The organism is Bacteroides sp. 1001136B_160425_E2 (assembly GCF_015559655.1).
In the GTDB taxonomy this organism is placed as follows: Bacteria; Bacteroidota; Bacteroidia; order Bacteroidales; family Bacteroidaceae; genus Bacteroides; species Bacteroides luhongzhouii.
Genome location: NZ_JADMQH010000008.1, coordinates 230,687 through 271,343 on the forward strand (window position 1 = coordinate 230,687; position 40,657 = coordinate 271,343).

A 40,657-nucleotide genomic window follows, 5' to 3' on the forward strand; every position below is an offset into this window, starting at 1 on the left:
GAGGTACGTGTCCCAGTTCTGTTCCCCGGTTGGCATAACCGTTGAACAATTTGCCGTCGATGACTACTGCGCCTCCAATACCTGTTCCTACCGTCAAGAAAACAACATGAGTGGCTCCCTGACCGGCTCCGTACATTGTTTCTCCCAGTCCCATCAGATTGGCATCATTTCCCAATAAAGCCGGAAGTCCGGTTTCCGTTTCAATGCGGTCTGCCAAGTGAATGTTTTCCCAACCGTTGATATTTTCCGCACCTCCTAATACAATACGGTTCGTACAATCCACAATGCCCGGTGTTCCGATTCCTATACCATCAATTGTGTAGTCTTTTTCCTGTGCAAAGGTTTTCACTTCATTGATAGCAGTAACCAACTGTCCGATGACAGCTTCTGCTGATACATCGGCTTTCGACGGTAACTTCCCTTGAAAGTAAAATACGCCTTCATTATCAATAAGGGCGTATTTTACAGAAGTTCCGCCAAGGTCAATTCCTATAGCGTATTCTTTCTCCATGCCACGTTTATACTTGATACTTAATACTTAAAAACTATACTCTTTCCGCCCAGATCGGTGAACTCCAAGCCCATTGTCCGTCACGTTGGCGAACGCGTACATAGTAATAATCCGTATCTCGCTGCGGCTCTTTATCTTCCATGTAGTGTTCCAGAGTGAAACAGCTTTCCGGCATGGCACGATTGAAGAGAATAGCCTCACTCAACCAACCGATCATGAAGTGTGAACGTGAACCTTCGAGCAACTCGCCCAACGTATGTTCAAACTTCTTGCCATTGAATTCGGCAATGACCTTACCGTCTTTGGGCATTTCCACATCAAGGATTACAGCTTGCATGGCTGCTGTAGTCGTATTCGGATTCTTGCTGCTGTACATATCCAGTTCGGTTTCCTTGTCACCAACGGATACAATACGGTTGACATGTGTGTGGAATTCAGTTTCACCTTCTTGTGGAGAAGTGAATGCTGCGCCACGGAAACAAGGAGTTACACTATGAATCTGGCCTTTGTCTACCGACAGTTTTCCCTGCCAATGTACGTATTTCTCTTCACGATTCCAACCAAAATCAACTTTAACTTTGCAACGTACCGTATTACCTTCCGGAGCAACGGGAGTCAACGGACCACTCATACGAGCCAAAATCTGCCCGTTTTTTACAATATCTACGTAGTCGATACAGCTTTCACCTGTGACATTCAGATAGATACGGCGGCTGTTACCGCGAACTACATCACCCATGAAAGCATCGTTGAGGCGGAAGTCGATAATAATCTTATCACCGGTTGCGGCACATACGTGACGGGTACGCAGAGCTTCCCAAATGGCGTCGCGAGTCAGTGACGGAGCCATGATACCGATGCGTCCGTCGCCATAGCTTCCCGGATAACCGGAGTGTTGGTCGGTAGATGCCATGATACCAAACTTATTGCCCAATTCAAGACCATATTGAATGGTTCCTTCCCATTGGCGTGGTCCCATATCATGCAGATAGGGATAGTCTCCCTGATCGCTTTCTGCCAGACCGTGACGGGAATACATTTCTACGAATGGAGTAATATCTCCTTCGGTAAAGCATTTCCAGTTGTAACCGCGATAACCACCCTGATAACCCATGTGGTGCGGGGTAACGAATACCTTATGTCCTTTTGCTTTTTCTTTCCAGTCTTCGATTGAAGTACATTCTACAAGTGGTGCGTCCAAATCATAGTTCAGCGCAACATGGTCTCCATGTTCCATACTATGAGCTTCGTATCCTACAAAAGTCAGGAATTCACCTTCCTTGTTATACTCATTTGTCATTTTTACATACTTCTCATAGCCGCCTTCACGCAAACGCTTAAAAGCTCCCGTGTGGTAATCGATCACCCATTTCAAGCGGGGATCATCTGCTCCGGGAATATCCGGCCACATAGCATGAGGAGTAACACTAACAAAATCCAATTGTCCTTTCGCTGCTTCAAAAGCATCGCGCATGTCGCCGTGTCCGTATGTGATGTTACAGTGGTTGTGTAAGTCGCCCCAATACATTTTGAGGTTGCTGGCTGATGGCATAATTTTCTTAGCCTCTTTGCTTCCTGCTGCGCAAGAACCGAGCAAGCTGCCTGAAGCTGCCAGTCCGAGGAAAGACCAGCCTGTGTTTTTTAAAAACTTTCTTCTATCCATGATATAATTGTTTTTGGTTAATCTTTATTTATATAAATGGGGATTTAGCGGTTAGGCTGAAAGCCTTACAATTATATATTTATTGGGGTGCCCTGAAAGGGCTTAATTATATAGCGTAGGGCAACGTCCTACGTAAAAACAGCAATCTGAATTTGCGCCCTGAAAGGGCATAATTGTATACGGTTCCGCCCTTTCAGGGCTTGTGGCCGATGTGTCTTTTTCGTAGGGCGTTGCCCTACGCTATGTAATTAAGCCCTTTTAGGGCACTCCGCAAAATTATCATTTAGCGATTTTTCATCAGTCTTCTGTCACCTTTGAAAAGAACCTTTTCCTTTTCATCCGGGTCTGTATCTTTATACTGTTTTTGAGTTTCCTGAAGCAGTTGCATCAGTTCTTTTTGTTTTTCAGCATATTCCGGTTTGCCGAAGACATTGTTCATTTCTCTTGGGTCGGCTTTCATGTCATACATTTCCCATTCGTCGATGTCGTTGTAGAAATGAATCAATTTGAAGTCTTGCGTGCGTATACCATAATGACGCTTCACAGAATGTTCTGCAGGGTATTCGTAGTAATGATAATAAGCAGCTTTGCGCCAATCGGCAGGAGTTTTGCCTTCATTCACCAATACGGGTTTCAGGGAGGCCCCTTGGATATCTGATGGGATCTCTATTCCGGCAAAGTCGAGGAATGTGGGAGCAAAGTCCACATTCATGCTGATGGCATTGCTGGTACTTCCTGCTTTAATTGCTTTCGGATAACGGATAATAAGCGGCATGCGTTGACATTCTTCATACATGAAGCGTTTGTCAAACCAGCCATGTTCGCCAAGGAAGAAACCCTGGTCGGAGGTGTAGACAATGATTGTGTTGTCCAGTTCACCAATTTTTTCGAGATAATTCAGCAGGCGGCCGATGTTTTCGTCTACTGCCAGAACTGTCGCCAGATAATCACGCATATATTGCTGATATTTCCAGCTGATTAATGATTTGCCTTTCAGGTCACCTTTGCGGTATTCGGCAATGCGTCCGGCATATACAGAATCCCATTTATCCTGAACTTCAACAGGCATACGTTTGTATACGCTGTAAAGACGGTTGGTGGTATCTTTCAGCATCTCTTCACGAGTCAGCAATTTGAGGTCCCAGTCGTTTGTCAGTGTATGTTCGATAGACATGTCCTGTTCACGGGCTGCTCTTCCGCGGCCTTCATAGTCGTCGAACAGATTAGCCGGTTCCGGGAAAGTGGTATTGTTGAATATACCCAGATGGCGGGGAGCAGGCATCCAGTTGCGGTGCGGAGCTTTCTGATGATACATCATGCAGAAAGGTTTGTTCTTGTCACGACCTTCGAGGAATTCAATGGCTTTATCAGTGATAATATCCGTGGCGTATCCTTTTTCTACAATATGCTTCCCGTTTTCCCAAAAATCAGGGTCGTAATAGTCGCCTTGTTCGTGTTGGCCGCTAAGGATGCTCCAATGATCGAATCCTTGCGGTTCACTGATAAGATGCCATTTACCAATTATTGCAGTCTGATATCCGGCTTGTTGAAGCAGTTTGGGGAATGTCTGCTGATCTCCGTTGAACGTACTTGCGTTATCGGTAAAACCATTCTCGTGGCTGAACTTACCGGTGAGGATGCACGCGCGTGAAGGTCCTGAAAGAGCGTTGACAGCGTAGCAGTTGTCAAAACGGATACCTTCGTTGGCAATCCGGTCCATGTTAGGAGTCTGAATCAAATTTCCTCCGTAACAGGACATTGCTTGAGTGGTATGGTCATCCGTCATCATAAAAATGATGTTCGGTTGTCTGGTCTCTTCTTTCTTTTGATTGCCGCAGGAAGCGAGACTTAGTGCAGCTAGTGGGAGGAGTAGGGCAGAGGGGGTGTAATAGTTTTCCATAATGATGAAGGGGAGTGACTAAAAAGTCGGTTGCATCTCCAATTCCCTTCCTTCCGGAAGGAGGAGAAATTGAGATGCGACCGACTTTTTAGTCAGCTTTATTATAGTTTGTATTTTAATGACTGTTTCTTTCCGTTTACTTTCACTTCTACTTCCAGTCCGTTTTCATCGAACGCTTTGTTCTTGAACTTAGCTGCAAATTTAGGGGCATCTGCGCTCTTCTTAACTGGGTAGATAACTGTGATGTAACGTACAGCTTCTTCGCCGTCTTTCTTCACGTTGAAAGATACATTCATACGTTTGTAACGTTTGCGATAAGCAGTTGAGCACCATCCCGGTTCTTTCTTCATCGTCATACCGTCGGGACCGAAACATTGCAGTTTCATGTTGCTTCCGTCTTCAAATTGTGTCAGGAACGTCATGTCTTCGCGGCTGTTGGCAATTTCTCCTTTTGGCATTTGATAGTGAAGATTGATGGAACCTTTGGCGCTACCGGTCATTTCGTCTACAATGACAAAGTAAGTGTTGTCAACAAAGAAAACAGAACGACGGTGTTTCAGGTTCTTGTAACTAGGATTTTCGGTCACTAAAGTTTGGATAGCACCTTCCGGTTGCCACAATTTAGTCACAGATTCTGTCGTATCCAAGTTCTTGTTGTTCAGCGTTACTGTGTTGTGAACACAAGTTTGACGGTGCCAGTTGCGTTGTTCCATCACTTCGCCTTCACCGGCATATACATACGAACCAGAATCCGGGAACAAATTCTTGCCGTTAAACCAAAGTTCAAACGTTCCGTTATCCGGCTGACAATGCCAGAATGCTTTCGGACCTGCTTTTACTACCATTTGCGTAGCATCCATTCCCCATGAGTTACGGAATACAAAGAAACCTGATTTCAAGAATCCTTTAGACATATAATCCGGCAATGCACCTTCTTTACCTTCAGTTGCGAAGTATTTGATAGCCTGGTTTTTCGGGAACAGTTTACTCCATGCTTTGTAGTTTTTCACCATTTCTTTCTTTGTTGTCAACTTAGCATCGCTGAAACATGGATTGGTATAATCAGGGAAAGAAATGTTTGCGTAGAACATAATCATGCTTTCGATAGTATCCAGATAATCCTGTGGGAATTCTTTACGGAATCCGTTCGCATCCGCGATACCTAATGCCTTGCAGAAAATGTTGATGGCTGCCAGATGATAATGTGGGTCGAGTTCGAACTGTCCGCCGTCTTCGTATACCTGTACATGAATTTCACGGTTCAGAATATCGATACCGCTTTTTCTCCATGCCGGAGCATCTTTGAATTCAGGGAAGAAAGCACCGGCGTAGATCATACGTTGAGCTTCAAACAGCAAGTGGTTACCTTGATCGGAATAATTAGCAAGGATATGTATAGCATGTTTGTGATAGTTCACCAGGAATTCTGTCAGGAAGTCCGGAGTGAAAGAAGGAGAAGGGAGGAATAACTGGAATTGTGAGGTTTGGTCCTGCAGACGATTACTAACTTCCAGCGGACGCCATGCGAAACGTACATTTTCTACTTCACCTTTGATTTTTCCATCACTTATCAGCTCATATTCTTTCTTGTTCATCTTTACCAACGGATTCTTTTTGATCCAGTCGATATACTGATGTGCCCATTCTTTAGCATATTTCTCGTCGCCGGATATGCGATAAGCCTTTCCCATCGGAGTGAACCATTTGTGGCGGTGCAACTGCCAACGGAGTTCATTGTCTTTCACCGGCCAGTATTGCCAATTGATGTCTTCTCCATAGTTGTAAGAAGGCTGATAACCTTTATGTACGAAGAATGTATGTTTCAATCCGTCATCTGCCCATTGTTGCTCTTCTTTGCTGATAGTCACTTTGTTCAGATTGATATCCGGAGTTTTTACATTGGTACGTGCACGGTAATAGTCTAATAATGCTTTGGCAGCATCCTCGTCTTTACCTTCCTGATGCAAAGCTTTCACTTTCTCCAATCCCGGATAGTCCAGGTTAAGAATTGAAAAGACTTCGCTTTTCAATTCTTGGGCACTAGCTTTGCCTACAAAACAAGCGATTGCCAGCAGAACGATATACTTTAAAGTTTTATTCATGATATAATTTACGATTTTACGATTTACTATTTACTATTTACGATTGAGAACACTCTTGCTTTTGTATTATTGGATCACTCTCAACTCTCCATTCTCAACTCTCAACTTCTTCAATTCCATGAATCTCTTCAATGCTTCCAGATAGTAATAGTCAGCGTAGTTTAGTGGAGTGTCGATTTCAGAACCGTTGGGCAGTGAACCGACAGAGTGCATCAGAATGAAACCTTGATTGTCACCCACTTTTGCAAGATATGCGTCGCTTGACAAACTCTTCAGAATCTTTTCCGCATAATCCAGGTATTTCTGTCCGTCGGGAACCATGGTGCTTAGTTCGATCATGGCAGAAGCAGTGACAGAGGCAGCAGATACATCGCGTGGAGTTTCTTTAGTTACAGGAGCATCATAATCCCAGTAGGGAATGGCATCCTCCGTTTTTACGCGGTCCATAATCATATCGGCTATATCCTTTGCAAAGTTCAGGAAAATGCTGTCATTGGTTTCACGGAAGCAAGCGGTATATCCGTATATAGCCCACGCTTGTCCGCGTGCCCATGAAGAATCATCGTTCTTTCCTTGGAAAGTTTGTTTGCTTTCCACTGTACCGTCGTTGTTATAGCTTATTACATGCCAGCAGGTATAATCCGGACGGAAGTGATTATGCATGGTAGTCATAGCATGTTTGATAGCAATGTCTTTATATTTATTGTCACCTGTCGCTTTTGCTACGTTGAACAGAAGATCAAGGTTCATCATATTGTCGATAATAACCGGGAAATTCCATGTTCCGAAATCCCATGAACGTATAGCGCCGATAGAATCGTTGAAACGGCCGCAGAGGTTATCGGCGGTTTCTCTCATTACAGCAGCAATGGTGTCGTTGGGTGAAAGACGTTCTGCATTGCCATAGCTGCAGTTGACCATGAATCCTAAATCATGTGTACCTTTATAATAGCGTACCGGATTCAGCAGATTTGTATATTGGATGGCTTGAGTTTTCAGTGTATCGTTTCCTGTCAGTTCGTATGCATACCATAATGAACCAGGGAAGAAACCACTCGTCCAGTCATAAACGTTGCAGAGGCGGCGTTTGCCTAGTTGGTCAGCAGCGGGTTGTGCGCGTAGTGAATCTTTGAATGTTAACGAATCTCTTTCCAACTGACGGCAAAGGAAATCCATGTCATAGCCGGTACGGATGGAGCGTGGCAACATTCCCGTACCACTAACCTCTTCAGCAGAAAGTTGTAATTGGGCAGAAGCTACATCCAGTCCTTTTTTTATCCAACTGTAGTCTTCCTTTGGGGTTGTCTGGCACGACGCAAGTGCAATACTAACCGAAGCAAAGAGAACAAGTTTCATTTTCATGTTATTCATTTTAAGTGATTGTTTTTAGAAGTTTTGTAACTGATGCAAAAGTAACTGAAAGGCAAAACTTTCCGTTGCAGGATTGTCCAAAAGGTGTTTGAACTCTGCTTTTCAAGTTTTGATTTTGTTGAAAAAGGTTTTAAATTTCTCCAATATGCCCTAATTAAGGCATATTGGAGAGGATTTATGGAGATTTTTGTTACCAACCAGGATTTTGTTCAAACTGGGTACATAGGTCCTTTTCACGTTGTGGAATAGGCAGTAACTCGTGTTTGTTTTTCTCTGTATATTTATATAACAGGTATCTGTAATTATCAGCAGAATCCCACCAGTTCGCTAAGGCAGCGTTCGTTTTTTGTATGGTTTCATAATAGATGCCCCAACGAACTAAGTCCATGCGGCGATGACCTTCAAAAGCCAATTCATAAGCACGCTCTTTTCTGACCGCTTCACGGAAACTATTTTCATTTAAGTTTGAAAGATCACAGCTTCCTGTATTGCTAGGATATCCATATCCACGACGACGAACTTCATTAATTGCGGCATAAGCCTCTGTAGTAGGACCATGTTTCCATTCGTTCAAAGCTTCGGCATAAATAAGTAACACGTCTGCATAACGTAGGAAATACCAATTAGCATTTGATTTATCATTATTGATAATGCCACCTGTCTTTTGATATTTTATAAGGTCCCATTTAGCTGGTGTATAGTTTTGTTTCTCTTTTTGAGCTTGAGTAGGATCTTGATCTTTTAATTTTGCAGATTCTTCCGTATCACTTTTACCTTTAGCCCACAACACATAATCATCATCATACTTATAGTTAGCTATTGATATGTCACGACGTTTGTCATTCGCATTTTTGCCATCTCTCCAATCAAGAACGAATGTATGAACTACTTTCATATTTCCTGCACAACTTCCCCGTACACCGGCGATAGCTGTTGTTTTTACTCCGTTCCATTTGCCAATACGTCCTACGGGATCTCCTGAACCAGATACAGTAGGAGAGTAGAATGAAATCTCAATTAAGCTTTCTGTAGGATCCCATACACTGCTGCAAGTGTTTTCCCATAATTTTTCGTAATCACGCAATAATGAGTGTTTACCGGATTCTATGAGGATACGGGCTGTCTTGGCAGCGTCTTCCCATTTAGCGGTATTTTGTACAGGATATCCTGCCCATGTAGCATATACTTTTGCCAAGAGACCAAGTGCTGCTCCTTTACTAAAACGATATGATGTGTTATCGCGAAGTTGATCATCGACAGCATACGGTAGTACTTCACTAGCGTAAAGAAGATCGTCTTCAATAAATTCATATACTTTGTCAGGAGTGGCCTGCGTATAAGTGGTGGGAGCTTGATAAGACATCTCTGTGTTGGTAATCAGAGGGATATTTCCATAACGACGTACTAACTCGAAATAGAACATAGCTCTTAACGCTCTGGCTTCGGCTATATAAAGCGTTGCTATTTTTTTATCAGTAGCAGTATAACTGTCTATTTTTCCACTGATACGTTCCAGAAAATCGTTTGCTCTGTAGATACCTTTATAAAGTACTTGCCATGTTTGTTGAATTTCTACTTGGGTAGTAGGAAAAGCATTATTAACAATGATACGATAATTCGTTATATCGGAGCCTTCTCCTTGAGATATATCTGTTCCCATGTTGAACAAGAAAGATAGATGATACCCGTATGCAGCATCTTCAACAGTTGTACGATATACTCCTAATAGAACATCTTGTGCTTCTTTAGCATTAGTCATGTAATTCTTCTTTTCCATTTCGCTTCTTGCCTCTTCATCTAATGAGCATGAATAAGGTAAAATGCACAGAATGGACATCGCTATGTAATATATTAATTTCTTCATATTATTTTCTCATATTAGAACTGTAAATCAATACCAAATGTAAATACTCTACTTTTAGGATAAGCACCCCAATCCAGTCCGGGGGTCATAGGACTCTTGCTAGCTGTACTTACTTCCGGGTCATATCCACTGTAGTTGTTAAGACAGAAAAGATTTTGTCCGGTAGCATATATACGAAGCTTGGATGCATGAAAACTCCGAGTCCATTTATGAGGAAGTGTATATCCTAGCGTAATATTCTTCAAACGCAAGAAAGAACCATCTTCTACAAATCGTGAATACACATCATTTACTACGTATCCGTTATAGCTAGGTACTTTGTTTGAAGCATTTGTCGGACTCCAACGATCTGCCACTTCTGCTAATTGGTTTCTGCGTTGTGTGTTAGTTTGAGTTGCATACAAACGGGTTGCATTATAAATGTCATTGCCATAGTTAAATTGCAGCATAAAGCTAAAGTCAATACCTTTATAATTGAATGTATTGGTGATACCACCATACCATTTAGGCAAAGCATTACCGATCACTGTACGGTCTTTAGTTGTTATCACTCCATCACCATCTTGATCTTTATATTTCACCGCACCTGGAGCCAATCTGTTTCCAAGACTAGGATTGCTCGTTACACCTTCTTTTAAGACCAAAGTACTGGAACCCGGAACAGAATAGAAATCAGAATATTGATAGATGCCATCAAATTCATATCCGTAAATCAGACCCAGAGATTGTCCGACGATAGCCATATAATCATATGATGTGAAATTGCTATCGAAGCCAGAACGTGCTTGCATATAATCTACTCCGGATGCCAGTGACTTTAATGTGTTTCTGATAAATGATATATTAAAGTTGGTTTGCCAGGTAAAATTCCGGGTTTGAATATTGGTGCTGTTCAAACTTAATTCGATACCTTTATTTTGGATTTTTCCTACGTTTTGCATTTGTGAGTCAAATCCTGTAATATGTGCCAGTGATTGTGACAATAACAAGTCTTTTGTATTTTTGATAAAGAATTCAGCTGTTACATTTAGACGGTTGTCAAAGAAGCCTAAGTCAATACCTAAGTTGGTTGTGTTTGAACCTTCCCATTTCAGATTCTTATTTCTGAGTTGTTTCGGATTTAAAACAGTAACGCTACTATTACCTATGCCATATTTATTTGCTTCATATAGATCCAAAGAAAGATAGTTAGGAATATTATCGTTTCCTACAGTACCCCAACCTAAACGAATTTTGAAATTAGAAATCCATTTGACATCTTTCATGAATGCTTCTTCTGATACACGCCATGCTGCAGAGAAAGAAGGGAAGAATCCCCATTTCTTATTTGACGAGAATACGGTAGAACCATCGGCACGTACAGTTGCCGTAAATAAATAACGGTTATCGTAATTGTAGTTAGTACGTGCATAAAATGATAATAACGTTTTATCATAGAAAGTACTTTCAACCTTACTTGGAGTTGCGCCTAACCCCATGTTGTCATTTTCCATCTGATCGAAAGGGAATCCCATTGCTTCACCCAGCAAATACTCTGTGCTTCTGTAGGATACTTCATGACCTAACAATACATCATAATTGTGTTTCTTTACCTTTTGTTTCCAGGTTAAAGTGTTATAGTTAGTCCAACGTGCATCGCGTTGCATTGTTGTCCGTCCATAAGGTTGTTCGCCATTACGATATGCTTCCTTAGAACCATTCTTGTAGAATATGTCAGTACGGCTATTGGTTGTATTATATGTTCCGGCACTTTTAAAAGTAAGACCTTTGATGATTTGCCAGCTAACAGATGCGTTTCCTGACCACATTTCACCACGTTTATTGTTAGTTACGGATTGGGTTTGCATAACAGGGTTAACCTGTGCCAAACTTTCACCTGTCTCCAACATTTCCGGGTCAATAGCAGAATGCAATAATTCTTCATCGGTCAGTTTATTCCCACCAGTGGGACGTGCGCTAAGAATTTGAGCTAACATATTGAAACGTCCGGAATCTGCTGTTGTTCCTACACCTTTACGATTGGTTAAAGCATAGTTAATAGTAGCATTGAATGATATATTTTTATTGATCTTCTGATCTATGCGGAATTTAGCTGTTGTTTTGTCAAAACCGCTGTTGTTAAAGATACCGTTTTCTACATAACGAGAAAAAGCTGCATTATATTGTGTGTCATTGCTACCACCTCTAAGAGATATATTATGATCTTGTGACCAAGTCGGGTTGAAAGTTTCTTCCTGCCAGTCTACCCCTTTTACACCTACATAATCTTCTAGCGAATGGTATCTGATAGGTTTTCCGTTGTCGTCAAATTCTTTGTCGGAGATATAGCTGTTTAAAAGGTCACTATTCACTTCACCTTGCAGTTTCACAAATTCGTAGGGAGATAATACATCTAGCATTTTAGATATTTTACGGTAACTTGCAGAACCGTTGTAGCTAATTTGTGGTCTACCACTTTTCCCTGATTTTGTTGTAATCATCACAACTCCATTAGCTGCACGTGCACCATAGATGGCGGAAGATGAAGCGTCTTTGAGCACCTCAACAGATTCAATATCAGAATTTGATATATAATCAATATCGTCCACCTGAAAACCGTCTACAATATAGAGAGGGCTTGAATCACCTGTCAGACTTCCTACACCACGAATATTAATGTTGAATCCTGCACCAGGAGTACCATCTGTAGAGGTGATTTGCACTCCGGCAATTTGTCCGCCTAATGCACCTGCTACAGAACTAGTTTGGAAACCTTCAATATCTTTGGCGGCAACAGAAGCAACAGAACCTGTCAAGTCGCTACGTTTCATCGCGCCGTATCCAACAACTACCACTTCATCCAATGCTTGGTTATCCGGAACCATTTTTATATTAATGGATCCCTGGCCATTGAATTTTAGCTCTTGTGTTTTATAACCAATGTAAGAAATGGTAATGGTAGCTCCTTTTTTTGCTTTTAAAGTAAATTTACCATCAAAGTCTGTAATAGCTCCTGTTGAGGTGCCTTTAGCTTGTATCGTTGCTCCGATAAGAGGTGTATCTGTTTCGTCTACAATGACACCTTTTAAAGTTAATTCTTGAGCATATACGCTGATTGTGAGCATCAGTGCTAAGAGGGTAACCCACCCTCTTATGCTTATTGATTTAATTAGATTGTTTATGTTATACATAATTTCTATTTTTAACGTATTAGTATTTAGAAGTTAGGATCGAACCAGATGATTAGCGGGAATACCTGACTACCTTTCTGAGGATCTATTCCATTTTTATCGAAAGTCATCTGGCCTGTGAATACACCATTAGGATACTCTCCGTCCAAAACCCATTTGTTTGGATTCAATTTGAGGGCGAGTCCATTAGTCGGATCAACATATCCTATAGCATAACTTAATGTGTTTTTATTTTTATCTATATTGCTATAATAGGAAATGGCGTTTCTGGAACCTGTATTAACTCCTCTGCCGGAATCTTCTCCGAATTTAGTCCAAAGTGTATTCAAGAAGTTGGAAGTTTTAGGATCACCATTAGTAAATGTACCGCTAATTGCCGTATAATTGAATGAACGTCTATAGTCTAAAGTGAACGATGATAAAGCTTCCGCATCTATACCTTTAATAGTTGGTTTTTCAGAATAAGTGCTGTTGCCAATTGTTTTTGGATTAACCTGGAATACAAATGGGTTATATAATACATGAACACCGGCTACCACCAAGTCATAATGTATAAATACAGGTACTTCCAGTGAGAATTCAGAATCTTTGTCTTCACCAACAGTGGCTGTTACAAAGAAGAATCCTGAACCGTTTGTGGCTGCTGGTTCTTTTGCGTCTAATCCTGGCCATATAGCATTGGTAAATGAGATCTTACCATTCTCATCTATTTCCAACTTATCACAGTTCTTTCCATTTCTGATGCTCCATCGTACATTTTTTCCTGTGATGTCTGTTGTAGGAGCAGGTATTGTGAATTTACTTAGAATGGTAGTAGCATTAGCAGCTTTGTCTACTGTGATTCTAAATTGGTTGGCGTTGCTTTCAGCATCTACGCCTATATTATTTCCGTAGCGTATAAAACTGAACTTATTCGGATTATTCTTAACCTTCAGGTTGAATGACGCTTCTTTTGAATTTTTAGTATTAGATGCAGTGACTGTAATGATATAGTCTCCGTTTGGTATGGTGTGACCTTTCTTTGCGGATACTACTCCATTTTTGTCAACAGACAACTGTTGTCCTAAATCATCCTTCAATGTGAACGTGATACCATCTCCTTCAAGTCCTTCATCAGGAGTTACTTTTAATGGTGACGATTCATATATTTCTACATTAGCAGGATAGCTAAAGTTTGCTACAGGCACAATTCTGTTGACTACTTTGAGAGTGTATGCATTGTTGAATGATACTCCATCTGTAGCATATTTGTTTGCTACTTTTACAGATATAACATATTCCTGACCGATTTCAAAACCGTGATGTTTATCTACTGAAAGTACACCTGTTGTTGGGTCAATCTTAATTTTGTCCGTTGATGGTTCAATGCTTTCAATAGAATAGGCTATGTTTTCCAAAGAGCCTTTCAACATTGGAGTTTCGCTTTTAAAAGACGTTTCCGGTTCTTCTGCTGTTTCAGCTTCTATCAATCCTTCGTTAGGTTCATAAGTCAATCCTAAAGGTTTGGAGGTAACGTTGATAGTTAATGCGTTCTCAAAAATGCCTTCGTCTTCAGACGATGCGCCTGTAGTGAGTTTTAATGCAAGAGTATGTATTCCCGGTGCAATATCACTTCCTCTCACAATCGTTATTTCTCCTGTTTGAGAGATATTGAAGAATGAAGAAATATCACTTTTGGCAATTGCATATTTGGTAATGGATACATGATTTCCATCAGTTTTTACTTGTGCAGTAGGTAATTCTTCCGTGCTTTTTGCGTCTGAAACAATACTGTATTCTATTTGGATCTCATTAGGTTCTACAGTAATACCATCTGGTACAGGTTTCATCATGTTTACTTCTACAATATTCTTATATTCATGATAAGAACCGCCGGCCATACATGAAATGGATATTTTATATAAACCTACCGGGGTGTCCTTTGCGCTGTTGATTTCAATAGCACCGGTTTCTTTATTGATAATAAAATCACTACCCGTATAAGCCTCACCATTTAATGTGATACCTGTGATTGTAAAATCAGACGGAACGCTTCCTTTGTAAGAAGGTTCTGAAATTATCCCGCTCATCGATGGACCTATATCGGTCATGCCCAAATAATAAAGTGCAAAATCTGTAGTGTCAGTGGTATCCTCATCTGAACAGGATGTATAAGTCATAACTAATACAACTGCCATCAAGACACCTAAAAAATGCGAAATGTCTTTTAGTAATTTAGATTTCATATTATATGATTGTTAGATTTATTTTGAAGAAAGATCGTATACTGTACCTTTGACTGTTACTTGAATAGATACACCTTCCGAATGGAATGTTCCAGCTGTCCCATCTTCATTGTCAGTGAATTTGGCATCAACTTTCAGCTCTTCCCGTTCCGTTGCGCTCTCAAATGGGCAAAGAATTGTGATATAACGGGTTGCACTGATTTCGATAGGGGTAATTTTAGGCTGACGAAGAGTAATTTGGTAGCCTAGACGTATAGGACCATCTTCTTTATCAGTGTTTGTAGATACTATATTGGTCACATCTGTTGAAGATAATGCTTTAGCTGTCAGATCTTGACTCGTTTCTGTAAATGTGGCAGCGAGAATGTTATTACTATCAAAATTGGTATATGCTTGATAATACTTATTGCTGTTTACAGATGTTTGCAGATTCTTGTCGAATACAGAAGGGGTATCTTTATCACTAAGCAGATGGAAGTTTATATTTGTTTTTGTTCCAAGTGTGGAGGCTCCATAGCCTTCGTCTACAATAACAAAGAACGTTCTATTATTTACAAAGAAGACGGTTCTACGATGGGTTATGTCATCTGATTGTTGGTTTTCCGTAACTAAAACATCTACATTGTTTTTAGTTGTTAACTTAATCATTTTCCCTTCCATTACGCCACCTTGTCCGGTTGGCTTAGCAACTCCAATAGTCTTACTCATAATAGTCATAGTATTATGGTTGACAGTCGAAGCATATTTGCTACGGGCAGCTCCTGTGTTATAGGTGAATACACCTGCGTCCGGGAAGAAATTACGTTCTTTGCGATACAAACCGAAAGTTCCATTATCGGGCTGACAATGCCATTGATTGGTCGGATTGTAGTTGTTCTTTAAAATCATCATGGTTGCATCTTTATCCCAACCGTTACGTAGCATGTAATAGCCAGAAGTGCTGTAAGCCTTAGTTGTATATGAAGGTTTACTTCCGCTTTTTCCTTCTGTAGCTACCCATAATAATCCATTATCGTCAGGATACATAGCCGAATACTCCTTTAGTCTATTCAATAACGTACTTTTAGCATACGAAGCTGAACGGGTATCATTGAAATTGTCTATGGTATAATTAGGGTAAATCATATCCATAACAAATTCTGTCGCTTTCTTTAATTTGCTAATATAACTAGGAGACAATAAATTTGTCTTGTTATTGGCTTGGGCTATAAGGTATATTTCGCGAAAGTCGCTAATGGCAGCAGTGTGATAGCTGAAATCCAACTCATATTCTACCCCGTCATCATTAAATTGTGTATCTAATGATTCGTTTAAGCCCTGTGTTCCTTCTGTAGCCCATGTGGATGCATTCTTAAATTCTGGCATTAATATACCAGCAGTGGCTACGGCTTGATATTGAGAAATCAAGATATTGCCGCTTTGATAATAATTCAATCGAATACACTCTACCTCTTTTTCAAACGCAACCAGGAAAGTTGAAAGCCATTCTGGTGTGAAATTTGTAGAATGAATGAAATAAGGCATGATGTCTACTTGAGAGAGGACTCTTTCTGCTACCTGCAAGCCTTTCCATTGATAGTCTACATCATTTTCTGAACCACCTGCCGGCGGAAATACAGTTCCGGGAGTGTATGGGAATGTTTCTATCCAGCTGCCATACGCTTCAATCCATGATTGAATGTATTTCTCATCTTTACTAATACGGTATGCTTTTGCTTGAGGAAGCATCCATTGATGACGATGAAGCTGGTATCTGAACTCTTGCTCTTTCTTCTGCTTGTCTTCGTTGGCACTCCAATCTATTTTTTTTGCAGATGCATCGTAGAAAGAATAATATGTTTCTAATTTGGTTGCTTCATCTACACTTTCGACGAATCCTTTTACATAGAAACGATGCTCAAGCGCTTGATCGGCAATTCGCTGATCTTTTTCAGAAATAGTGGGGTTAATCAAGTTGACGTTAGGGTTATTTACGTCCACTCTTGTTCTATAATACTCTAGTAATTCGTTAGCTGCATAATAGTATTCTCCGCTTTCATAGAATTTTTTCACTTTCTCTAATCCTGGGTAATCGAGGTTAATGATCTCAAATAACTTTGAGTCGACTACTTCATTCGGTTTATTTTCAGGAAGTATTTCTACTCCTGGACTAACTTCACCAGTTAATAAGTCATCATCATCATCTACGCATCCGGTAAAAGCAACGGTTGCGAACATACAAATAAAGAAGATGTTCTTCATACTTTATTAGGTTTTAATTATTAAAAGTTATATTTTACTGTTTGCAAAAATAGCTTATTAAATTATAGTCTATTGTCTAGCTTGTTCACACTTTGTTCAAAAATGATTTTTTTGATATTAAATTTGTTGAATCATATATTATTTTTGTCTAAAAAGTCTGTTACGTACCTGATATCAGGCTTTTTATATATCATAATGTAATCTAATCCAATTGTATTTGTAGGGTTGGTTTTGTACATTTTTAGGCGTTCTATTGGATGAATTTTAGTCCATAATGATTTTGGGAATCATGCTGGATTGGAGAAATAACAAAGTCCAGGTCTTTCATTTTGTATAATGAATCCGCTAAATGTATATAGAAAGACCATATCTTTTTCCTTAATAATGCGGAAGTATTATGGAACTCTATCAGATCATTTAAGTAACTCATCATATACTTTTGGTTACTTCTTCTAATGTAATTAGTGGAATGCAGTTGAGCAACTAGTGAGTTGCACTTGTACAACTATCAAGAAGGATAAGTGTAACTTATCGGTTGCATAACTGTAATCTATCAATTGAAGATCTTAGTAATAAAACTCTTTAATTGGATTGATAAATAGGGTACTATAAGAATAATGCACTTTTCATTCAGAAAAAGCCAATAACGTTCTATTATTTTTTGTAAACTTATCTGAAATACCGCCTTTGGAGAAAGATAATATGTTGATTATAAGCTCTGCCACATTTTTGTATCTCTCCCTTATAATACTTAAAATAGATACAAAAATGTGGCAAGTTACAAGGACGTTTTCTATGGTGAAATAGTATTCCCAATACATCTTCTCCTAACAGTTATATTGTTTTAATCAGGACTATCAATTATCCCTTTGCCTTCTTAATATACTCCGTAGGCAAACATCCGAAATACTTTTTGAAACTCGTAGCAAAGTAAGACGGCGTATTAAATCCTACCATTGTGCTGACCTCTGCTATTGTATAGCGGCCATCCTTCAGTAATTTTGCCGCTTCATTGAAACGAATCTTGCGTATAAAGTCGATAGTCGATTCACCTGTGATGGCTTTCAATTTGAGATGCAGATTAGAACGGCTCATATTCATTTCTCTGGCGAACTCGTCGGTAGAGAATTCAATATTATCCATATTCTTTTCTACGATGGCAACGGCACGTTTCAATAAAGCTTCATCCATGGCGTTGAACGTAATCTTTTCCGGTTCTACTTCCAGAGATTTGGAATATCGTTCAAGCATACGCCTGCGGGTACGCATCATGTTCTGTATCTTCGTAGTCAGGATAGCCAGCGAGAACGGTTTCGGGATATAATCATCCGCGCCCATTTGCAAGCCTTCCATCTGATCTTTGGTTTCGCTTTTGGCAGACAGGATGATCACAGGAATGTGACAGGTACGGATATTCTGTTTCACATTCTTGCATAGCTTGATTCCATCCATCACAGGCATCATGACATCAGTCACAATAATGTCCACTTCATTCTCTTTCAACTTTTCCAGGGCTTCTTCACCATTTCCGGCTTCCAGTGTATTGAAAAGTTCGGCAAGTCCGCTACTTAAGTAATGGCGGATTTCATTATTATCTTCTACGATAAGAATCGTACCACGTTTCTTGTCACCGGTTTCGATCGTTTCGTTTTCTACCTTTTCCGTATCAATGAAATACATTTCTTTCGAGTTGGTAGAATAAACCTGGTCTTCCTCATTTTTAGCGTCATTAGAAGCTAATTCGGAAGGTTTGTAGATGTTTATATCCTGTGGCAGATAAACAGAGAAAGTACTGCCTTTGCCTTCTTCACTGTCTAACTCAATATGTCCGTGATGCAGTTCCACCAAACGCTGTACCAATGACAGCCCGATGCCGCTTCCTACGTGCTCACTCTCTATCTGATAGAAACGTTCGAATATTTTTCCCTGCTTGTTGATAGGAATGCCAATACCGGTATCACTAACTTGCAGCACCAGCCAGTTGTTTTCCTCTTTCAGCGTAACAGTAATGCTTTGCCCACTTTCTGTATATTTGAAGGCATTTGAAAGCAGGTTGTTAACGATCAGTTCCAGATAATTCGGATCGAAAAGTTCCTCTTTCTCTTCCAGCTCGGAGTGGAGAGTATAAGTAATCTTTTTGTGGCGTGCCAGTTTATCGTAGAACAAGAAATTATCCTGTATCAGTTGGTGCGCATTCTCTTTCTTTACTTTCAGCTCGAAAACCCCCAATTCGGCACGGCGATAATCCATCAATTGGTTGACAAGATGCAATAGACGATTGGCGTTGCGTTGGATATATTCCAGCTGGTTACGGGTCCAGCGATCACTAATCTTATTGATTATTTCTTGTAAAGGAGCTAAGATGAGAGTTAACGGCGTGCGAAGTTCATGCGAAATGTTGATGAAGAAACGCATCTTCATCTGATTGATTTCTTCTTGATGCTCCTTGTCCCTGCGTTCAAGTTCCAGTTCTGCTTCCATACTCTTACGCATCCAGAAGAAACGGAAGACGAAAGTGATAAAGCCAATAAAAGTGGCGAGGAAAATCATGATCGCCCACCAGGTCTTGTACCATATAGGGAGAACTATGATTTCCAACATCGTAGGTACGGTGTTCCATTTCCCGTCGCTATTGGCTGCTTTTACTAAAAAATGATAAGTGCCTTGTGGCAGGTTGGAGTAGGAGACAGTACGTTTGTCTGTCAGATAATACCACTCTTTGTCATATCCTTCCAATTTGTAAGCGAAAGTATTATGTTGTCCGGAAATATAATTGGATACTACAAATTCAATCGTGAAAGCAGTTTGCCATGATTTCAGGGTGATACTTTTTGTCTCATTGATATTCTTAGTCAGGATACCGGTTTCATCATCCGGACGAACTGTCTTGTTAAACAGTTGAAGTTTGGTGATAACTACCGGAGGCGTATAAGGGTTATCCAACAACAATTCCGGGCGGAAAGTAGTGATTCCGTTGATGCCTCCGAAATACATTTGACCGCTTGAAGTACGACAGAACGAAGAAGTATTAAACTGATTACTCTGTAACCCGTCAGATTCCGTAAAATTACGGAACTTCTCTGTCTCCGGATTGAAACAGGAAATGCCACGGTTGGTACTTACCCAAAGACGTCCGAAAGTATCTTCCAGAATACCATATACCACATTGTTGGGTAAACCGCTAGCCGTAGTATATCGTTTGATTTTCTTCTCTTTCTCATTAAAACAGTAGAATCCTTCACGCGTACCTACCCAAATGATACCGTTGGTTGCCTCGTAAATGCAATTGGTAAACGTCTTTGTTACAGATGATTCCGGAAGAATAGGCGCCTTTTCTATCTCGATTCCTTCCTGCTGAAAGACAGATATACCTTCCTCGCCCCCGATCCAAAGCCGTTTATGGGAATCTCTGAACAGGATTGTGATTCGTTGTGAAGTAAATGGAGTACCGTCCTTTTCCTTATCAATGGTGGTAAAACTCCTTTTTTCCGGGTTAAAACTAACCAAAGCACTTAATGTCCCCAATAAGAGATTCCCTCCTTTGTCAGGAAGAATAGCATATACATTCTCATTAACCAACTGGCTGTTCATCTGATTAAAACTTTCCATTTTTCCGCTGTTTCGATGGAGAACAGTCAGTCCGCCGGCATGTGTACCTATATATACAAGTGATTTTTGTTCATCTACATATACGGCTTTGATATTGTTGGAACCAATACCGATTTCCCGTTCGTCTTCCTGTAAGATATAGTGCGTAAACTGTTGTGTCTTTGTATTATATAGATTCAAACCACCATCATTTGTTCCTATCCATAAATTCTTATCCTTATCTTCCGTAATGCAGCTGACTACGTTATCGCTTAAAGAATTCTTATAGGGAATACGCTGGATATTCTTAAATCTGTTGCGGATAGGATGATAATAGTTCAATCCCCCGAAATAGGTCCCAAGCCACATGCCTCCTTGCGAATCCATAAAAATACTGCGAACCGAACGTTGTGACAAACTACCGTTTTCTACCGGACTGCTACTGTAGGAAACGAAAGAATCGCTTCCTTCATGATAAATGTTTAGATCATTGAACGTTCCTATCCATAAGCGATTTTGCGAATCCAGTGCTAGAGAGCGGATATAATTGGAACTGATACTTTTAGGATTGGAAGAAGAATGATGGTAAGCCTTGACCTCTTTCGTTTTTGGATTGAGCAGAAGCAGACCGGCTCCTTCGGTAGCTATCCATATACGGGTAGGAGATTGCTGCAAAATGGCCTGAATTTGTTTCGTTTCCGTTATCGGAGTAATCTTTTCCAGTTTCTTTTGAGGGATGGAATAGCTGTAAAGCCCGTCAGCCGGGGTGCCGATATAGATAATATCACCTTGTCTGTAAAAAGCTGAAGCTATAAGCTTGTGCATAGCGGCACTAAAAGAATCGTCTACAAACTTGGATTCTTTGATATCGAACATAGTCAGTCCTTCTTGTGTGCTTATAAGCAGTTGTTCCGGTGAGATCTCTGCAATACCGTTGATTTGCAGCTTCTTCCCCTTCTTTTCGTAGAAGAAATTTCTGAACTTATCCTTCTCCTCATCATAATATGACAAACCATCCCTCGTACCGATCCAGACACGTCCCTGACTGTCAGTCTTTACAATTCGCGAAATGTCATTAGCGATGCTGTTCGGATCTTCTTCATTATGCTGATAAACTGTAAATGAATACCCGTCATACTTGTTTACTCCATCATAGGTAGCGAACCACATATTACCTCTTTGGTCCTGATCGATAGAGAATACGGTGCTTTGTGACAATCCTTCGTTAATAGAAATATAAGAGAAGTTGATTTGCTCCGGAACTTCAGAAAAAACGCAATTAACCCCTATACATAGAAAGAGTAGACAGATTGTTGTTTTTTTAAGGCTGTTCATTATTAGTTCATAAGATTAATAATGGCATCAAAGATAGTGAAATATTTGATATAATGGATGAAAGGTATGGAAAATTGGAGTGTTTTATAGCTTTTGTATTGCTACTTTTTGTCTTCCAATTTTGATATATTTATATGTTGTTTGAGATTTCCATATTGTGCTTGATGTTTTAAATATTGGAGATTAAATATGTTAAATTTGAGGACTGATAGGAGTGTTTATGATGTCAAAACGGAACTCTCTTTTTGAGTATAATAATAGCTAAAGTGGCGAAAATGCTGATTGGTAGGTATTTATGTGTTAATGATTGGCTTTATTTTAAATTAGGTAAATTTATTAAAAAATATCTGTATTTGTATTGTTGTTTTGTGTATGAAATTTATATTTGCAATAGTATTTGAGAGTGTTCTATGTAATAATGAATTTAAGCGCCTAAAATCATTAGAATTATTGCTTGTTTTCTGCTCTTGAGAAACATCTTTCATGTGTTGATAATGTTTAATTAATATCCAAAACAGATGAAAAAATTGTTTTTGTTAATCTTCATCGCATTTGCATTTATCGGAATAAGTTTGGCACAGGTTACTGTTGATTCTGTCCGTATCTATTATAAACGGGGATATCGGGAGATAGACACACTTTATAAGGATAATCGTGTACAACTGTCTCGTTTCCTGCAAATGGTGCGCAAGGCGCATTCGGAAAATACCATCGAACAGTTGGTTATCAATTCTTATGCTTCCCCTGATGGAATGAATAAGTTTAACGAACGCCTGTCTGCCGCTCGTGCGGAGTGTGTGCGTGCCTATTTGCTCCGTCACACTGAGGTGCCCGAAAGTCTGATAAAGAAGAATGCCGCAGGCATTGCATGGACGCAGTTGCGCACGATGGTGGCAGAATCGGATATGCCTTATTGCGACGAAGTTTTGGACGTTATCGACCGTACGCCCGTGTGGGTGTATGATGCGCAGCACCGCATCATCGACGGACGTAAGAAGCGGCTGATGGACTTGCGTGGCGGCATACCTTATAAATATATGTATGAACACATGTTTCCTGAGTTGCGCAGCAGTATGGTAGTTTCGCTCTACCTGAAGACGCTCGACGGGCAGGAGATAGTAGCCGAAAATGTGGATGTCTCTTCGGTGGAAGAACTGAACGGGACTCTTACCGATTCTGCAACTGTGGTGAAGGAATCCTCTTTCTGCAAGGAGACGGAAGAGGAACAGTCTGTTCCGGTTGCAGCAAGAGGGGAGGAGACGGTGCAACGCCTGGCGTTGAAAACCAACCTGCTCTATGACGCCATTCTGATGCCTTCGCTCGAAGTGGAATACCGTTTCAATGACCGTTGGTCGGTGAACCTGGAAGGCGAGATGGCATGGTGGAAAAACGATGGGAAGCATAAGTACTATCAGTTGGCAACGGTCAGCCCCGAGGTTCGCTATTGGTTCAAGACGCGCAAGCCTTGGCATGGGCATTATGTAGGTGCCTTCGGCGGTTTCAGTTGGTACGACTTGGAGAACGGTCGCAAAGGCTATCAGGGCGAGGCACAGATGGCTGGCGTGAGCTATGGCTATATGTGGCCCATTGCCCGCCGGTTGTCTCTGGAAACGGGTGTTGGCGTGGGCTTCCTGCATACGCGTTATGAAGAATATTTGCCGCAAGACGGTCATTACGTCTATCAGCAGACGAAACAAACGAACTATTTTGGTCCGTTGAAACTGAAATTCGCATTTGTATGGAGATTATGGAACGAAAGCAAACAGAAGAAAGGAGGTGTGCGATGAACACCATCTACCGGATATTGTCAGGCATTGCGCTGCCGTGTTTCGTAGTATTGCTGTTGGGCGGATGCCGCAAGGATTTGTGTGACAATCACTACCGTGCCGCTAAGGTGGATACGGATTGGGAACAAGTATGGGAACGCGATTATGGAAGAGACTGGGAAAATAATTGGTCCGACGGACGGTGGGGATATTCCTACGGTGAATTTATTCCCGGCACTCCGGAAGGTATCAGTGTGCTGATATATGATGATGACAGTGAGAGCACCAAGACCTTCCTTCCGTCTTCGGGAGGTGAAGTGATTCTGAATGCGGAAAACAGTTCACTGTTGTTTTACAACAACGATACGCAATACATCATTTTCGACGATATGGCGAAAGCACCGCTGGCACGCGCCACTACTTCCACTCGTACGCGTGCTTCGCTCGGTGCTTTGCATGCCAACGAACGCACGGTCAATCCGCCCGATGTGCTTTATGTCGCCTTTACTCCCGGTTTGACGGGTATTGACCTTCACGAGAGCTACAGACTCGGCGTGAAGATGCAGCCGTTGGTTTATACTTACTTGGTACGTTTCAAGATAGAGAAGGGGCTAGAGTATGCCTCGTTGGCAAGAGGTGCATTGGCAGGTATGGCAGAAGCGGTGATGTTGCGCGACGGCTCTACACCGGACGAAACAGCCACCTTGCTTTTCGACTGCCGTTTGACCTCTTGGGGAGCGGAAGCACAAGTCCGCTCGTTCGGAGTGGCAGGCTTCCCCGACCGTTATTTTGGTAAGGCTACCGGAAGCAAGGCGAAGGAAGCGCAACGATACACCCTCAACCTCGAACTCCGCTTGCGTAACGGACGCATCAAGACGCTGCTGTTCGATGTCAGCGACCAGATGCTCGACCAGCCCCGTGGTGGCGTGATAGAGGTGGGTAACATCGAAATCGACGAGGATGATGCTTCCGTCGATTCGGGATTCGATGTGAATGTGGACGACTGGGGCGAGTATGAAGATATCGACTTGCCTATCACTCATTAATCTTAAATTGTATGAAAGAATTATAATTCACCATAGTATTCATTTAAAAATTACAGCAATGAAAAAGACTTTATTCATGCTTGCAGCAGCTTCGCTTGCGATGACCGCCTGCACAAACACAGAGGAAGTAGAACAGGGGTTCGCACGGACTTCCAAACAAATCGGTTTTGTGTCTCACGTGAATAAGAACACACGTGCACTGGGTAATGAAAGTTTTAAGCAGTTTAGTGTGTTTGGTTCGTACACAAAAGGAACGAGTACAATACCGGTTCAGATCTTTAATAAAACAATTGTAACCAAAGGAAATGAAGGTTGGAAATATACTGACGAAGCACGTTATTGGATTGATGGTGCAACCTATAAGTTCTATGCATATAGCAAAGAAAATGAAACGACAAATACAACACGTTTTGAAGGTGCTGAATTAACTTTAGATAACTATACCGTTGATGGTACAGAGGCAAATCAAAAAGATCTTGTATTTGCATCGGCTGTAAATATTTCAGGTAAGGAAAGCGGTAATGAAAAGGTACCATTCGATTTTAAGCATATTCTTTCTAAGATAGCTTTTAATTTTACAAGCAATTTTCCCGAAGATTACACCGTAACAGTAGATGATGTTCAGATTAGGAACATGAGAGATAAAGGTACTTTTACTGCTTCTACAGGAATGTGGAGTAATCAAACTCGCTCAAAAGAAGATGATGAAAATCCTGATAATATGCTCACTATTGATGTAGCTACTCCGGCAAATGCTCTTGCAAAAAATGAGAATATTGATACTGAATCTATTTATGTACTTCCTTTCGCTTATCAGTCACCCAATGTTCGTCTTTATTTCCGTTTAACAATAAAAAATAGACTTGGTGAAACAGTATCGCAGAAAGTTAATTTCGGTGCTTTTAAACCTACTTGGGATAAAGGAAAAGCATACAAATATAATGTAACACTTACTGGTGAGGAAGCTGGACTTGAAAAGATAGAATTCACTACTGATGAAAATATGAAGCTTGACGATTGGGAAACTGGTACTGATAATATAGAGTTTAACTTTGGTTCACAAGTAGAAACTCCAACTCCTGAAGCTTAAGTAAAACAGTCACATACATATAATCCTGATGAATTGAGGACTGAATGAACAACCAATAGACTATCCTCGGCTTGCCCAATGGAACTAAACGGGCAAGCCGTAGGATAGTCAAAACCTAACAAAGAAAAAAACAACGATAATCATGAACAATTTTCGTTTTCGCCATACGTTGACGCTCATGCTGGCAGCCGTTTCCTTTTGGGGATGTAGCGACACATTCGTATTCGGTGATGATGCCGAACTGTCACCCATGCATTTCAGCACCGCTTCTCTGACTTCCCGTGCTGTTACCACAAACGAATCTTTTCTACAAGCGGGAAATAAATTTAAGGTCTGGGGCAGCTATGACTCACGCACCAATACCGCCTTCAAGTCTACCAAAGTGTTTGACGGCGTTGATGTTACCCGTACATCGGAAGGTGCTTGGAGTTATGACGAACCTCGCTATTGGCTTCCCGGCTTCCGTTACGATTTCCGTGCCATCCATCCGGTTGCCATTGCGGATAAAGTGACGTACACCATTGGCGAAAGCGGCAACGACACCCCGACGTTCACCATTGACGATTATGATGTGCGTCAAGGTTATGACATCTTGTATGCCGCACCCGCTCCCATTAACGCCGTTAGCGGACCGATGTCTCCCGTTGTTTTAAACTTTAAACATATTCTCTCTCGTGTCGCCTTCGTAGGACGTTCCGACGAACAACATCTCGGTGAAGGACGACGAATCATCATTGATGCAGCCCGATTATACGGCATACGTACTGCCGGAACTTGGAACGGACAAACCTCTGACGATACCTCTCTCGGCTCGTGGACACCTACAGGAGAACTACTTGGCGAGACGTCCACTGTTTATTATGCCGCTTCGGTCGAACTACAGACCGACGGTACCAACCTTTTTACTGATGAGAGCGCACTGTTCTTCCTGCCGCAAAGCCTGAAGAATGCCGTGCTTGCCATCACCTATCATTACAATTACTCTGATACCGACCAACCGTTACAATTCAATGGTTCAGTTCGTCTTTCCGAACTTTCGGAAAAATGGGAATCCGGAAAAAGCTACCGATATCCCTTTACCATAAGTAACCACATCTTCTTTCAGCCCCCTACAGTAGAGGAATGGAAGCAAGCTCCTATCAATAGTCCGGACTTTAATGTCGATATTGACCGGGCAAACCCGTAAAAGTCTGAATATAAATTACAACACTATATAACTATGAATCTGCGTATCTACAAATATCTTGCATACTCCTTGCCGCTCCTTTTCCTGCACGCAGCCTGTTCGTCGGAAGACAATATCGGAGATGGAAGGGACGGATTTGGTAGCAACGACATTGTGTTTGCCGCTCCTGCCATAACGATGGATGTTCCTGCCACACGCGCTACCTTGATGAACTGTATTACTGAGAATACTGTCTTTGGCGTGCTGGGCTACTGTGTGCCTTACCAATTGAATTCGGAAACCAATCGCGACTGGCGCGGAGGAGCTTCCGAGTGGCTGACTAAAAAGAATCTGGTGAGTGCTGATGTGATGTATCGCGAACCTATCTTCTACGATGGTTCCAAATGCGTCTACAGTGCTGATGGAAGCAAATTCAATTCTCCCAAAGAATGGTATACTGCGCAAACCACTGGGGGAGTGGATAATACCGACCAGTTTCTTTACTCTTTTATTGCCTATCATCCCTACAGCCCCGGATTTGCCGTTGTTCCCGGCAATGGTTCTACACGCGGTATCCCTAAGTTGACATATACCATGCCTTATGCGGCCGGAAACGATGTCAATACCGAACTTGACTCTGAACAAGCCAAGGACGTCATGATAGCAGCTATCTTCGACCATGCTGCTACGCAAGGTGCCGTGCAGTTGGAGTTCAAACACTTGCTTACAGGGCTACGCCTGCAAATTAACAACTATAACCAGCCGGTGAACAACGAACCTAACACAAATGCCGTCACCATCCACTCGCTGTCAATAAATGGGCATTTTTATCGCGTAGGTGAGGTAGATTTTGCTCCAGCCGACCCGACTTTGGCTGTGACCGATGAAATGTACTCTGGAACATTTCATTTTATAAAGGAGACTGATACCGCTGATTTTACCGTCGCTCCTAACTCTGCTGCCATTGTGGGAGCCACTCCGGACAATTCGCAAGGTACCACGTTGCTGTTGCTGCCCAAATTGGATGCACAGGCGGGCGGTGCCACATCAGCAGTCCCGTATCTTGGTACTGATAAGAGCATTACTATTACTTATTCTTATTCCGGTCAACCGCAAAAGACAGCTCAAATCAAGAACTTTTCTTTGGGGCGTATACCGGAACAGGGAACGTGCTATACCATTAACCTGAACTTCATCGGCAACCAACTTCTGCTCATGTTCACCGCTGATGACATTGAATATTGGGAGAACGGTTCCGACAACGATATTATCATCAATTAACCGCAATTCAAAAAAACATCACGATTATGAAAGTATCTCCTATATCATTTCTTACTTTGTTGCTCTGTCTGATGGCGGGCATGGCATCGTGTGTGCAGGAAATCGACGATGTCTGTCCAGTATCTCCTGAAGAAGGGGTTACCTTGACGGCAATTTGCAACCGGATGTTGCCACAAACCATGCTGACCCGCGCGGGTGAACTGACTCCGAAAGATGCCGAAGAGAAAAAAATAAATACACTCCATCTTTTTTTCTTTGATACCGATGGCAATTTCCTTCAACCGCACAATAATAATACCACGGGTGCCTACTACCGGATAGAGGTAAAAGAAGGCCAACAAGCTTCACTGACCATTCCGGAAGATGCATTTGTAGACCAGGGGGCGCTGACGAATGTCCAAGTTTACGCGGTGGCGAATATCTATGGAAATAAGTTTCGTACCGAACAGTGGACACCGGAAGGCGATATTGTCTATGGTGACAAGAATGACCCCACTAAGAAAGTAACAATAACGAAACTTAGCAATTTGCAAAATTGGCTTTACCGGCCTGAACCACGCAAAGATATCAGCAAGTTGCCCGAACCGGGGATGCCGATGGTGGGGCATACTACAGGTGTGGACCTGAGCCGGCAGAACCAGACTATTCAAATCAAGATGCAGGCACTCATGGCACGTGTAGACATTATGGTGAAACTGGATGCCAACCAAACGAACCACGACCGTTCGTTGCCTTCTTTGCAGCTGGTGGAATATGGTGTACGTAATATGCCCTATTTCGTTCCTTTCACTCCGCCTGCGGTTGATGAAAGCGGAAAACCGACAGAAGTAACCGAAATCCCCGAAGTCCCGTCGGAAGAGGAGAATCCGTTCATTGCCCGTGAACGTACGGTGAAGTATGAAGGGCGTATCCTGCACGACCAGCAAACGGCAGAAACATTCAGTTACTATACGTACGAGAATGTGCAGATTCCTACTGGTGAACCGGCATATCCTGCGGGAGTCGATCCGGACGATGAGACAGTCACCCAACGTTGGAAGCGTACTATTGCCGACAAGAATGCTTCTGCTGTTGTGCTGAAAGGTACTTACACCACCCACCAAGGACTGACGTATACGGCCGACTTCAATATCTACATGGGTAACAATACTTACAATAACTTTGAGGTGCGCCGTAACCGTTGTTACAAGAACAACATCACCATTTGCGGTCTGGACTATGTGCGCAACAGTGACCCGAATGTCTATACGTTCGACGGACGTGTCAATGTCGTTACGGACAATCCGTTGTACCTCTCCATCGTGAACGAACGTAAACTTGATGCGCATTGGAACATTGTGCCTATGGATCTCTATTTCTTGCGTCGTGAATCGGGAATCACTGACCTTGAATCTTATGTGGATGTCAGCCTTGTCAATCCCAATACAGGAGAAGCGCCCGACTGGATCCGGATGGAGATGGTGGATTCGCTGACAATGCTCAGCGGTAAAAAAGAAGAAGGGTTCATTATAGGTGGAAACTTCGAAGCTGGAACAGGTGCCCGTGAGTATTTTTATACGAATCTTGTGACCGAAACCTTGAAAGATAATACGAAGTATAGAGTTAGCGGACCGGAGCATCGTTCGCGTTCACGTATTTATTTCTATGTGGATGAGAATGCATCAACGCACGACCGCTCGGCTACGGTGTATATTACTTATAATAATAAGGAAGGAGATAAGCGTGAACGTACGCTGGAGTTGGATCAGAGGGGATTGTTGCCTGTAACTGACGGTGCTGGTAATACGAGGTTTTATATTGAGTATTATGAAGAGTATATTGACCATCGTGATCCATTGGATAAGCATGAACAAGACAACACTTTTTACAAAGGTCTTCCGTGGGCACGTGAAGGAGCATGGCTTGCCACTAATGCAGTTATTGGTGAGTCAAATGCTGGTACATTAGTAGGACCGTGGACATGGAATGGAATTTCAGCAGGACCTTGTAATGTGTATTATAATGGATTGGAAATGACGCAATATATCTTCAATCAAAAAGCAAGTGATGTTGCACCAATGACAGAAATGAAGACATATCCGGAAAATATTCCGGCTTCTGCATTTCATTATTGTTATGCTAAAAATAAACTTTCAGCCGATAGAAGATATGAAAGTAAATGGTATTTGCCCGGTATTAGCGAAATAGAAGATGCTATCTCACAGTATTATAGTAGTTTTGAAGAATTTCAAGAGAATTATTATTGGTCTTCTGCTGCTGCCAAAAATCCCAATCGTAATACTTTTTTAGTTGGACGGGAAGTTGAAAGCGTTACTCATGCACGTGCTACGATGTATATTTCTTCCTATCGTAGCTATGCAGAAAGTGGTTCAAAAGGAGATGGAGATAATTATACAGCTGAAAAGCATGGTACACTGAATAGTGGGCGTGCTCCTAAAACTACTATATTCCGCATTCGTGCATGCCGTACCACAGAAGGCGTGCAACAATAATTGAATAGCGGTTTTGTGTTATTGGAACGCATTCAGAATGAACTGGAACAGCTTTTGGAGTGCTTTGTCGATTTAGTACGAATTCGTGAGCACATGAATGAACGGCTAAAACAACGAATCTTAAATGAAGGAATTTATGTTTGACAAAGAATTGGCGCTTGACAGTCTGCTGAATATTGAAGGGCGTTAGAGGTGATTATTGAACGGGCTGCTGTAGCCGCTACTTAATTTATCTACTAAACCGTACGGAAAGAAGGTGTGTCAAAAGACTCTTATAACTTTCATTGTAGGCACGGATTATACGAATTAACACGATTCTATTAAAATAAAAAACGTGAAATCCGTGTAATCCGTGCCTGAATATTTCTTCTATCACTTGGTTAAATCACCAACCTCGTCTAAATTCTTTTGAATATCTTCGTCATTCAATGTATAATTCACCAGATCACCGGCCAAATACTTATCATAAGAAGCCATATCGATCAGACCATGTCCCGAAAGATTGAACAGAATCACTTTCTCTTCTCCTGTCTCCTTACATTTGTTAGCTTCGCGGATAGCCGCTGCAATAGCGTGGCTGGATTCGGGAGCCGGAATAATACCTTCAGACTGCGCAAACAGGCAACCGGCTTCGAAAGATTCCAGTTGCTGTATATCTACCGCTTCCATCAGATTGTCTTTGAGCAACTGTGAAACGATTACACCTGCGCCGTGATAACGAAGTCCACCGGCATGGATATGAGCCGGAGCAAAATTGTGTCCCAAAGTAAACATCGGCAGCAACGGAGTATATCCGGCTTCATCACCGAAGTCATACTGGAACTTACCACGTGTCAGTTTCGGACAAGAAGCTGGTTCGGCAGCAACGAAACGAGTCTTTTTTCCTTCCTGTATCGTGTGGCGCATGAACGGGAATGAGATACCTCCGAAGTTGGAACCACCTCCGAAACAACCGATCACGATATCCGGATATTCGCCAGCCATTTCCATCTGTTTTTCAGCTTCCAGTCCGATAATAGTCTGGTGAAGAGTCACATGGCTAAGTACGGAACCGAGCGTATATTTACAGTTAGGAGTCATTTGTGCCAGTTCGATAGCTTCCGAAATAGCTGTTCCCAATGAACCCTGGTAATTGGGATGTTTAGTCAGAATATCTTTACCGGCACGGGTAGACATGGATGGAGAAGGAGTGACCTGTGCTCCGAAAGTCTGCATAATGCTGCGGCGGTATGGCTTTTGTTCATAACTGATCTTTACCTGATAAACGGCGGCTTCCAGACCGAAAACCTTGGCTGCATAAGAAAGAGCGGCTCCCCATTGTCCGGCACCGGTTTCAGTGGTAATGTTGGTCACTCCTTCTTCTTTGCAATAATAAGCTTGTGCCAATGCAGAGTTCAACTTATGCGAACCGATAGGGCTTACGCTTTCGTTCTTAAAATAGATATGAGCCGGAGTGCCGAGTGCTTTTTCCAAACCATAAGCACGGACCAGCGGAGTGCTGCGGTAGTACTTGTACATTTCACGCACTTCTTCCGGTATTTCGATCCATGCATCCGTCTGATTCAGCTCCTGATGACACAGCTCTTTTGCGAAAATCGGATATAAATCTTCTGCTTTCAGCGGTTGTTTGGTTCCCGGGTGCAACGGAGGCATAGGCTTGTTCACCATATCGGCCTGAATGTTGTACCAGTAATGTGGAATTTCTTCTTCCGGTAGGATATACCGTTTTCTTTTTTCACTCATAATATTGTAGTTTTTTAGTTTTCTGTTGCCAAAAGTAGTCAAATTTTTAATATTCAGAAAATTTTGTCAACAAAGAATCGTGTTTGATTGTTATTTTAATTAAGTTTGCACGACCCCGTTAAAAAAGATGATATGAAGATTTATCATAAGTTTTTATTGTATCAGAATAAACTGCTAAAACCCTATGTACGTATCTTGTTAGGGCTGGTAGAAGCACTCACCTATCTGGCTTCCTTATTATTGATTGTCGGAGTAGTATATGAACATGGCTTTCCCTTATCTATTGATGAAGTGGCGAATTTGCAGACATTGTATAAAACTGTCTGGATCATTTTTCTGATTGATGTAACTTTACATATCTCGCTGGAATACCGGAATACCAAAAAGCAATACCGGCGATTAGCCTGGATATTGAGCGGATTGTTATATCTCACTTTAGTACCCGTCATATTTCATCGTCCGGAAGAAGAAGGGGCCATTCTGCATATTTGGGAATTTCTGGATGGGAAGTTTTATCATCTCTTGTTATTGTTAGTCCTTTCTTTCCTCAATCTGTCCAATGGACTGGTGCGTCTATTGGGACGGCGTACCAATCCGTCTTTGATATTGGCAGTCAGTTTTATGGCTATTATTCTGATTGGAGCAGGTTTGTTGATGCTTCCGCGCTGTACGGTAAATGGCATCACTTGGGTAGACTCTTTGTTTACCGCTACCAGTGCCGTATGCGTTACAGGCTTGGTACCGGTAGATGTGTCCACTACATTCACCACTTCAGGGTTAGTTGTCATTATCCTGTTGATTCAGATTGGTGGATTGGGAGTGATGACATTAACCAGTTTCTTCGCCATGTTCTTTATGGGAAATACCTCCATCTACAATCAGCTCGTTGTGCGTGATATGGTTAGTTCCAATTCGTTAGGCTCTTTGCTGTCTACCTTATTATATATATTAGGTTTCACCTTAGTGATTGAAGGGATCGGCATGCTTTCGATTTGGTTTAGTATTCACGGTACGTTGGGAATGACCCTGGAAGGAGAGTTAGGTTTTGCTGCTTTCCATTCTATTTCAGCTTTTTGTAATGCAGGCTTTTCTACGCTTTCCGGCAATTTAGGAAATCCGATGGTGATGACCAATCACAATTGGCTGTTTATTTCCGTTTCTCTACTGATAATCTTTGGTGGTATCGGTTTTCCCATCCTTGTCAATTTCAAGGATATTGTATTGTATCACTTCCGTCGTTTCTGGAAATTGATCCGTACCCGCAAATTGGAACGGCATAAAATGCAACACCTCTACAACCTGAATACGAAAATCGTGTTAATCATGACCTTTCTGCTTTTATTAATCGGCACATTGGCTATCGCAGCTTTTGAGTGGAATGCTTCCTTTGCCGGTATGCCTGTGGCAGACAAATGGACTCAAGCTTTCTTTAATGCCACTTGTCCGCGAACAGCCGGTTTCAGCAGTGTCGACCTGGCATCATTGAGTGTGCAGACATTATTGGTTTATCTATTTCTGATGTGGGTTGGCGGTGGCTCACAGTCCACGGCAGGTGGTGTGAAAGTGAATGCTTTTGCGGTCGTAGTTCTGAATCTTGTGGCCGTATTGCGTGGCACTGAACGAGTAGAAGTGTTCGGTAGAGAATTGTCTTACGATTCAATCCGGCGTTCCAATGCAACAGTAGTCATGTCATTGGGAGTCTTATTTATTTTTATTTTTACATTGAGCATACTCGAACCGGGTGTTTCCATTATGGCATTGACTTTCGAATGTGTCTCTGCGCTTAGTACCGTGGGATCCAGTCTGAATCTGACCCCTCATTTGTGCGACGCAAGCAAACTATTGGTGTCTTTGTTGATGTTTATTGGCCGTGTGGGGTTAATAACATTGATGTTGGGCATCGTCAAACAGAAAAAGAATACAAAATACCGTTATCCGAGTGATAACATCATAATAAACTAAAGATATGAAGTATATTATTATTGGTTTAGGAAATTACGGCCATGTGTTGGCGGAAGAATTGTCCGCCTTGGGACACGAGATTATAGGTGCGGATATTAGCGAAAGTCGTGTAGACTCTATCAAAGATAAGGTTGCTACTGCTTTTGTCATTGATGCCACTGACGAACAGTCATTATCAGTATTGCCATTGAATAATGTGGATATAGTCATTGTAGCGATTGGAGAGAATTTTGGTGCGTCGATACGTGTCGTTGCTCTGTTGAAGCAGAAAAAGGTTCCCCGTATCTTTGCCCGTGCTATTGATGCCGTACATAAAGCGGTGCTTGAAGCTTTTGATCTGGAACGAATTCTGACTCCGGAAGAAGATGCTGCCCGTAGCTTGGTACAACTGCTTGACTTCGGTACTAACATGGAAGGATTCCGCATCGATCAGGATTATTATGTTGTGAAGTTCACGGTTCCGAAGAAATTTGTAGGATATTTTGTGAATGAGTTAAACTTGGATGAAGAGTTTCATTTAAAAATGATAGGATTGAAACGGGCGAATAAGATCACTAACTGTCTGGGTATTTCTCTGACCGAGCTTCATGTGAAGAATGAATTACCGGGAAATGAGAAAGTGGAAGAAGGAGACGAATTGGTTTGCTACGGTAGATACCGCGATTTTCAAACTTTTTGGAAAGCTATTTAGCTGGAGTAGTTATAATATAAGTGTGAAAATAGATTCTTATTAAGTACAAGTGAGCAACTTTTGTAGCTAGTCATATATAGCAACCTACGGCCCATATACATTGCAGCTTAAATCCGTATTTGCTCTAAAAGTATTCCTTCTTTCCTTCAAATGTAGGAAAAATGTCGGTTACACTTGTAAATATCCCGCTCTTTTTGTTCCTTTGCCATCCATTTATAAACAGAAAACTTACGTATGAGAAAACTAATTTATTTGCTTTTGTTGCCGTTGGCGGTGGCTGTGACTGCATGTGGCGGTAAAAAAGGATCTTCAGATAATCAGTCGATGCTGACAAGAATAGACAGTATAGATGCTCACGGATTGCAACGTATGCAGACGTCTAAGAGCGAAACTAACTTTAAGTTCAAAGGAAAAGATTATCATTCCCTCGTTTCACGTACTCCGGACGAAAGTCTGCCTCATGTGACAAACGAGATGGGAGATACTTACGTCGACAATAAAATAGTGCTGCACCTGACACGCGGTAATGAAACGATATTGAACAAGACATTTACCAAAAATGATTTTTCATCCGTAGTCGATGCAAAATTTCTCTCGAAATCTATATTGGAAGGAATTGTATACGACAAGACCACTCCGCAGGGCATTGTGTATGCCGCAAGTGTTTGTTATCCGCAGACAGATTTGTATATGCCGCTTTCTATAACGATCACTGCCGATGGAAAAATGAGTATACAGAAAGTAGATATGCTTGAAGAAGATTTGAACGATGAAGCACCCAATTAAGCTTTTAGGCGGGTGTTGACAGCAAAATTACACAAATGTGAAAACATTTGAGACAAACGAAAGGCAGCCGATGAGGTTGTCTTTCGTATTTTTGCACCGTCAACAAACTTAATACCGAATAGAATGAAGAAAAGCATTTTTATTATTTGCGTGCTGGCATCAGGATGCATGGCGATGGCTGAACAAGTCGAGAAAACCGGTCCGGCTATAGAAACACAGACTTTGGTGCCACTGACTGAGCGTGTAAATGTACAGGCAGATTCGGCATGTGTCAATCAGATTATAGATGGTTGCTGGGTAGCAGTCGGAGCTAAAAAAAAGCATGCCATTCAACGTGATTTCAACCTTATGTTCAACGGAAAGCCTTCTTATCGTTTTGAACTGAAAGAAGATGATAACACATTATCCGGATATGCAGCGGGGGAAACAAAAGGGCGTGCGGAATTTTCTTATTGTTATGCAACTTCCGATGATTTCAAAGGCAAACCAGCCGATACATATAAGAAAGCACAAATAATGAAAACTGTATATCATCATGGAAAAGGTATTTGTCCGCAAGGTGCTTCCCGCGATTATGAGTTTTCGGTATATATCCCTTCTACATTAGGCAGTGATGTCTCCACCATTTTTGCTCAATGGCATGGAATGCCGGATCGTACTTTGGTACAGACTCCACAGGGTGAAGTGAAGAAACTGACAGCTGATGAGTTCATGGAGCTGGACAAGACTACTATTTTTAAGAAAAACATGGGATACGAAAAGAAACCCAAGCTGGACAAGCAAGGTAATCCGGTGAAAGACAAACAAGGCAATCCTGTTTATCAGGCCGGAAAGGCCAACGGATGGCTGGTGGAACAAGGTGGCTATCCTCCATTGGCATTCGGATTTTCCGGTGGATGGTTCTATATCAAAGCAAACTCCGACCGTAAATGGCTGACAGATAAAGACGACCGTTGCAACGCAAATCCGGAAAAGACACCGGTTATGAAACCTGTGACATCTACATATAAAGCATCGACCATTGCTTACAAAATGCCTTTCGCCGATTTTCCGAAAGATTGTTGGATTACATTCCGTATTCATATCGATTGGACAGTTTATGGCAAAGAGGCGGAAACAATTGTGAAGCCGGGTATGCTCGATGTACAGATGGACTATCAGGAAAAAGGGAAAAAGGTTAATAAACACATTGTAGACAATGAGAAAATCATGATTGGACGTAACGACGATGATGGTTATTACTTTAAGTTCGGTATCTATCGCGTAGGTAATAGCACGAAGCCGGTATGTTACAATCTGGCAAACTATTCAGAGAGGTAATTAGTCAGAAGGTAGAAAGAGAGTGATATCCGGATGTCCGTTTAGTGAGCATCCGGATATTTTTTTATTCTGTCCGTTGCGGGCATATTCTAACCGGCCTGTCTCTTCATCGCCTGTTTGTCAGCGCGGCAATGATATACTTCCCCGGTGCGCCGATCTTGCTCCAGCTGGTACTGGAAAACAGCCTCCATACCTGCGTGCCTTTTCTTCCATAATCCGAGAGCCGTAGAATCGTCTGCTTCTCCTCCGGACTAGTCACTTTGTAGCGGTCCAGACTTTCAATCAGCCCGTTGATATTATGAGTAGCCTGATTGTATGCATACCCCGGAATTTCAAACGAAGCATCGCGTTTATCTTCTTCTTCAGAATATAGTTTAGTTTGGTTTAGTTTAGTTTGTCGAAAAATGTCATCATTTTCCGAACTCACCTTCACTTGAGTCGGCAAAATGTCTACATTTTCTTTGTTCAACTCGCCTTTTTGTCTACCATTTTTTTCTTTGGGCGCTAATAAATAGGGTAATTGGGAGTAATCAATTTTTCTCCGTACCGTAGCTTCCATCCAAACTTTCTGAATCTGTTCCGAAGTCAATACTCCGTATTGGTCGTACGTCTCTTTATGGAAAAATCTCTTTTCCAGCAGTAGTTCCACAATCTTTTCCACCATCTCCTCTTTAATGCCTTCTCCTATTTTGCGTGCAAAAATCAGATTTTGTTCTTTTCCCCAAGAGATATAGTATCCTTCTTTGTAGATTTTACAAAGCAATCTCAAAACGATATAAGAAGCTAACACTCCAAATTTGGCTTCTAACAATTCCATGACTTCTTCTTCGAAAAAGTTTGCAGATGTAGGGAAATAGGGTATCCCTTTATTAATCATACTCATCGTTCAAATTCTTTTATTAACGTTACACAATCGCTTTCCATTCGAGCAGGTTCCCGATCATAAATCTTCTCCATGCATGCTGTTCCGTACTCCAGTAGACAATCGATTCTTGCCTTGCCGTGTTTTTATACTCCCGATGAAAGAATTTTTCGTATCCTACCAATGTGCCTTTTTCCATGCAGAAGGTACCATCCTGTTTATAAAAAGCGATCATGGCATTTCCATATTGCATGCGCTCTATCAGCTCTATACACCTTTGCGCAATTCTTTCCGCACATTTTTCCGAAAATCCTTTTTCAGATACGATACGTCTTTTCCATACTAACTTGCAAGAAACAATCTTGCTTCTGTTGATTTTTCTTTTCATTGAAAAAATAATTAAAATTAAAAATACATGTTTAGTGAAGTGAGAATACTCCCTTAAAGATAGTGACGCTATGTTGTCAGTATAGTGACGCTATCCTCCTCTTATAGTGACGCCATCCCGACAGGATAGCGTCACCATTTTTCCTGGATATGATTCTCTGTTTCTAGCCGGTTAAAAACGGCGTCAAAAGTATAGCTTGCATTTCATCCGCACAATTATTTTTGTCAATACTTGTTTCTGGCCTTTTCTTTGGCCTGTCTTTCTTCCTCTTCCAGCTGCTCTCTTCTGGCTCTTCTAATGACGCATAATTCAGTCTCTATGCTGCTGACTTCCATAAGTTTATACCCACCATGTTTGTGTATGTATAAAATTTCTTTCTCATGGATATGCTCCGCCAGATCCTTGAGCTTTTTGGAGTAGTGGATATGAGCTTCCCCTTCTTCAAACTTCTGCAGATAGACCGTGAGTAAAGCGGTTGCATCTCCGGTGAGCCCGCCTCTTTCTTCCAGTTCATCTTTGCTAATGATTTCCACTCTCTGATGTCCTCTTCCATTCTTTTTCGGGTTTTGAACATTGTTCTTTACTTGTGTTTTAGATTCTCCGTGATTTGTCTTTTTGTTAGCCATGATTTGCTAATTTTTTAAGAGGTTAATAAAACTAAAAAATAATATCGCATTTGTCAAGTGTGCTCCAGGTCTGCCAAAAGATTTGTTCTTTTGTCGCTTGCCAAATGGTATAATATATAAAATAACTAGTGATGCAAATGATGAACAGAAATGGATTTAGCCGGTGTGCGGAATTCTACATCGGTCGTTTGCGGAAGGAGGGGAGACATTCTACTGCGCATGTCTACAAGAACGCGCTCTTCTCTTTCAGCAAATATTGCGGCACGTCTAACGTGTCGTTCAGACAGGTCACCCGTGAGCGTTTACGGCGTTATGGTCAGTATCTTTATGAGTGTGGCTTGAAGCCCAATACGATTTCTACGTATATGCGTATGCTTCGTAGTATCTATAACCGTGGAGTGGAAGCGGGCAGTGCGCCTTATGTTCCGCGACTGTTTCATGATGTCTATACAGGTGTGGATGTCCGCCAGAAAAAGGCTCTGCCTGCTACGGAATTGCATAAGCTTCTGTATGAGGATCCTAAATCGGAACGTTTACGCCGTACGCAGGCTATTGCCGCCCTGATGTTCCAATTTTGTGGAATGTCGTTTGCGGATTTAGCCCACCTGGAGAAATCGGCACTCGATCAGAACGTGTTGCGATACAACCGTATCAAGACCAAAACCCCGATGAGCGTGGAAGTGTTGAATACTGCAAAGGAAATGATTAACCAGCTCCGTAGCAAGGAAGATTCTCATCCTGACTGTCCGGATTATCTGTTTGATATTCTTCGTGGGGATAAAAAACGGACGGATGAAGGAGGTTATCGGGAATATCAGTCCGCTCTCCGTCGATTTAATAATTCTCTGAAGGACTTGGCAAGAGCTTTGCATTTGCAATCTCCCGTCACTTCCTATACGCTTCGTCATTCTTGGGCAACGACTGCGAAGTATCGGGGAGTCTCCATTGAAATGATTAGTGAATCATTGGGGCACAAATCTATAAAAACGACACAAATCTACTTGAAAGGCTTTGGACTAAAAGAACGTACGGAGGTAAATAAAGGGAATTTATCTTACGTTAGAAACTGCTGTGTAGGTAGTGTGGAAACAGTAAAATGTTAATAATCAGAATTAAACTATGTGTGTTACTTCTTAGGTAACGGAATTAAATTTGACGCAAAGATAGACAAAAACACGAATAGAAAGCAAATATTCCTCCACTTTTTTTCGTTTTATCTGAAACATAGAGCAAAAAACTATCCGAACATGAAATAACCTTGTTTCCATGCTCTATACTTTTTATTGCCTAATCTCTAGATTTTTCCCGTTGAGTATTAGGCCTTTCCACATTCTACGCCTTTGTCATGTGCGTGATTTCTATTTTCATCATAATGTACGTTTCGTGTATGTGTTATCCGTTACCTAAGAAGTAACGGAATCACATGGGGTAAAAAAATATGATTTTAACGAAACCAAAATCAGTAAATG

Annotated in this window: 25 protein-coding genes (1 of these 25 only partly in view); 11 read left to right on the forward strand and 14 right to left on the reverse strand. The window is 41.6% G+C overall.

The window, feature by feature from the left end:
- From I2I04_RS10305 to I2I04_RS10350, 10 genes are all read right to left on the reverse strand, one after another.
- On the reverse strand, positions 1-511 hold the 5' portion of the coding sequence (locus tag I2I04_RS10305) for an ROK family protein (RefSeq protein ID WP_195654961.1). Its footprint begins 461 nt before the window's first position; 511 of the gene's 972 nt are visible here — the first part of the coding sequence; it begins with the start codon at positions 509-511; its stop codon lies off the left edge, out of view.
- A gap of 34 nt (positions 512-545) precedes the next feature.
- Positions 546-2,174 carry a Tat pathway signal sequence gene (locus I2I04_RS10310; protein WP_185911449.1) on the reverse strand — a complete coding sequence of 543 codons (1,629 nt, stop codon included), beginning with the start codon at positions 2,172-2,174 and terminating at the stop codon, positions 546-548.
- A gap of 283 nt (positions 2,175-2,457) precedes the next feature.
- Positions 2,458-4,074: a sulfatase gene (locus I2I04_RS10315; protein WP_008021433.1), complete on the reverse strand. Its 1,617-nt coding sequence runs from the start codon at positions 4,072-4,074 to the stop codon at positions 2,458-2,460.
- 101 nt (positions 4,075-4,175) lie between these two features.
- Entirely contained in the window at positions 4,176-6,176 is a 2,001-nt protein-coding gene (hepC, locus tag I2I04_RS10320; protein ID WP_195654962.1) for a heparin-sulfate lyase HepC, read from the reverse strand.
- Positions 6,177-6,242: 66 nt separating this feature from the next.
- Positions 6,243-7,547, reverse strand: a complete 1,305-nt coding sequence (locus I2I04_RS10325) for a DUF4995 domain-containing protein (RefSeq protein ID WP_195654963.1) — start codon at positions 7,545-7,547, stop codon at positions 6,243-6,245.
- Between the two features lie 190 nt (positions 7,548-7,737).
- A complete protein-coding gene (locus tag I2I04_RS10330) occupies positions 7,738-9,411 on the reverse strand; it encodes a RagB/SusD family nutrient uptake outer membrane protein (protein ID WP_195654964.1) in 1,674 nt (557 codons plus the stop codon).
- 14 nt (positions 9,412-9,425) lie between these two features.
- Positions 9,426-12,581 carry a SusC/RagA family TonB-linked outer membrane protein gene (locus I2I04_RS10335; protein WP_195654965.1) on the reverse strand — a complete coding sequence of 1,052 codons (3,156 nt, stop codon included), beginning with the start codon at positions 12,579-12,581 and terminating at the stop codon, positions 9,426-9,428.
- A gap of 26 nt (positions 12,582-12,607) precedes the next feature.
- On the reverse strand, positions 12,608-14,806 hold the full coding sequence (locus tag I2I04_RS10340) for a surface glycan-binding family protein (protein ID WP_195654966.1): 2,199 nt from the start codon (positions 14,804-14,806) through the stop codon (positions 12,608-12,610).
- An 18-nt stretch (positions 14,807-14,824) separates the two neighbouring features.
- Positions 14,825-17,047: a heparin-sulfate lyase HepC gene (hepC, locus tag I2I04_RS10345; RefSeq protein ID WP_195654967.1), complete on the reverse strand. Its 2,223-nt coding sequence runs from the start codon at positions 17,045-17,047 to the stop codon at positions 14,825-14,827.
- 861 nt (positions 17,048-17,908) lie between these two features.
- Positions 17,909-21,970, reverse strand: a complete 4,062-nt coding sequence (locus I2I04_RS10350; RefSeq protein WP_195471283.1) for a two-component regulator propeller domain-containing protein — start codon at positions 21,968-21,970, stop codon at positions 17,909-17,911.
- Positions 21,971-22,488: 518 nt separating this feature from the next.
- Between I2I04_RS10350 and I2I04_RS10355 the strand changes: the two genes are divergently transcribed.
- The 6 genes from I2I04_RS10355 to I2I04_RS10380 all read left to right on the forward strand — a co-directional run bounded on the left by I2I04_RS10355 (position 22,489) and on the right by I2I04_RS10380 (position 30,810).
- Positions 22,489-23,757 carry a DUF3575 domain-containing protein gene (locus tag I2I04_RS10355; protein ID WP_195654968.1) on the forward strand — a complete coding sequence of 423 codons (1,269 nt, stop codon included), beginning with the start codon at positions 22,489-22,491 and terminating at the stop codon, positions 23,755-23,757.
- Positions 23,718-24,782, forward strand: coding sequence for a DUF5119 domain-containing protein (locus tag I2I04_RS10360; RefSeq protein WP_195654969.1), 1,065 nt, complete (start codon positions 23,718-23,720; stop codon positions 24,780-24,782). The genes I2I04_RS10355 and I2I04_RS10360 overlap by 40 nt, the downstream gene beginning before the upstream one ends.
- Positions 24,783-24,840: 58 nt before the next feature.
- Entirely contained in the window at positions 24,841-25,872 is a 1,032-nt protein-coding gene (locus I2I04_RS10365; RefSeq protein ID WP_195654970.1) for a fimbrillin family protein, read from the forward strand.
- A gap of 142 nt (positions 25,873-26,014) precedes the next feature.
- Positions 26,015-27,058: a fimbrillin family protein gene (locus I2I04_RS10370; protein ID WP_195654971.1), complete on the forward strand. Its 1,044-nt coding sequence runs from the start codon at positions 26,015-26,017 to the stop codon at positions 27,056-27,058.
- A 33-nt stretch (positions 27,059-27,091) separates the two neighbouring features.
- Positions 27,092-28,318, forward strand: coding sequence for a fimbrillin family protein (locus I2I04_RS10375; protein ID WP_195654972.1), 1,227 nt, complete (start codon positions 27,092-27,094; stop codon positions 28,316-28,318).
- A 26-nt stretch (positions 28,319-28,344) separates the two neighbouring features.
- The gene (locus tag I2I04_RS10380) at positions 28,345-30,810 is read left to right on the forward strand and encodes a fimbrial protein (RefSeq protein WP_195654973.1); all 2,466 of its coding nucleotides are present in this window, start codon (positions 28,345-28,347) and stop codon (positions 30,808-30,810) included.
- Positions 30,811-31,182: 372 nt separating this feature from the next.
- Here the strand turns inward: I2I04_RS10380 and I2I04_RS10385 are convergent, their stop codons facing one another.
- A complete protein-coding gene (locus I2I04_RS10385) occupies positions 31,183-32,553 on the reverse strand; it encodes a TrpB-like pyridoxal phosphate-dependent enzyme (protein ID WP_195471301.1) in 1,371 nt (456 codons plus the stop codon).
- A 132-nt stretch (positions 32,554-32,685) separates the two neighbouring features.
- Between I2I04_RS10385 and I2I04_RS10390 the strand changes: the two genes are divergently transcribed.
- The 4 genes from I2I04_RS10390 to I2I04_RS10405 all read left to right on the forward strand — a co-directional run bounded on the left by I2I04_RS10390 (position 32,686) and on the right by I2I04_RS10405 (position 37,312).
- Positions 32,686-34,515 (forward strand): TrkH family potassium uptake protein, encoded by a 1,830-nt coding sequence (locus tag I2I04_RS10390; RefSeq protein ID WP_143260386.1) that lies wholly within the window; start codon positions 32,686-32,688, stop codon positions 34,513-34,515.
- A gap of 4 nt (positions 34,516-34,519) precedes the next feature.
- Positions 34,520-35,206, forward strand: coding sequence for a potassium channel family protein (locus I2I04_RS10395; RefSeq protein ID WP_143260387.1), 687 nt, complete (start codon positions 34,520-34,522; stop codon positions 35,204-35,206).
- 234 nt (positions 35,207-35,440) lie between these two features.
- Positions 35,441-35,992, forward strand: a complete 552-nt coding sequence (locus I2I04_RS10400) for a DUF4738 domain-containing protein (RefSeq protein ID WP_143260388.1) — start codon at positions 35,441-35,443, stop codon at positions 35,990-35,992.
- Between the two features lie 123 nt (positions 35,993-36,115).
- Positions 36,116-37,312 carry a heparin lyase I family protein gene (locus tag I2I04_RS10405; RefSeq protein WP_195471305.1) on the forward strand — a complete coding sequence of 399 codons (1,197 nt, stop codon included), beginning with the start codon at positions 36,116-36,118 and terminating at the stop codon, positions 37,310-37,312.
- Between the two features lie 106 nt (positions 37,313-37,418).
- Here the strand turns inward: I2I04_RS10405 and I2I04_RS10410 are convergent, their stop codons facing one another.
- The 3 genes from I2I04_RS10410 to I2I04_RS10420 all read right to left on the reverse strand — a co-directional run bounded on the left by I2I04_RS10410 (position 37,419) and on the right by I2I04_RS10420 (position 39,188).
- Complete coding sequence (locus I2I04_RS10410; protein WP_195654974.1) at positions 37,419-38,195, reverse strand: DUF4373 domain-containing protein; 777 nt, start codon at positions 38,193-38,195, stop codon at positions 37,419-37,421.
- A gap of 22 nt (positions 38,196-38,217) precedes the next feature.
- Positions 38,218-38,562, reverse strand: coding sequence for an SH3 beta-barrel fold-containing protein (locus tag I2I04_RS10415; protein WP_195654975.1), 345 nt, complete (start codon positions 38,560-38,562; stop codon positions 38,218-38,220).
- A 224-nt stretch (positions 38,563-38,786) separates the two neighbouring features.
- The gene (locus tag I2I04_RS10420) at positions 38,787-39,188 is read right to left on the reverse strand and encodes a DUF4119 family protein (protein ID WP_143260391.1); all 402 of its coding nucleotides are present in this window, start codon (positions 39,186-39,188) and stop codon (positions 38,787-38,789) included.
- A 137-nt stretch (positions 39,189-39,325) separates the two neighbouring features.
- Between I2I04_RS10420 and I2I04_RS10425 the strand changes: the two genes are divergently transcribed.
- The gene (locus I2I04_RS10425) at positions 39,326-40,291 is read left to right on the forward strand and encodes a tyrosine-type DNA invertase cluster 3b (protein WP_317192947.1); all 966 of its coding nucleotides are present in this window, start codon (positions 39,326-39,328) and stop codon (positions 40,289-40,291) included.
- Positions 40,292-40,657 lie beyond the last annotated feature (366 nt).

Coding starts and splice junctions, on each gene's coding strand:
- I2I04_RS10400 (WP_143260388.1), top strand. CDS start 35,441: ATGAGAAAACTAATTTATTTGCTTTTGTTGCCGTTGGCGGTGGCTGTG.
- hepC (WP_195654967.1), bottom strand. CDS start 17,047: ATGAAGAACATCTTCTTTATTTGTATGTTCGCAACCGTTGCTTTTACC.
- I2I04_RS10350 (WP_195471283.1), bottom strand. CDS start 21,970: ATGAACAGCCTTAAAAAAACAACAATCTGTCTACTCTTTCTATGTATA.
- I2I04_RS10410 (WP_195654974.1), bottom strand. CDS start 38,195: ATGAGTATGATTAATAAAGGGATACCCTATTTCCCTACATCTGCAAAC.
- I2I04_RS10380 (WP_195654973.1), top strand. CDS start 28,345: ATGAAAGTATCTCCTATATCATTTCTTACTTTGTTGCTCTGTCTGATG.
- I2I04_RS10370 (WP_195654971.1), top strand. CDS start 26,015: ATGAACAATTTTCGTTTTCGCCATACGTTGACGCTCATGCTGGCAGCC.
- I2I04_RS10405 (WP_195471305.1), top strand. CDS start 36,116: ATGAAGAAAAGCATTTTTATTATTTGCGTGCTGGCATCAGGATGCATG.
- I2I04_RS10325 (WP_195654963.1), bottom strand. CDS start 7,547: ATGAATAACATGAAAATGAAACTTGTTCTCTTTGCTTCGGTTAGTATT.
- I2I04_RS10310 (WP_185911449.1), bottom strand. CDS start 2,174: ATGGATAGAAGAAAGTTTTTAAAAAACACAGGCTGGTCTTTCCTCGGA.
- I2I04_RS10360 (WP_195654969.1), top strand. CDS start 23,718: ATGGAACGAAAGCAAACAGAAGAAAGGAGGTGTGCGATGAACACCATC.
- I2I04_RS10395 (WP_143260387.1), top strand. CDS start 34,520: ATGAAGTATATTATTATTGGTTTAGGAAATTACGGCCATGTGTTGGCG.
- I2I04_RS10330 (WP_195654964.1), bottom strand. CDS start 9,411: ATGAAGAAATTAATATATTACATAGCGATGTCCATTCTGTGCATTTTA.
- I2I04_RS10385 (WP_195471301.1), bottom strand. CDS start 32,553: ATGAGTGAAAAAAGAAAACGGTATATCCTACCGGAAGAAGAAATTCCA.
- I2I04_RS10415 (WP_195654975.1), bottom strand. CDS start 38,562: ATGAAAAGAAAAATCAACAGAAGCAAGATTGTTTCTTGCAAGTTAGTA.
- I2I04_RS10375 (WP_195654972.1), top strand. CDS start 27,092: ATGAATCTGCGTATCTACAAATATCTTGCATACTCCTTGCCGCTCCTT.
- hepC (WP_195654962.1), bottom strand. CDS start 6,176: ATGAATAAAACTTTAAAGTATATCGTTCTGCTGGCAATCGCTTGTTTT.
- I2I04_RS10315 (WP_008021433.1), bottom strand. CDS start 4,074: ATGGAAAACTATTACACCCCCTCTGCCCTACTCCTCCCACTAGCTGCA.
- I2I04_RS10425 (WP_317192947.1), top strand. CDS start 39,326: ATGATGAACAGAAATGGATTTAGCCGGTGTGCGGAATTCTACATCGGT.
- I2I04_RS10420 (WP_143260391.1), bottom strand. CDS start 39,188: ATGGCTAACAAAAAGACAAATCACGGAGAATCTAAAACACAAGTAAAG.
- I2I04_RS10365 (WP_195654970.1), top strand. CDS start 24,841: ATGAAAAAGACTTTATTCATGCTTGCAGCAGCTTCGCTTGCGATGACC.
- I2I04_RS10335 (WP_195654965.1), bottom strand. CDS start 12,581: ATGTATAACATAAACAATCTAATTAAATCAATAAGCATAAGAGGGTGG.
- I2I04_RS10340 (WP_195654966.1), bottom strand. CDS start 14,806: ATGAAATCTAAATTACTAAAAGACATTTCGCATTTTTTAGGTGTCTTG.
- I2I04_RS10390 (WP_143260386.1), top strand. CDS start 32,686: ATGAAGATTTATCATAAGTTTTTATTGTATCAGAATAAACTGCTAAAA.
- I2I04_RS10355 (WP_195654968.1), top strand. CDS start 22,489: ATGAAAAAATTGTTTTTGTTAATCTTCATCGCATTTGCATTTATCGGA.